Annotated in this window: 33 protein-coding genes (1 of these 33 only partly in view); 11 read left to right on the top strand and 22 right to left on the bottom strand. The window is 37.0% G+C overall.

What is annotated here, in order from left to right; genetic code table 11:
• From rpsC to rpsL, 11 genes are all read right to left on the bottom strand, one after another.
• Positions 1-585, bottom strand: a 585-nt coding sequence (gene rpsC / locus B3C16_RS09260) for a 30S ribosomal protein S3 (protein ID WP_291131099.1), incomplete at its 3' end; no start/stop codon positions are given.
• A gap of 5 nt (positions 586-590) precedes the next feature.
• On the bottom strand, positions 591-1,001 hold the full coding sequence (gene rplV / locus B3C16_RS09255; protein ID WP_121312854.1) for a 50S ribosomal protein L22: 411 nt from the start codon (positions 999-1,001) through the stop codon (positions 591-593).
• Positions 1,002-1,007: 6 nt separating this feature from the next.
• Complete coding sequence (rpsS, locus tag B3C16_RS09250; RefSeq protein WP_007136562.1) at positions 1,008-1,286, bottom strand: 30S ribosomal protein S19; 279 nt, start codon at positions 1,284-1,286, stop codon at positions 1,008-1,010.
• A 6-nt stretch (positions 1,287-1,292) separates the two neighbouring features.
• Complete coding sequence (rplB, locus tag B3C16_RS09245; protein ID WP_121312853.1) at positions 1,293-2,117, bottom strand: 50S ribosomal protein L2; 825 nt, start codon at positions 2,115-2,117, stop codon at positions 1,293-1,295.
• Between the two features lie 6 nt (positions 2,118-2,123).
• Entirely contained in the window at positions 2,124-2,414 is a 291-nt protein-coding gene (rplW, locus tag B3C16_RS09240) for a 50S ribosomal protein L23 (protein ID WP_121312852.1), read from the bottom strand.
• Between the two features lie 6 nt (positions 2,415-2,420).
• Positions 2,421-3,050, bottom strand: a complete 630-nt coding sequence (gene rplD, locus B3C16_RS09235) for a 50S ribosomal protein L4 (protein ID WP_121312851.1) — start codon at positions 3,048-3,050, stop codon at positions 2,421-2,423.
• The gene (rplC, locus tag B3C16_RS09230) at positions 3,050-3,667 is read right to left on the bottom strand and encodes a 50S ribosomal protein L3 (RefSeq protein ID WP_121312850.1); all 618 of its coding nucleotides are present in this window, start codon (positions 3,665-3,667) and stop codon (positions 3,050-3,052) included. Before rplC ends, rplD begins: the two co-directional genes overlap by 1 nt.
• A 113-nt stretch (positions 3,668-3,780) precedes the next feature.
• The gene (gene rpsJ, locus B3C16_RS09225; protein ID WP_026710316.1) at positions 3,781-4,086 is read right to left on the bottom strand and encodes a 30S ribosomal protein S10; all 306 of its coding nucleotides are present in this window, start codon (positions 4,084-4,086) and stop codon (positions 3,781-3,783) included.
• Between the two features lie 11 nt (positions 4,087-4,097).
• Complete coding sequence (fusA, locus tag B3C16_RS09220; protein ID WP_121312849.1) at positions 4,098-6,254, bottom strand: elongation factor G; 2,157 nt, start codon at positions 6,252-6,254, stop codon at positions 4,098-4,100.
• Positions 6,255-6,264: 10 nt separating this feature from the next.
• Positions 6,265-6,741: a 30S ribosomal protein S7 gene (gene rpsG / locus B3C16_RS09215; RefSeq protein ID WP_121312848.1), complete on the bottom strand. Its 477-nt coding sequence runs from the start codon at positions 6,739-6,741 to the stop codon at positions 6,265-6,267.
• A gap of 24 nt (positions 6,742-6,765) precedes the next feature.
• Complete coding sequence (gene rpsL / locus B3C16_RS09210) at positions 6,766-7,149, bottom strand: 30S ribosomal protein S12 (RefSeq protein WP_007136570.1); 384 nt, start codon at positions 7,147-7,149, stop codon at positions 6,766-6,768.
• A gap of 274 nt (positions 7,150-7,423) precedes the next feature.
• On the opposite strand from rpsL, the gene B3C16_RS09205 reads away from it, so the two are divergent.
• Positions 7,424-9,091: a hypothetical protein gene (locus tag B3C16_RS09205; RefSeq protein ID WP_291131091.1), complete on the top strand. Its 1,668-nt coding sequence runs from the start codon at positions 7,424-7,426 to the stop codon at positions 9,089-9,091.
• Positions 9,092-9,170: 79 nt separating this feature from the next.
• Positions 9,171-9,905: a 23S rRNA (guanosine(2251)-2'-O)-methyltransferase RlmB gene (gene rlmB / locus B3C16_RS09200; RefSeq protein WP_121312846.1), complete on the top strand. Its 735-nt coding sequence runs from the start codon at positions 9,171-9,173 to the stop codon at positions 9,903-9,905.
• Between the two features lie 114 nt (positions 9,906-10,019).
• Here the strand turns inward: rlmB and B3C16_RS09195 are convergent, their stop codons facing one another.
• Entirely contained in the window at positions 10,020-10,784 is a 765-nt protein-coding gene (locus tag B3C16_RS09195; RefSeq protein ID WP_291131088.1) for a rhomboid family intramembrane serine protease, read from the bottom strand.
• 334 nt (positions 10,785-11,118) lie between these two features.
• Between B3C16_RS09195 and B3C16_RS09190 the strand changes: the two genes are divergently transcribed.
• Positions 11,119-12,396, top strand: a complete 1,278-nt coding sequence (locus B3C16_RS09190; protein ID WP_121312843.1) for a replication-associated recombination protein A — start codon at positions 11,119-11,121, stop codon at positions 12,394-12,396.
• Positions 12,397-12,412: 16 nt separating this feature from the next.
• On the opposite strand, the gene B3C16_RS09185 is transcribed toward B3C16_RS09190, so the two are convergent.
• From B3C16_RS09185 to radC, 3 genes are read right to left on the bottom strand one after another with little or no spacing between them, the layout of a single operon-like run.
• Positions 12,413-13,180 (bottom strand): hypothetical protein, encoded by a 768-nt coding sequence (locus B3C16_RS09185; protein WP_291131086.1) that lies wholly within the window; start codon positions 13,178-13,180, stop codon positions 12,413-12,415.
• Position 13,181: 1 nt separating this feature from the next.
• Positions 13,182-13,865 carry a YjjG family noncanonical pyrimidine nucleotidase gene (locus B3C16_RS09180; protein WP_291131084.1) on the bottom strand — a complete coding sequence of 228 codons (684 nt, stop codon included), beginning with the start codon at positions 13,863-13,865 and terminating at the stop codon, positions 13,182-13,184.
• Between the two features lies 1 nt (position 13,866).
• Positions 13,867-14,556 carry a RadC family protein gene (radC, locus tag B3C16_RS09175; RefSeq protein ID WP_291131082.1) on the bottom strand — a complete coding sequence of 230 codons (690 nt, stop codon included), beginning with the start codon at positions 14,554-14,556 and terminating at the stop codon, positions 13,867-13,869.
• A gap of 51 nt (positions 14,557-14,607) precedes the next feature.
• Here radC and B3C16_RS09170 point away from each other — a divergent pair, with 51 nt between their 5' ends.
• Positions 14,608-15,222 (top strand): DUF1287 domain-containing protein, encoded by a 615-nt coding sequence (locus B3C16_RS09170; RefSeq protein ID WP_291131080.1) that lies wholly within the window; start codon positions 14,608-14,610, stop codon positions 15,220-15,222.
• 91 nt (positions 15,223-15,313) lie between these two features.
• Here the strand turns inward: B3C16_RS09170 and B3C16_RS09165 are convergent, their stop codons facing one another.
• Entirely contained in the window at positions 15,314-16,669 is a 1,356-nt protein-coding gene (locus B3C16_RS09165) for a UDP-N-acetylmuramate--L-alanine ligase (RefSeq protein ID WP_291131079.1), read from the bottom strand.
• Between the two features lie 2 nt (positions 16,670-16,671).
• Entirely contained in the window at positions 16,672-17,370 is a 699-nt protein-coding gene (locus tag B3C16_RS09160; RefSeq protein WP_121312837.1) for a tetratricopeptide repeat protein, read from the bottom strand.
• A 490-nt stretch (positions 17,371-17,860) separates the two neighbouring features.
• Here B3C16_RS09160 and B3C16_RS09155 point away from each other — a divergent pair, with 490 nt between their 5' ends.
• Positions 17,861-27,241 carry a PKD-like domain-containing protein gene (locus tag B3C16_RS09155; RefSeq protein WP_291131078.1) on the top strand — a complete coding sequence of 3,127 codons (9,381 nt, stop codon included), beginning with the start codon at positions 17,861-17,863 and terminating at the stop codon, positions 27,239-27,241.
• Positions 27,242-27,423: 182 nt separating this feature from the next.
• Positions 27,424-33,915, top strand: a complete 6,492-nt coding sequence (locus B3C16_RS09150; protein WP_291131076.1) for an MG2 domain-containing protein — start codon at positions 27,424-27,426, stop codon at positions 33,913-33,915.
• 52 nt (positions 33,916-33,967) lie between these two features.
• On the opposite strand, the gene B3C16_RS09145 is transcribed toward B3C16_RS09150, so the two are convergent.
• The gene (locus B3C16_RS09145) at positions 33,968-36,118 is read right to left on the bottom strand and encodes a S46 family peptidase (protein WP_291131074.1); all 2,151 of its coding nucleotides are present in this window, start codon (positions 36,116-36,118) and stop codon (positions 33,968-33,970) included.
• Between the two features lie 238 nt (positions 36,119-36,356).
• On the opposite strand from B3C16_RS09145, the gene B3C16_RS09140 reads away from it, so the two are divergent.
• Entirely contained in the window at positions 36,357-36,929 is a 573-nt protein-coding gene (locus tag B3C16_RS09140; protein WP_291131072.1) for an outer membrane protein, read from the top strand.
• Between the two features lie 52 nt (positions 36,930-36,981).
• Here the strand turns inward: B3C16_RS09140 and obgE are convergent, their stop codons facing one another.
• The 4 genes from obgE to hpt form a co-directional block, all read right to left on the bottom strand.
• Positions 36,982-38,016, bottom strand: a complete 1,035-nt coding sequence (gene obgE, locus B3C16_RS09135; protein ID WP_121312832.1) for a GTPase ObgE — start codon at positions 38,014-38,016, stop codon at positions 36,982-36,984.
• Between the two features lie 86 nt (positions 38,017-38,102).
• Positions 38,103-39,326, bottom strand: a complete 1,224-nt coding sequence (locus B3C16_RS09130) for a hemolysin family protein (protein ID WP_233549870.1) — start codon at positions 39,324-39,326, stop codon at positions 38,103-38,105.
• 110 nt (positions 39,327-39,436) lie between these two features.
• Entirely contained in the window at positions 39,437-40,009 is a 573-nt protein-coding gene (locus tag B3C16_RS09125) for an adenylate kinase (RefSeq protein ID WP_121312830.1), read from the bottom strand.
• 89 nt (positions 40,010-40,098) lie between these two features.
• The gene (gene hpt, locus B3C16_RS09120; RefSeq protein ID WP_121312829.1) at positions 40,099-40,629 is read right to left on the bottom strand and encodes a hypoxanthine phosphoribosyltransferase; all 531 of its coding nucleotides are present in this window, start codon (positions 40,627-40,629) and stop codon (positions 40,099-40,101) included.
• Between the two features lie 73 nt (positions 40,630-40,702).
• Here hpt and B3C16_RS09115 point away from each other — a divergent pair, with 73 nt between their 5' ends.
• The 4 genes from B3C16_RS09115 to B3C16_RS09100 all read left to right on the top strand — a co-directional run.
• Positions 40,703-41,260 (top strand): hypothetical protein, encoded by a 558-nt coding sequence (locus B3C16_RS09115; RefSeq protein ID WP_291131068.1) that lies wholly within the window; start codon positions 40,703-40,705, stop codon positions 41,258-41,260.
• 57 nt (positions 41,261-41,317) lie between these two features.
• Entirely contained in the window at positions 41,318-42,490 is a 1,173-nt protein-coding gene (locus B3C16_RS09110; RefSeq protein ID WP_291131066.1) for a 5-(carboxyamino)imidazole ribonucleotide synthase, read from the top strand.
• Between the two features lie 82 nt (positions 42,491-42,572).
• Positions 42,573-43,058 carry a 5-(carboxyamino)imidazole ribonucleotide mutase gene (gene purE, locus B3C16_RS09105; RefSeq protein WP_121312827.1) on the top strand — a complete coding sequence of 162 codons (486 nt, stop codon included), beginning with the start codon at positions 42,573-42,575 and terminating at the stop codon, positions 43,056-43,058.
• A 197-nt stretch (positions 43,059-43,255) separates the two neighbouring features.
• Positions 43,256-45,182, top strand: partial view of a M3 family metallopeptidase gene (locus B3C16_RS09100; protein WP_291131063.1) — the 5' portion only. 98 nt of this gene lie beyond the right edge of the window; 1,927 of the gene's 2,025 nt are visible here — the first part of the coding sequence; its start codon is at positions 43,256-43,258; its stop codon lies beyond the right edge, outside the window.

Raw genomic sequence — 45,182 nt, 5'->3', positions numbered from 1 at the left:
CATTCTACCATAAGTAGTATGTGCTTCAGCCAAAGCATAATCAATATCGGCTCTGAAAGTTGATAGAGGAATTCTACCTTCTTTGAATTGCTCAGAACGTGCCATTTCAGCACCGTTCAAACGACCAGAAATCAAAACTTTAATACCTTCTGCATTCATACGCATTGCTGCTGCGATAGCCATTTTAATAGCTCTTCTGTATGAAATACGGCTTTCGATTTGACGTGCAATACTAGTTCCAACTAAATACGCATCTAACTCAGGTCTTTTAATTTCAAAGATGTTGATTTGAACCTCTTTGTCAGTAACTTTCTTAAGTTCTTCTTTCAACTTGTCTACCTCTTGACCACCTTTTCCGATAATAATACCAGGTCTAGCAGTAGTGATAGTAACGGTTACAAGTTTCAAAGTTCTCTCGATGATTACTTTTGACACACTAGCTTTTGATAAACGAGCATGAATGTACTTTCTGATTTTATAATCTTCAGCGATTTTATCACCGTAATCATTTCCACCATACCAGTTTGAATCCCATCCTCTGATGATACCAAGTCTGTTTCCTATTGGATTTGTCTTTTGTCCCATCTTAATTAATTTGCTTGTGTGTTATCATTAGCTCCTAACACGATTGTCACGTGGTTTGAACGTTTTCTAATTCTGTGTGCTCTTCCTTGTGGGGCCGGACGAAGTCTTTTCAACATCATTCCACCGTCAACACGGATTTCTTTTATAAATAAGCCTGCTTCTGAAACGTTTCCGTCAGCATTTTTCTGCTCCCAATTGTTGATCGCTGATAATACTAATTTCTCCAATTTTCTTGAAGCTTCTTTTGAGCTAAATCTTAAAATGTTTAAAGCTCTTTCCACTTTCTGACCTCTTACCAAGTCTGCTACTAAGCGCATTTTTCTAGGTGAAGTAGGGCAGTTATTCAATTTCGCGAAAGCAATAGACTTATTAGCCTCTTTTCTCGCATCTGCTGTTTCTCTTTTACGAACTCCCATTGCTTCTTATTTTTTACCTTTATTTTTTGCTCCAGCGTGACCTCTAAAAGATCTTGTTGGTGAAAACTCTCCTAATTTGTGTCCTACCATGTTCTCAGTTACATAAACCGGAACGAATTGGCGACCATTGTGAACTGCGATAGTTTGCCCCACGAAATCCGGAGTAATCATAGATGCTCTAGACCAAGTCTTAACTACACCTTTATTTCCACCAGCAATATTTTCCTGAACTTTCTTATCTAATTTATAGTGTACAAAAGGTCCTTTTTTTAATGAACGTGCCATGTCTTATTATTTCTTTCTGCGTTCTACAATATACTTGTTACTCGGGTTAACTTTAGAACGAGTTCTATAACCTTTAGCAGGAAGACCTTTTCTAGAACGTGGGTGACCTCCAGAAGAACGTCCTTCACCACCACCCATTGGGTGATCGACAGGGTTCATAGCTACCGGTCTTGTTCTTGGTCTTCTACCTAACCATCTTGATCTACCTGCTTTACCAGATACGATTAATTGGTGGTCAGAATTAGATACTGCTCCAATGGTAGCTGAACAAGTCAACAAGATTAATCTTGTTTCTCCTGACGGCATTTTAATTGTTGCATATTTACCATCTCTTGCCATTAATTGAGCAAAAGTTCCTGCGCTTCTAGCAATAGTAGCTCCTTGACCCGGACGTAATTCAATACAAGAAATTACAGTTCCCAAAGGAATTTTGCTCAAAGGCAAAGTATTTCCGATTTCAGGAGCTGCACCTTCACCAGATACAACAGTTTGTCCTACTTGTAGACCATTTTGAGCAACGATATACGTTTTCTCTCCATCAACATACCACAATAATGCGATAAAAGCAGTTCTGTTTGGATCATACTCGATTGATTTCACTGTAGCAGGAATTCCCACTTTAGTTCTTTTGAAATCAATGATACGATACCTTTGTTTGTGACCACCGCCTGTATAACGCATGGTCATTTTTCCTTGACTATTTCTACCACCTGAGTTTTTTATCGGTGCGATCAATGAACGCTCCGGCTTATCAGTCGTGATGGCGTCAAAACCATTCACAACTCTAAAACGCTGACCAGGGGTAATAGGTTTTAATTTTCTAACTGACATTTTCTATTAGATATTATTATAAAAATCTATTGTTTCTCCTTCTTTTACTTGTACGACAGCTTTCTTGTAGCTGTTCGTTTTTCCGCTAATCAAACCACTTTTTGTATATTTAGTAGTTCTATCTGCTCTATAGTTCATCGTGTTAACAGAAACAACAGAAATTCCGTAAGCAGCTTCTACAGCTTTCTTAATTTGAACTTTGTTTGCTTTTTTATCAACAACAAAACCAAAACGGTTGAAAACCTCACCTTCTTTGGTGATTTTTTCAGTTATGATAGGTTTAATTATAATACTCATGGTCTATTATTTGCTTAAATTTTCTTCAATTCCTTCTAAAGATCCTTCTAAAAGAACTAAATTATTTGCATTTAAAATCTCGTAAGTACTTAATTCTGAGTTAGTTACTACGCTAGATGCCTTTAAATTGCGTGACGACAAATATACATTTTTATTTGAATCACCCAACACAAACAAAGATTTTTTGTTTTCTAACCCTAAAGCTTTCAAAACGTTGATGAAATTTTTAGTGTTTGGTGTTTCAAAATTAAAGTCTTCCACAACTAATAAATTTGATTCTTTAACTTTCAAAGAGAAGGCAGATTTTCTAGCCAATCTTTTTACAGTTTTGTTCAATTTGAAAGAGTAGCTTCTTGGTCTTGGACCGAATACTGTTCCTCCACCTTTGAACAATGGACTCTTTTTAGATCCTGCACGAGCAGTACCTGTTCCTTTTTGTTTTTTAATCTTACGAGTACTTCCCGCTACTTCAGCTCTTTCTTTTGCTTTGTGCGTACCTTGTCTTTGATTTGCTAAGTATTGCTTAACATCAAGATATACTGCGTGATTATTTGGCTCAATGCCGAATACTGAATCAGAAAGTTGAACTTTTCTTCCAGTATCTTTTCCGTTGATATCTATAACTTTTACTTCCATTACTTCTGAATGATTACGTAAGAGTTTTTGCATCCAGGAATAGCTCCTTTAACAACAAGCAGGTTCTTTTCAGCTACTACTTTTAAAACTCTAAGATTTTGTACTTTTACATTATCACCTCCCATTCTTCCCGCCATACGCATTCCTTTGAATACACGTGATGGATAAGAAGATGCTCCTACAGAACCTGGCGCTCTCAAACGGTTGTGTTGTCCGTGAGTAGCTTGTCCAACACCACCAAAACCGTGACGTTTTACAACCCCTTGGAAACCTTTTCCTTTTGATACACCTTGTACATCAACAAATTCTCCTTCGCTGAATACTTCCACGGTGATGTTATCACCTAATTTGTAATTTTCTTCAAACCCTTGGAATTCAACGACTTTTTTCTTAGCAGAAGTTCCCGCTTTTTTAAAGTGACCTAAGTCAGCTTTAGTAGCGTGTTTTTCTGTTTTGTCATCGAAACCAAGTTGAAGAGCTGTATACCCGTCAACCTCATTGGTTCTGACTTGGGTAACGACACAAGGTCCAGCCTCGATTACTGTACAAGGAATGTTTTTCCCGTTTTCATCGAAAATGCTAGTCATGCCGATTTTTCTTCCAATTAACCCAGACATAATAAACTAATTATTAATTAATAAAATTTTTGTTATTCATTCATAAAGAATTAAGTATTAGAATAATTTTCAAAATCCTAATACTTAAAACTTAAATTGGCAAAGAGTATTACTTATACTTTGATTTCCACTTCAACACCACTTGGCAACTCTAATTTCATTAGAGCATCAATCGTTTTTGAAGATGAAGAGTAAATATCTAATAATCTTTTATACGAACTTACTTCAAACTGCTCTCTCGCTTTTTTGTTAACGTGCGGAGAACGCAATACAGTAAATATCTTTTTGTGTGTAGGTAACGGAATAGGACCTGTTACGACAGCACCTGTGCTTTTCACAGTTTTTACGATTTTCTCAGCTGATTTATCAACCAACATATGATCGTAAGACTTTAATTTTATTCTAATTTTTTGACTCATCTTGATAAGAATTAAGCGTTACCTTTTGCTTTTTTGATTACTTCTTCAGAAATATTTGAAGGAGTTTGCTCGTAGTGAGAGAATTCCATTGTAGAAGTTGCTCTACCTGAAGACAATGTTCTTAAGGTTGTTACATAACCAAACATTTCAGATAAAGGCACGTTAGCTTTGATTGTTTTAGCGCCATTTCTGTCACCCATATCATTCACTTGACCTCTACGACGGTTGATATCACCTACGATATCTCCCATGTTTTCTTCCGGAGTAATAACTTCCATTTTCATGATTGGCTCAAGGATTACAGCTCCGGCAGCTTTCGCTACTTCTTTGTACCCCATTTTAGCAGCCAATTCGAAAGAAAGCGCATCAGAATCTACCGGGTGGAAAGATCCATCTAATAAAGTTACTTTCAAACTATCTACTTGGTATCCAGCTAATGGACCAGTTTTCATAGCCTCTCTGAAACCTTTCTCTACAGAAGGAATGTATTCTTTAGGAACGTTACCACCTTTTACAGCATTAACAAACTGCAATCCTACAGGAACTTTACCATCAACTTCATCTGCCGGCTCAAGTAAAAATACGATATCACCGAATTTACCACGACCACCTGATTGTTTTTTGTATGTTTCTCTGTGTTGTGCAGATTTTGTGAAAGCTTCTTTGTATTCAACTTGAGGTTCCCCTTGGTTCACTTCAACTTTGAATTCACGTTTCATACGATCTACAAGGATGTCTAAGTGTAACTCACCCATTCCCGAAATAATCGTTTGACCTGAAGCCTCATCAGTTCTTACTGTAAATGTTGGATCTTCTTCAGCCAATTTAGCCAAAGCCATACCCATTTTATCAACGTCTGCTTTCGTTTTTGGTTCGATAGCGATACCAATTACCGGCGCAGGGAATTTCATTGACTCAAGAATGATTGGGTGCTTTTCGTCACACATTGTATCTCCAGTCTTGATATCTTTAAATCCAACTGCTGCTCCAATATCACCCGCTTCGATATAATCGATTGGGTTTTGCTTGTTAGCGTGCATTTGGTAGATACGAGAAATTCTTTCTTTATTTCCTGAACGAGTGTTCAAGATGTAAGAACCAGCATCTAAACGACCTGAATAAGCACGGAAGAAAGCCAAACGACCAACATAAGGGTCAGTAGCAATTTTAAATGCCAAAGCTGCGAACGGCTCTTTTACATCAGGACGACGTAAGATTTTAGTTTGATCTTCTTCCAATAATTCAGCATCATCAGGATGAATTCCTTCAATACCTTCTTTATCTAAAGGAGATGGTAAATATTTACATACAGCATCCAACATGAATTGAACACCTTTGTTTTTGAATGATGATCCGGCAATCATAGGAATGATAGCCATATCGATAGTAGCCGCTCTTAAAGCGATGTTGATTTCGTCTTCAGTAATAGAATCCGGATCTTCCATGTATTTATCAAGCAAGTTCTCATCATAATCAGCCACTGCCTCGATAAGGATATCTCTGTATTCTTTAACTTCAGTAACCATATCAGCAGGAATATCAACAATATCAAAAGTTGCCCCTTGAGTTTCATCATGCCATACGATAGCTTGATTTTTTACTAAATCAACCACTCCTTTAAAGTCGTTTTCTTCACCGATTGGCAAAGTAATCGCAACTGCGTTAGATTTTAACATGTCTCTAACTTGTTGACAAACGCTCAAGAAGTTTGAACCTTGACGGTCCATTTTATTTACGAATCCCATACGTGGAACTCTATATTGATCGGCCAATCTCCAGTTAGTTTCTGATTGAGGCTCAACACCGTCAACAGCACTAAACAAGAAAACCAATCCATCCAATACACGCAATGAACGGTTTACCTCTACAGTAAAGTCAACGTGTCCTGGAGTATCAATAATGTTAAAGTGGTAATCTTGAGAAGTTGGTAATGGTTTACCTTGTTCTGTTGGAAAACTCCACTCACAAGTGGTAGCAGCAGAAGTAATGGTAATACCTCTTTCTTGCTCTTGTGCCATCCAGTCCATTGTTGCAGCACCATCGTGCACTTCACCAATTTTGTGTGATTTTCCGGTATAGAATAATATACGCTCTGTTGTTGTTGTTTTACCAGCATCAATGTGAGCAGCAATTCCGATGTTTCTTGTAAATTTTAAATCTCTAGCCATTTCTTAAATATTAAAATCTAAAGTGAGAGAATGCTTTATTTGCTTCTGCCATTTTGTGAGTATCCATTCTCTTCTTAACAGCAGCACCTTCTTCTTTAGCCGCAGCTAAGATTTCAGAAGCTAATTTACCAGCCATTGACTTTTCGTTTCTTCTTCTAGCATAAAGTATCATCCACTTCATAGCCATAGAGATTTTTCTGTCCGGTCTGATTTGCATTGGAATTTGGAATGTAGCTCCACCAACTCTACGACTACGTACTTCTACGTGAGGCATAACGTTTGTTAAAGCATCTTTCCAAACTTCTAATGATGCTTTCTCATCATTGTTCTTTTTTGCTTCTACGATATCCATTGCATCATAGAATACTTTGAAAGCTGTTGATTTCTTACCATCCCACATCAAGTTGTTCACGAAACGTGTAACTAACTGATCGTTAAATTTAGGATCCGGTAAAAGTGGTCTTTTCTTTGCCGCTCTTTTTCTCATGTCTTTACTTTAAAAGTTTTTAAATTACTTTTTTGCTTCTTTTGGGCGTTTAGCACCGTACTTAGATCTTCTTTGTGTTCTTCCTGCTACACCTGATGTATCAAGCGCACCACGCACAATGTGGTATCTAACTCCTGGTAAATCTTTTACCCTTCCGCCTCGCACTAATACTATCGAGTGCTCTTGTAGATTATGTCCTTCTCCCGGGATGTAAGCATTCACTTCATTTCCATTAGTCAAACGTACACGCGCTACTTTACGCATTGCTGAGTTTGGTTTTTTTGGAGTAGTAGTGTAAACACGCGTACAAACACCTCTTCTTTGAGGACAAGAATCTAAAGCAACCGATTTACTCTTCTTAGTGATTTGAGTTCTTCCTGTTCTTACTAATTGTTGAATTGTTGGCATAATTAAATACTAAAATTTCTTTATTTATTAAAATCCCGCTTTTTTAGGGGTTGCAAATGTAGTAATTATTTTCAATGAAACAAATCGTAATTAATTAATTTTTTCATCAATTAAATATTTGTCTTTTAATGAGATAAAGAATACCCATTATAAAGCAAGTGCTTTTAAAAACCCCAGCCTTGTGAATAGCTATTTCAAACAAATTGTTTTTAGATTGGATTATCAACAATAAAAACAAAAAATTTGCGTTATTTTTATTCAAACTTTATAGTCTTTGAAAAAGATTTTTCTCTTTTTTTTTCTAATCATCGTCAGCGGGAATATTTCGGCACAAAATTTCTATCTGAAAATTATCGGGCAAAACGATACCGAAAACAAAACAATTGACAGCATCGGCTACACCAAAAAACACGAAAACGTAAAATCGATTGTAACCGAAAACAATTCCTTCTACGAAAAACTGACTAAAAAAGGATATACCGAAAGCCAATTCTCAGAAACTATTAAACTAAACGACTCTACTTTTAGCTATAAGTATGACATTGGCAAAAAAATAAATTATGCACACCTTTATATAGGTGTAAATAATCAAGAAAATATTCCCGATTATTACAAACTAAAAAACGACACACTCACCATTCCATACGAGGAAACCGAAAGCTTTCTGAACAACACTTTAAAAAAATTAGAAAGCAATGGATTTTCAATGGCTAAAGTGCAACTCATAAATCTGCAAAACAAAGCCAACTTTATCACAGCCGAATTATCCGTCATCAAAGAAACCAAAAGACAACTCAACAGCATTGTTATTAACGGCTATGAAAAATTTCCGGAGAGCCACAAAAAAAACATCCTTAGACTTTATCGAAACAAAGTGTTTAATCAAAAGAACTTGGACAAACTTTACAACGACTTTGAAAAGTTCCGGTTTGTCAAACAAAGTAAGTATCCTGAAATTTTATTCACCAAAGATTCTACTAAAGTATATGTGTATTTGGAAAAAGCAAAACCCAACTCCTTTGACGGCTACATCGGCTTTACCAATGATGAAGAGAGCAAATTGATTTTGAGCGGTTATGTAGATTTAGTGTTGCAGAATATTTTAAACTCCGGTGAAAAATTTTCTCTGTATTGGAAAAGCGATGGCCAGGACCAAAAAACTTTCAATTTCGGCTTAGAATTGCCTTATATTTTCAAAAGTCCGATTGGCCTTAAAACCGAACTCAACATTTTCAAACAAGACAGTACTTTTCAAAATACCCGAACCAACATAGAGCTTGGTTATTTTTTTAATTACAACACCCGATTGTATTTGGGTTATCAATCTACCGAATCAAGCGATATTCAAAATGCCAACACCACCAATTTGAGTGATTTCGACAATTCTTATATCACCACCGCGCTAGAATTTGTTGATTTCAAAAATGACGATTTCCTATTTCCGGAAAAAACTAATTTTAACCTAAAGCTAGGCACAGGGAAAAGAAATTCAAAACTAATTTCAGACAACCAACTTTTCGGAAGCCTTAACCTCAAGCACAATCTGTACCTGAACCAAAAAAATATCATCAATATAAAATCCCAAAATTTTTACCTGCAAAGCAAAAATTACATTGTCAACGAACTGTCCCGTTTTGGCGGCATCAACTCCATTCGTGGTTTTAACGAAAACAGCCTGCAAGCCAATACTTTCAACTCTTTACTGACTGAATATCGCTATGTTCTTGCGCCAACTTTATACATTCATTCCATTATTGATTATGGTTATTTGCAAGACAACACCGCTGACAATAACGAAAATCTTCTCGGCCTTGGTTTTGGTTTTGGTCTTTTGTCAAAAAACGGATTATTCAACATCGTTTATGCCAATGGAAGCACTAATAACCAAACAATAAAACTGTCCAATTCAATCGTACACATTAGCTTTAAAGCTAGTTTTTAATAACATTGATATTGATTTAAAATATTATTTCCCATTTTTAAATTCATCCATTTAATCTATAATTGACTACATTTGCGCCATGGAAAAAGAAAACCAAATCTTCGGAATTAGAGCCATTATTGAAGCCATCAGCGCTGGAAAAGAAATTGACAAAGTTTTTATCCAAAGCGACGCCCAAAGCGAATTGATGCAGGAATTGATGAAAGCGATGAAAAAACACAGCATCAATTTCTCGTACGTTCCCGTTGAAAAACTAAACCGATTGACACCTAACAATCATCAAGGTGCTGTGGCAACCATTGCGCCAATCACCTTCGTCAAACTCGAAACTTTAGTAGATAGCGTAGTCGAAAGTGGCAAAACGCCTTTATTCCTAATCCTCGACCAACTAAGCGATGCCCGAAACTTCGGCGCCATCATCAGAACCGCAGAATGTACCGGCGTTGACGGAATCATTGTCCAAAAAACCGGTTCTGCTCCTGTCAATGGCGATACCGTAAAAACTTCTGCCGGAGCCGTTTTCAACGTGCCGATTTGCAAAGTTGATCACATTAAAGACGCTATATTTTACCTTCAAGGCAGCGGTATCAAAACTGTAGCCGCTACCGAAAAAACGGAAGACAACATTTACAACATCGACTTAAACCAACCCATAGCCATCATCATGGGAAGTGAAGACCGCGGCATCAATCCGTCTGTGTTGAAAATTGTAGATGAAAAAGCCAAGTTACCAATGTTCGGAACGATCGGCTCGTTAAATGTTTCTGTGGCTTGCGGTGCGTTTTTGTATGAAACTGTTCGTCAACGTCAATAAATAGTCAGGCAGAACTTGTTTAAATCAGGAGCGAAAGGCTTGGGATTTATCAGTAAGCCTTATTCCCGCTTTCCGTTCTACTTCGTGCCACTACAATCGGGGCTAGACAGTTAGTTATTCGCCTGACTTGTTATCGTCAGTCGCTGCTTTAAAGTGATAAACATAATTGACTTCGGTTGCCGGAATTTCTTCCGCTATTTCTTCAGGTTCCGGGGTATTGACAAAATTCCCGTTGTCATCAAAATGTTTCATAAACAAATCGTTTTCCGGATTGAATTCGGGTTTCTCCCATTCGTATTGAATGTCTTTTTTATAATCAGGTGTTTTAAATAAGACTGCGAAAGCAAAACCGACTACCAATCCGGCCAAGTGTCCTTCCCAAGAAATAGTCTTATCGACATCCGGAAAAATAAACCAAACCATTCCGCCATAAAACATTACTACCGTTAGCGACAAAGCCATCAATCTATAATATTGCGTCATCATGCCTTTGAAGAAAATAAAGGAAACCAACACATAAATCAAACCACTGGCGCCAATGTGAAAAGACGTTCTGCCAATAACCCAAGTAATGATTCCCGAAAGCAAAATACCATAACACAAAACCTTCAGTGAAACATCTCTGTAGAAATATATCAGTGCCGTGGTTAAAACAAACAACGGAATGGAATTATTGGCAATGTGATTCAAATCGCCATGCAAAAACGGACTAAACAAAACGCCTTGCAAACCCGAAAATGTTCGTGGTAAAATCCCGTGTGGAGTCAAGTCAATATTAAAACTGTGTTCAAAAAAGAAAACCGCCCAAATCAAAATCAGCAGAAAGCTTGGAATAATCCAAACCGATGGTGTAAACTTAAAGTGATGGTAATCGTTCATGGTTTTATTTTAAAACATAATTGTTGTCAAAAACACAGCCAAATTAAAAGTAATGCTAAATTGTCAGTTGAACATGATTTTAACCGCAAAGTTCGCCAAGAAGGCGCAAAGCACACAAAGCTTATAGTCTTGAAACTAGAAATTCTTAGCAAAACTTTTTCAACTGAGTTTAAAAGAAGCCAACAGTTTGCATTTAGCCCCGATGGAAGTGACATCCCGAAATTTCGGGATATAACGGACAGCGGGAAAATGATTTAAAAAATGCTCAAGCGATTGGCTCCAACATTTCGACAAGCTCAATGTGACAATCAAAAAAATAACATAAATTTACAACATGGAAGCACCACTTGCCGAACGCATCAGACCACAACGTTTAGAAGATTATATCAGCCAATTGCATTTGGTGGGTGATAACGGTTCGCTGACCCAACAAATTGCGCGTGGTGTGATTCCGTCGATGATTTTTTGGGGTTCGCCCGGAACCGGAAAAACGACTCTGGCCCAAATCATAGCCAAGCAAAGCAATCGTCCGTTTTATGAGTTGAGTGCGATTAACAGTGGCGTAAAAGATATACGCGACGTGATTGAAAAAGCCAAAACCAGCGGCGGTTTATTCACGGCTAAAAATCCGATTTTGTTTATTGATGAGATCCATCGTTTTAGTAAATCACAACAGGATTCTTTATTAGCAGCTGTCGAAAAAGGTTGGGTAACCTTAATCGGCGCCACGACTGAAAATCCGAGTTTTGAAGTCATTCCCGCTTTGTTGTCACGTTGTCAGGTGTATGTTTTGAATCCGTTTTCAAAAGAAGACTTGTTGGCTTTATTGCAACGCGCCATAAAAGAAGACAAAATCATTTCGACCAAAAAAATAAAACTAAAAGAAACTGAAGCGCTATTGCGACTTTCCGGTGGCGACGGGCGCAAACTGTTAAATATTTTCGAACTTGTTATAAACGCCAGCCCTGAAGGTCAAATTACGATAACGAATGATAAAGTATTGGAACTCGTTCAGCAAAACACGGTGCTTTATGACAAAACCGGCGAACAACATTATGATATTGTTTCGGCATTCATCAAATCCATTCGCGGAAGTGATCCAAACGGCGCGGTGTATTGGTTAGCCCGAATGATTGAAGGTGGCGAAGATGTAAAATTCATTGCCAGAAGAATGTTGATTTTATCAAGCGAAGATATTGGCAATGCGAATCCAACAGCTTTTATTATGGCCAATAATACTTTTCAGGCAGTTTCCACGATTGGCAATCCGGAGAGCAGAATTATTTTAAGTCAGTGTGCTATTTATTTGGCAACTTCACCTAAAAGCAATGCGAGTTATATGGCGATAGGCGAAGCCCAAGCTTTGGTCAAACAAACCGGAGATTTATCGGTACCGATTCATTTGCGCAATGCGCCGACAAAATTGATGAAAGAATTGGGTTATGGTGAGGAATACCAATATTCACATAACTACGCCAACAATTTTTCGGAACAAGAATACTTACCGGATGAAATCAGGAATACCGATTTGTACAAACCCGGCAACAATGCCCGCGAAAACGAAATGCGCACTTTTTTGAAAAATCGTTGGAAGGATAAATATGGGTATTAGTTTTCAGTTCTAACTTTTAAAACTTCACTTCTACTCTTTCTGAAAATAGTTTGTCATTTTGATAATATTCAAAAAACCAACCGTTGTCTTTGGCGAAGAAAACACCATTTACATCTCCTTTGGAAGCGATGAAATAATCTTTTACAGAAGTATTGTAAATTTTATACATCACTTTGGGTTCTGTATTGACCAATTGAAATCCGTTAGTAATAGGTTGTGCATACAACTGTCCTGATACCAAAACTTTGGTAGGTTCAGTTGCCGCAACAGCCCTTTCTGAAGCAAGTTTAATTTCTGTTGGAACCTTAACTTCTGCCGTTTCTCCAATTTTTCCTAAGCTTTTTTCTGTGGGTTGGCTTCCATTGTATTTATAATTCAGTTTGTCAAATGATTTGAATGCTTCTCTAAGCGCTTCATTGTAGGCCGGAAAATACTCTTTGGTGCGGCTTGTTCCAAATGCTGTCTCGAATACAACCCTATCATAACAATCTTTTAAGACCACTTTTACTTTGGTCACAAACATAGTATTGTCATTCACAAGAGAAGCATTTAGAAAAGAACACCTATTAGTCAAAACTTCATTTGGCAATTCTTCCGTAGCTAAATACGATTTAAAACCATATTTCTGCAGCAAGAATTTAGTGGTAGTATTCAATCGGTAACGATCATTTTCTTTTAAAAAGTCGAATTTTATAGGAACAATTACGTATTGAAAATCATTAATATTTTGCGAGTAAGACGCAAATGACAATAACAAAATTAGGGACAGCAATACTTTTTTCATTTTACAATATGTTTTTTAATTCGATTAAACGATTGATGGTTGGCACTTCGGGAATGTTGTGACTGTTTTTTTCATCAAACAAAATAGCCTTCATCCCAAAATCAATGGCACCTCGAACATCAGCATCAATACAATCGCCAATCATAATGGCATTTTCTTTATTGGTTTTAGCCAAAGATAAGGCAAATTCAAATATATTTCTATGCGGTTTTTTGACGCCAGCCATTTCCGAATTGGTCACCGTTTTGAAATAACTTCCCAAACCGGAATTGCTTATTTTTTTATACTGAACTTCCGCAAAACCATTCGTAATAATATGCAGATTGTACTTTGGCAACAAATAATCCAACACTTCAATGGCACCATCAAACAGTTGATTATTATCGGGCAAAAAAGCAATATAATCGTGTGCTATTTTATCGATAGCTTCACCTGAAATAGGATAATTCATCGCATCAAATGATTGCTTTAATCGTTGGTAACGCAATTCTTCATGGGTGATTTTATCAACTTGGTACAACTTCCAACACGCTTGATTTATGGGTGCATAAATTTCGATAAAAGCTTCTGTATTTATCGTTGGATGATGTACTTTAAAAATCTTGTCAAAAGCCAAAACAGAATTTCGGTCAAAATCCCAAAGCGTATGATCTAGGTCAAAAAAAATGTCGGTGATGTGTTTCATTTTAAAAAATGCCTTCGTCTTGAAAGCTCAAATATCCTTTTTCGGTGATGATAATATGATCGAGCACTTTGATGTCGAGTTGCTCTCCGGCAAATTTAAGTTTTTTTGTAATATCTCGGTCGGCATCACTGGCGAGTAATTTGCCCGAAGGATGATTATGGGATAAAATAATTGCGGTAGCATTGTGTTCCAATGCCATTTTGAAGATCAAACGAACATCGACTACGGTTCCGGTAATGCCCCCTTTTGACAATTGCGATTTGTAAATCACTTTGTTAGCATTGTTTAAATACAATACCCAAAATTCTTCATGTAACAATTCTCCGATTATGGGTTGCATCATATCAAAAACAGCTTTACTTGAAGTAATCTTGGTTAACTCGACCGTTTCTTCTACTCTTCGTCTTCTGCCTAATTCTAACGCAGCCGCAATGGAAACAGCTTTTGCCTCACCTATTCCTTTGAACTCCATTAATTGTTTCAGAGACAATTTTCCCAAAGCATTGAGATTGTTATTTACGCTCGACAAGATTCTTTTGCTCAATGATACCGCACTTTCATTCCGACTACCGGAACCAATTAAAATGGCTACCAATTCGGCATCGCTTAAAACTGTTTTGCCTTTCAGCATTAGTTTTTCACGCGGCTTATCGTCTTCAGCCCAATTCTTTATAGAGAAATTTTGTTCCAATGGAAATACTATAAATAAGATTTTTACGTTATAAAATCAAACACTAAAAGTATGAAATCTTTTTATTTTTCGCTAATTTTACTTACATTTTTGACTTGTGGACAAAAAAGCAATGATATCAATGACGGCGTTGTTGAAGCAAAGCCCAATTCATTTGAGGGAAAATTAGCAGTGGCTGCGATTTCAATTATTGACCCGAATATTATTTACACACCAACTTATGTTGCTATAAAATACCCGAATGGTGATGTTCCTGCCAAAACCGGAGTTTGCACCGATGTTGTGATTCGGGCTTACCGAAAATTGGGGATTGATTTACAAAAAGAAGTGCATGAAGACATGAAAGCCAACTTTTCAAAATACCCAACCAAATGGGGTTTAAAGAAAACCGACACCAATATTGACCACAGAAGAGTGCCGAATTTGGAAACTTTCTTTACTCGAAAAGGTAAAAAATTAGCCATTAGCCAAAATCCTGATGATTACAAAACCGGTGAAATGGTCACTTGGATGATTAATGGTAAACTACCACACATTGGTATTATTACAAATAAAAAATCACCGGACGGCAATCCGATGATAGTGCATAATGTTGGTGGCGGACAGGTTTTAGAAGACTGTTTGTTTAGCTATGAAATTGTTGGGCATTATAAGTATGAAAAGTAATAACTTTGTCATTTCGACGAAGGAGAAATCACATATTCAAAATCACTTAATGAGATTTCTCCCTTTGGTCGAAATGACAAAATTGAGAGAACTACTCTATCAACCCTTTTACCTCATCAAAATTCAATCCGCCATAATTTCCTGAACTCATCAAAAGCAAAGCGGAATTATTTAAATCATAAGAGAACAAAAAGTCTTTGAACTCCGCCGGATTGGTATAAATAATCAAATCATCTCTTTTGAAAGATTGCGCGATTTGGTCATAAGTTACTGCTGAAAGTTGTTTAATTTTAACGGCATCAGGTGAATAAAAAACCACCGCAACATCGGCTGCATCGAGTGCGCCTTCGTATTCTTTTAAGAATTCTGCGTTCAAACTACTGTATGTATGCAATTCTAGACACGCTACTAATTTTCTATCAGGATATTGAGCTTTAACCGCTTTTGTAGTTGCCGATACTTTACTTGGCGAATGCGCAAAATCTTTGTAAGCTACTTTGCCTTTGCCTTCGGCTATTTTTTCCAAACGTTTGCTGGCGCCTTTGAAACTCGCAATGGCTTCATAGAAATCAGCTTCGTCTACGCCCATATTTTGGCAAATCCATTTGGCTCCGGCCAAATTATTGAGATTGTGCGCCCCAAAAACTTCGATCGGCATTGGTCCTTCAGGCGTATCTAATAAAGTTGTTTCGTCTTTTACGGTATAACTTGGCGTTTGATAAGGTAATCTTCGGATGGTATTGGTACTTTCTTCGGCTACTTTTTTAACGGTTTCGTCTTCTTCGTTATAGACTAAAATACCGCCTTTGGTTATTTGGTTAACAAAAATTTCAAACTGCTCTACGTAGTTTTCAAACGTTGGAAACACATTGATATGATCCCAAGCAATGCCGGAAAGCAAAGCGATGTTCGGTTGGTACAAATGAAATTTTGGTCTTCTGTCGATGGGTGACGACAAATATTCATCGCCTTCTAAAACGATAAAATCGTTGTCATGCGTCAGATGAACCATCGTATCAAAACCTTCTAATTGGGCGCCAACCATATAATCAACTTCAATATTATGAAAATGCATCACGTGCAAAATCATGGAAGTAATAGTTGTTTTTCCGTGAGAACCACCAATGACTACGCGGGTTTTATTTTTAGATTGTTCGTATAAAAATTCGGGATAGGAATAAATTTTGAGTCCGAGTTCTTGAGCTTTCAGCAACTCCGGATTATCAGCTTTGGCATGCATTCCGAGAATTACGGCTTCGATGTCGGCGGTGATTTTTTCGGGAAACCAACCCATTTCTGTTGGCAATAATCCTTTCTTTTCTAATCTAGATTTGGAAGGTTCAAAAATAGCATCATCGCTTCCGGTAACTTGGTATCCTTTATTGTGTAAGGCCAAGGCTAAATTGTGCATGGCTGCACCGCCAATGGCAATAAAATGTGTTCGCATTATTATGATTTGTTTTTTTCTTGATAGGTTTCTAAAACTAATTTGGCTTTCTCGGGCTGGTTCATTTTGTTTTTGTACAAATTAGCCAACTTTTGGTAAGAGGTTTTGGAGCCGCCAATTTCAATGGCTTTTTTATAATTTTTCTCCGCTTCTTTATATCGATTAAAATATTCGGCTATACGACCTTTTGACAAATAGCCATCAACGGGTGAAATTTTGAATAACTCATCTGAATATTTATGTGCTTTTTTCTCACTTCCACCAACAATTCCAGGCAATTCCAGATACAATTCTATTAAAGCCCAGCGCGCTTCAATATGATTAGGATTAAGCAGAATGGCTTTTTCAAAAGAAGCTTTGATCTCATCAATCATCCCTAATGCTTTGAATTTATTAGATTCTTTGGCTTTCATCCCAAGGCAACCACCATATTTATAATGGTAATTGGCTTCATTAGGTTTGAGCTTTCTCAATTTATCATAATAAGACATGGCTTTAGTCCATGCTTTATTGGCACCTTCAATGTCACCTAAGTATTCTAATACTTTGATATTATTAGGACTTTCTTTTAAGACATTCTCAAAAATAGGTTTGGCCAAAGCTGGTTTTCCTTGTATGACCAACTTCTCCGCTTTTTCGAAATCCGTTTGCGAAAAAATGGTTAGCGGTAATAAAAGGATGATTTTAAAAATCAATTTCATCAAACTCATTTTGGTTTTTTTGAATAACAAATATAGGGATTTTATAATAGTGATTCGAAGGGACAATTATGCATTTTTAACACTGCGTTTTGTCTTCGTTCAAAATTATTTATTGGTGGATTTTAAAAGAGGAATTCAATAAGAAATAAATTTATTTTTTAACTAAAACCATTAGTAAAATCACAAAAAAAATGCTAAAAAAATAAATATTACTGATAGTTTAAACCAAAGAACTAAGAATGCAACCAATTGAATTTGCGAGAATTAAACACTTTCAAACAATCGTTGACTTACCTTTTTAATGGGATAAAAAAAACACCGCATGCATTTCAACGAGAATTATGGCTAAACAACCTAAATATGAAACTCCTTACAGGTTTATTCCTAATTTTGCTCCAACAACACGACACTTTTATGATGGGCATATAAAAATAGTACATTTTTACAAAGTGCCTTATAACAAAGTATAACCGAAACAAAAAGTTACGTTATGGAAAAAAAATACTCTCAAACCGAAAAATTACAATCCACTATTTTGAGCTTACTCAACTTGAGAATGTTGTTGGTGTTTTTTAGATTAACTACAAAATCATTTTCTCATACTTGGGCATTACCTTTGCTTTTTTTGTTTGTTTTTTTAGCACCATCTAATTCAATTGGACAATCCCAAACAAGATTTGCTGGAGCTGGAGCTAATTCTGGTGGAGCAGGCACTGGATGGACTAATCCGGGACGTATAGTTTCCGATAACAATTCTTCCGCTACGGTCAACGCTACTTCTGAACAATTGTTGAGTAGCAATCATGGCTTTACAATCCCTGCCGGATCAGTCATTAACGGTATAGAACTTCAAGTTGAACGTAATACAAGTAATACAAGCGGTGGAAGATTTGCAAATGACAATACTGTACGATTAATTAGAGGCGGAACTGTTCTAGGTGATAATAAAGCTGTTGCAACAAATTATGGAACTTCTTTTGCAGTCATTACATATGGTTCCCCAACTGATTTATGGGGAACAACTTGGACTGTAGCACAAATTAACGCAAATAACTTTGGCGCTGCTTTTTCGGTTAATATTGGTGGCGGAACACAGACTGTCGCTGTTGATTTCATGAGAATTATAGTGTACTATACACTTCCTCCAACAATAACCAATTTCACCCCAACATCAACTTGCGCCGGAGAAGAAGTAGTAATTACCGGAACCAATTTTACAGGAGCTACTGAGGTTAATTTTAACGGGGTTGCAGCAACCTCATTCACAGTTGATAGTGCCACTCAAATTACAGCCATTGTCCCGTCCGGAATTACAACCGGAAAAATTACGGTTACGACACCCGGAGGAACAGCCACAAGTGCTGGTGACTTTACACCTGTCGCATTAAATACTGCAGGCACAGCATCTTCAACACCAACTTTATGCATCAATACCGCATTAGTGGCTATTACTCATACCACTACAGGCACAACAGGCATACAAGATAATGGAGTATCGGGAGCAAGCGGTTTGCCGGCAGGAGTTTCGGCCTCTTGGACCTCAAATACCATTACCATTAGCGGAACACCTACTGAATCAGGAACTTTTAACTACACTATTCCATTAACCGGTGGTTGCGGAACCGAAAATGCTACCGGAACCATTACGGTAAATGCTAACGTGGTATCACCAACTGCCATAACTATTTCAGCGGGAACAGAACCTACTTGTCAGTTAACCAATGGGACAACGACTACAACTTACGCAACAACTGCCACAAACAATACCGGTTTTAATTGGAGTTTAAGTAATGGTGCCGCAGGAACCATTAGTGCTACTACTGGTGTAATGACTTGGGCAAATGGTTTTTCGGGAACCGTAGATATCCAAGTAACCGCGAATGGCTGTAACGGCCCAACATCACAGGTTATCCGAACTGTAACAATAACACCAACAGTTGGAACTCCTACTGCAATAACCGTTTCAGCAGGAACTGAGCCTACATGTCAGCTAACCGATGGAACAACGACCACAACTTACACTACTACAGCTACAAACAATACCGGTTTTAACTGGAGTTTGAGTAATGGTGCTGCAGGAAGTATTAATGCTACGACAGGTGTGATGACATGGGCAAATGGTTTTTCGGGTACGGTAGATATTCGTGTAACCGCCAATGGGTGTAACGGTCCATCGGTACAAGTAGCTCGTACTGTAAGTGTAACTTCCAATAATACTGTGGGAGTAGCTTCTTCAACACCAACCTTGTGTATCAATACGACTTTAATTGATATAACACATACTACAACTTACACAACCGGAATTGAGACACCAACAAATTTACCGGCAGGTCTAACAGCATCTTGGGCATCAAATACTATTACCATTAGTGGAATTCCAACTGTCTCAGGAACTTTTAATTATGACATTCCTTTAGTTGATGGCTGCGGCAGTGCATCAGCTACCGGAACAATTGTAGTTGAAAATCCAGTAGATTCTGCGGGAACAATATCCGGCACAGCTACTGTTTGTCAAGGGCAAAATGGCGTGGCGTATTCTGTACCGGTTATTGCCAATGCAACTGGTTACACTTGGACATTACCCTCCGGAGCTACAATCGCAACAGGAGCGAATACAAATTCGATTACTGTTAACTACGGTGCTGCTGCTATTTCAGGAGACATTACAGTTTATGGCACCAACAGTTGTGGTAATGGAATCGTTTCAACTTATCCTATTACTGTTGATGCATTACCGGTAACCGCAGGAACAATTATCGGAACAGCAGCCGTTTGTCAAGGACAAACTGGTGTAGCTTTTTCTGTTCCTGTTATAGCCAATGCCACAGATTACGTTTGGACTTTACCCGCCGGAGCAACTCTAGCAACCGGAGCAAATACAGAATCAATTACTGTTGATTTTTCAGCCTCAGCTGTCTCAGGTAATATCACCGTATACGGAACAAATGCCTGTGGAAATGGGATTATTTCTGCAAACTATGCCGTAACAGTTAACACATTATCTATTGCGCCTATTAGTATCAGCGCAACAACTACAATTTGTGAAGGAAATTCAACTACACTTACTGTCAACGGAGGAACTGTTGGCACTGGAGGAATCATTGAATGGTTTACAGATTCTTGTGGTGGTACTTCTGCCGGAATAGGAAATAGCATAACTGTATCTCCTATTTTATCCACTACTTATTATGTAAGATATAATAGCACTTGCAACACAACGCTTTGTACTTCTGAAACTATTACAGTAAATCCATTACCTGTAGCTGCCGGAACAATTACCGGAACAGCCTCTGTTTGTCAAGGACAAAATGGTGTAACTTATTCGGTACCCGCTATTGCTAATGCTACAGATTATATTTGGTCATTACCTTCCGGAGCTACAATAGCAACTGGTGCAAATACAAATTCGATTGCAGTAGATTTTTCAGCGACAGCGATTTCTGGAAATATTACTGTGTTGGGCAGAAATGCCTGCGGAGACGGAATCGTATCCATTCTTACCATTACCGTAAATCCATTACCGGTGACTGCGGGAACTATTACCGGAACTGCAATCGTTTGTCAAGGGCAAAACGGTGTATCCTATTCAGTACCAGCTATTATTAATGCTACCAATTATATCTGGACCTTACCTTCCGGTGCTACTATAGCAACCGGTGCTAATACAAACGCAATTACCGTTGATTTCTCTGTTTCAGCGACCTCAGGCAATATTACTGTTCAGGGTACAAATGCATGTGGAAACGGAATCGTTTCTGCAAATTATCCTGTAACTGTTAACACATTGTCCATTGCGCCAACAAGCATCAGTGGAACAACAACCATTTGTGAAGGAGCCTCTACCACACTTACCTTAGTTGGAGGAACATCAGGAACCGGAGCCACAGCAGAATGGTTTACTGCTTCTTGTGGTGGAACCTCAGCAGGAACTGGCAATAGTATTACGGTATCTCCTATTACAACAACTTCTTATTATGTGAGATATAATGGCACTTGTAATACATCGGCTTGTTCTGCTACAACGGTAACCGTTAATCCATTACCTCTTGCTGCGGGAGTAATTACAGGTTCAGCTACGGTTTGTCAAGGACAAAATAGCGTTGTTTATTCAGTCCCAATTATAGCAAATGCAACCAATTATATATGGACTTTACCATTTGGCGCTTCTATAACCGCAGGAACAGGCACTAACGTAATAACTGTTAGTTTTAGTATGGCAGCAAACTCAGGAAACATAACCGTTCAAGGCACTAATGCGTGTGGAACCGGAGCTGTTTCTGCAAACTACGGTATTACCGTAAACATCACACCTTCAATTACAATCAATTACTCCACTACAATTTGTAGCGCTGGAACAGCGACAATTTTACCAACAAATGGTGGAGGAAACATAGTGCCACCAAGTACAACCTATTCATGGGGATTACCAACAGTCACAGGTGGAATTACAGGTGCAACTGCTTTAAGTGGTCAAACTTCTTTTGTTCAAACATTAACAAACCCAACCAACATACAACAAACGGCTTCCTACAATGTAACCGCTTCGACTAATGGCTGTAGTGCCAGTACTTTTTCGGTAGTTGTTTATGTAGATCCTAAACCTACAGTAGGTATATTGACAGGTCTTTCGTCACAGTCTATTTGTTCAGGCGCCAATATTGACCCAATAACATTCAACAATCCAAATACAATTTCGGGAACTATAGACTACAATTGGACCAGAAATACTATAGTCGGTGTTACCGGAATGGCAACTAGCGGAAATGGCGCAACAATTTCCGGAAACTTATCTAATAGTACCAACGCACCACAAACTATTGTGTTCAGTGTTACAGCGACTACGGAAGACAATTGTACTTCCGATCCGTTTACTGTGAGTGTAATAGTAAATCCGGTACCTACTGTAACGATTACTAATGCCACACAAAATATTTGTTCTGAAGGAAGCATTACTACTATTGGTATAAATCCTTTAAATGGTGTTGTCGGCACGACATATAGTTGGACAAGCAACAACCCAAATATAACCGGAATTCCTAATGGAAGCGGATTTTCAATTTCGGGAAGTTTAACCAATTCAACCAATACTGTACAAACTACAACTTTTACTATCAGCGCTACCGCAAATGGTTGCACTATTAACTCATTGGGAACAGCTACAATCACTGTAAAACCAAAACCAATCATAACAGTCGTAAATCCTGCTACTCAAACTTTGTGCGGAGGTGTTGCTATAAATCCAATTACTTATTCTTCAAACGTTGCAGGCACCATTTTTGGTTGGTCAAGAATCTCGTCATTAATTGGTATGCCAACTAGCGGTTCAGGGACTAGTATCAGCGGTACTTTAGAGAACTTTACTAGTAGTGATGTGACTGAAACTTTTACAATTACTGCAACAGTTGATGGATGTAGTTCTAGCACAACTGTACAAGTAATTGTTAAACCTAAACCGCAATTAACGATAACAAATAACCAACAGAGCATTTGTAATAATACAGCAATTAGTAGTATCACTATGAGCAGCTCGAATAGTTTAGCAGGAACGTCCTTTTCTTGGACTAGAAATAATGCTAATATCACGGGAATTGGAACAGTAGGTGGCCCACCTGTTTCTACTAATCCTATTACAGGAACTTTACAGCATTCACAATCTACAACACAAACAACGATATTTAGTATTTCAGTAACTGCAAGTAATGGATGTTCCAACTCGGGTATTGCTACAGTAAATGTTTATGCTCCATTAGTAGCACCGGTTATTGGCACAAATCAAACAGCCTGTCTTGTATCTACTCCAAATGCATTGACTATTACTACGCCTCCATCGGGCGGATCAGGGGTTTATACCTATCAATGGCAAAGTAGCCCTAATAATGTAACCTACACTAACATTGCAGGGCAAACCAACAATTCCTATCAACCGGCCCCCATCCCTTTATTTGGAGCAAATAATACATACTACAGGCTTATAGTAAGCAATCTATGTGGTAGTGTAACTAGTAATTTCGTTGTAATTCAACCGGCAGATAACGGTAGTATTACAACAAATTATAACAATCTACCCGGTATCTTATGTCCTGGCAGCTCTTTTACACCAACGGTCCTTTCTTCTCATTTTTCATTTTCTGCTGTTCGTTATGGATGGACAGCAAATGCTGCTAACATAACTCCGGCCACTGGTGGACCTGTTGGGTCAACAGGAGGATCGTATTTCTTTGGAATCTTTAGAGACTCATCAGCCAGTATTGGTCCATTAACAGCGCAAAACACCAGTGATGTAACGGTAATAAGTCCTGTTGTAATAACACCTTATGTATATGACTATAATGCTACAGGAGCAGTTATATGTACTTTACAATCCTATACTATTAACGTAACTATTCGCCCAACCCCGAGAGCAACTGCAACTGTTCCAAGCTCGACAATTTGCAGCAACAGCAGTGCAGGTATAGAAGTTAGAGGAAATATTCAAGATTCAGGTAATACTACAACTTTTAACTGGACTGTTAATAACAATCCTAATATTACAGGAGATAACACTTCCGGTTCCGGATCAATAGGTGTGGGCGGAAACTATATCATCAATAACACTTTAGTTAATAACTCGGCAACAACTCAAAATGTAATATACACCATTACTCCGGTTTCTAATGGTTGTACAGGAACACCTATATCTGTAACTATTAGCGTAGCACCAGCAGTCACTGCTGGAACTATTGCAGCTAATCAAACTATTTGTAGTGGTTCAAATCCTATAGCTTTTACACAAACAGCACCTACAGGATCAGGAACGTTAACATACGAATGGCAAAGTAGTACAACAGGTTTGGCAGGTTCATATTCGCCAATCCCTTCATCTAATATCGCAATATATGCTCCATCTGGATTAACAACTACAACTTGGTTTATAAGAACGGCGACTTATGTAACCACTGGACCAACACCTCCAGTTACTACAGGAGTTACTTACAACACTAATGGTGCTACTTGTTCACAAAGCACCACACCAATAATTATAACTGTAAACAATATTAATCCAGGTAGCATAGCCGGGAATCAAACTATTTGTTCTGGTGGAATACCAGTCGCCTTTACTAGTGTGGATGCAACAGGCGGTGGCGTAAGAACTTACCAATGGGAAATTAGTACTACCGATTGCAACTCTGATTTTAATAACATCACTATTAATGGAAATAATGCAACTTACACCGTTCCTACCGGATTGACAGTAACAACTTATTACAGAAGAAAAGTTACTTATTTATTGAATGGAGTTAATTGTTCTGCTTACAGCAACTGTATTACTATAACCATCAACAACGTGACTGGCGGGACAATTGGTTCAGACCAAACCCTCTGTGGAAATAACCCAGCAGCATTTACCGTGATTACACCTTCAACAGGGTCAGGAACACTTCGTTATGAATGGCAATCTAGTACAGAAGGATGCTCAAGTGGATGGAATACAATTGGTGGTGCAACAGGTACGACTTATGATGCTCCTGCCGGTTTATTAGTAACCACTTATTATCGAAGAATTACCTATTCATTGTTGAATCTTGTAGAATGTTCTGCAAGCAGTAACTGTATTACTGTAACGATTAATTCTGTTACTCCCGGAACCATTAGCGGGAACAGAACCGTTTGTTATGGTGGAAATCCAACAGCATTTACCGAAACTCCGGGTACAGGAACAGGGCTTCAGTATCAATGGCAAATAAGTACTTCGGGAGGTGCTGGACCTTGGACTAATATTATTGGAGCCACTAATCCAGATTATGATGAACCAGGGCCAATATATCAAAACACCTTTTTCAGAAGAGTCGCTACTGCCACATTAAATGGAAATAATTGTTCTGCAAACTCAAATTTCGTCACCGTTTTTGTTAACGAGGTAACGCCTACTGTAATTGCCGGAAATCAAAATGTTTGTAATACTATTGATAATCCAAGTGCTTTTACTATAGTAACACCGGCAACTGGCACAAGTACATTGACCTATCAATGGCAAAGTAGTACGACCGGTTGTTCTGGTCCATGGAATGATATTTCGGGTGCAGTAACTCAAGCATATGACTCACCACCAGTAACACAAACTACTTACTTTCAAGTAAGAGTAACTTCAACACTCAATGGCGTAAGCTGTACTGCTTTTAGTAATTGTATTGAGGTCACTTCATTTGGAAAATTATGGAATGGTTCTGCGAGTACTGCATGGGAAAATGATTTGAACTGGACACCAAATGGCGTTCCTGACAACACTAATTGTGTCATCATACCAAACGTTACCAATAAACCTGTTATTTCAGGAACTAATTATGAAGCTTTTGCCCACAGTCTTAGCATTTTAGCTAATTCAAGTCTACTCATTAATTCCTCAAACAACATCACAGTTACCGATTTTGTCAATGTAAATCCTACGGCAAACTTTACAATTCAAAACAATGCCAGTTTAGTACAGCATAATGACAGTGCGGTAAATACAGGACACATTACCTATACCCGCACAACCAGACCAGTGACACGTTGGGCTTATGTATATTGGGGTTCACCGGTAGTTGAAAATGTTTTTAGCCAAATACCAAATCAATTTGATTTAAGATACAGATGGCAGTCTGGTACTTTAGATGGTGCTTGGATGGCTTTATCAAGTGTTTCTCCCGGTCAAGGTTTCATTGCAAGAGTTCGTAACATAGCTCCTTTCAGCACCGGAACCGGAACTATAGATTTTGTATATCAAGGTACTCCAGGAAATGGTGTAGTAACCGTTCCTGTTGATAGTTTTGACTCAAGTTCGACAGGACCTGGCAACACTGTTTTACTCGCAAATCCTTATCCAAGTGCGATTGATGCAGAAAAGTTTTTAACGTATGGTGTATTGCCTACAAACCTTCCTGAAAACAATTCAGAATTGGGCGGAACAATATTCTTTTGGACCTCAGTTACATTATACAGCGGAACCGGTCCCTACAATGTTTTAGATTATGGAAGTTGGAATCTCTCCGGTGGCGTTGGAACAGCTCCCTCAACAGACCCTTCTAATATGAGTCTAAGACCAAACGGAAAAATTGCTGCAGGTCAAGGTTTCTTTGCACAGGCTTATGCTGATGGAAACATTACATTCAACAACAGCATGCGCGTAACGAATGATAACCATCAATTTTTCAGATCATCAAACGCCACAACTTCCTCTGAAAATAGCTCTGAAAACAATAGAATTTGGCTAAACATCTACAGCAATACTACATTCCGTCAAATGATGGTCAATTACAAAGCCGAAGCAACAAATGGTCTTGACACTTATTACGACGGGGTTAGCTTTACAAACAATGAAGTAAATCTGTATTCAATCTTAGGAGATAAAAGTTTAGCGATTCAAGGTAGAGGATTACCATTTGATCAAAATGACGTAGTGCCTTTAGGCTATAAAATTACTAATCCAGGGATGTATTCTATAGCAGTTGATGAATTAGACGGATTGTTTTTAGGTGACCAAACCATTTACTTAAGAGATAATTTATTGGGCATTGACCACAATATCAAACAAAGTCCTTATACCTTTAATGCTGTTGCCGGTACTTTTGAAAATCGATTTGAAATTGTATATGTTACGAATACTCTTGGGGTAAACAATCCGGACAACAGTAACACTCAAGCTTCAATTATCAATAATGTAATCAGAGTCGAGTCAAGCGAATTTATCAAATCTGTAAAAATCTATGATATTTCCGGCAAACTGATTAATCGCTACAAATTAGCGAATGTCACCAGACAATTTTCAGATAGTTTTAATTATCCAAATGGTATTTATATCGCCGAAATTACACTCGAAAATGATATGGTAGTTAAAAAGAAATTGATTCATTAGAAAACAAGAAATTGTAATAATAAAAAAACGCTTCAAATAATTGAAGCGTTTTTTTTATGGATAATCAAGATAAAATCTAATTAAAATCTTTCAAAAAAAACTACTTTAGAGAATCTTTAAAAGCTTTCCAACCTTTTTTAAATTTTCACACTCTATACAATAGAGAAAAAATACTTTTATTTATGAAGCATATATACACCATCTTTTTATTCTTTATCTATTCATCTGGTTTTGCACAAGATTTTGAGAAAAATTGGGACAAGGTAATTCAACTTGAGAATGAAGGAAAAATAAAATCTGCCAATGCAATAGTAACAAAAATTCAATCTAAAGCTACTAGCACCAAAAATGAAGTACAACTAATAAAAACATTTTTTTATACTTCAAAATACATGTTGACTTTGGAAGAAGATGCACAAAGAAAAGTAATCACCAATCTTCAAAAAAGAATCTCTAAAGCACCTATCGCAACAAAAGCAATACTTAATTTGATTTATGCACGATGCTTAAAATCATACCTAGATGAAAATCAAAATAAAGTCTACAGTCGTACTAAACGAGACACAATTGAAATCAAAGATTTTATCACTTGGAGTTTGAATGATTTTGAAAGTCAAATAGACAGCGCCTACAAGAATACTTTAAAAAAAGTTGAAGTATTAAAAAAAACACCCTTAAATCAATATGAACCCATTTTTGATTACTTCCTAATAGAAAAATTCAACAACGCTACATTATACGATTATTTAATTCAGGCGAATATTGATCATTATATTCAAAAAGCCAACCAATGGGAAATGCCAAATTTCCAACTTTCAAAATACAATATGAATTTATTAGGGACGAATGAAGAATTTAATTCGTTGAAACTGGATAGTATAAAAAGTAGATCTGTCTCAAAAGTTCTCCTCTTATTCCAAAAAGCCCATCTGAAAAACACTCCTTCCGAACTCGAATTAGATCGTCTCTTGTTCTGCAACAAGTATATAATCAGAAAAGACTATGCCCTTTTAAAAAGACTTGACAATTTACAAAAACAATCAAAAGACACCTATTTAACTCAAAAAATCCAACTTGAGAAAGCTATACTATATAAAAATTTAGCCTCAAAAAAAGATTCTAAAAATTATAACGCTAAAGCCATTACTATTCTAGACAGTATTATAGCAATTCAAAACAAATCAAACGCTGTAAAAAATGCAATACATCAAAAAAATTGGATAATCTCGAAAGAACTTGATCTAAACATGCTCCAATATACTTATGAAAAAGAAAAGACCAGAGCTCTAATTCGCTTCAAAAATGTAGATTCAATTCAGATTTCATTTTACAAAGTAAACAGTAAAATTTTCCATATCGATTTTACCAATGATAGTATCGCAGCAAGTTACAAATCAAAGAACAAAAAATATATCGCTCAGAAATACTATTTGCCAAACCAAAAAGATTATTTCAACTACAGCACAGAGGTTCTTCTTCCCGAACTAGAATTGGGCAATTATATTGTTTTAATTGAAGACTTGGGCGAAACGAAATCGAAATTAACTTACAGAAAAATCACAGTAACAAATACAACGTTGTTAAACTACCAAAACGACAATAAATTATATTTCCAAACTATTCATAGAAAAACAGGACATCCAATTGCCAATTGTCAGATAAAAAGCGATGATTTCAATTTAAAAACAAACGATAAGGGAATAGCCTTTTTTCAACTTGACCTTCAAAAGAAAGACTATAAGTTTCAAGATAAAAAAATAGTAGTAATCCATCAAAATGACACTATTCAAGTACTCGGCAACTATATCAGAAACTATTATACAGATTACGAATCTGAAATTGAAGCTAAAGTAAATTTCTATATCGACAGAGCGATTTATCGTCCAGGGCAAACTGTGTATTTCAAAGGCATTGCGACGCAAATGTTGTATAATGAACAAAGAATATTGCCTAACTTTTTAGTAAAAGTTATTGTAGAAGATGCCAATGGAGACGAATTCAAATCATTTGAACTAACCACTAATGAATTTGGATCTTTTGTTGGCGAATTTGTACTGCCAAAAAATGGCTTAACCGGACAATACAGCCTAAGTATTGAAGAACCTGATGATTACGAAAAAGATGCACTTTACAATTCGTTATTGGAAGAGCATCCTATTTGGGACAATGGAGAAATGAATGACTCTTACAACTATTTTAGTGTAGAAGAATACAAACGCCCTAAGTTTGAAACCAAATTTGAACCCGTTACAGAAACCTATACCGTAAAACAAAAAATAAAAGTTGTCGGAATAGCAAAAGCCTTTGCGGGAAGTAAAATATCCGATGCTAAAGTAACTTATACTGTTGAAAGAAAATCGTTCAACAATTGGAAAGATGATTGGTCAAATGATGAAGAAACCCTAGTTTCATCAGAAACAAAAACCGATGCTGATGGTAAATTTAATATTGAATTCGAAGCCATTCCGGCTAAAGATTATACCAAAGAAAACCTGCCTATTTTCAGCTATGTAATCACAGCCGATGTAACTGATAATAACGGAGAAACTCACTCGGCAAATACAATTGTTAAAGTAGGTTATCACACTTTAAATTTAGACGCAATCCTTCCTTACTTTGTGAATTCGAACGAGAAAGAAAGCATCGTAATCAATAGTACTAACCTCAATAATCAATTCGTTCCCGTAGAAGGAGAAATAAAAATATATTATCAGAAAGCATTTCATAATAAATTCAAAAAAAGAGTTTTCAGTCAACCGGAAATAAAATCTATTTCTGATTCAGATTTTGAAAAACTATTTCCTTATGAAAACAACGAGGAAGCAACTGAGAAAAACACCAATGGAATTTTGGTCTACACAAAAAAAACCAACACTGCAAAGGAAAAATCGGTGCCATTAAATTTTATTTCTAATTATAAATCAGGGCATTACAAAGTAGTTTTTTCATCCAATGATAAATTCAATAATCCGATTGAAACCTCAACTGATTTTCTACTCTTCCAAAAAAAAGCTAATAATTTTCCTGAAAACAGTTTGGTAACAATCGAACAACTCAACGAAAATACGATAAAAGATGGCTTTGCCAAGATATTGATTAAAACTGCTTTACCTGAACTAAATCTTTCGGTTAGTGCTCATTTTAAAGACAGTCTCATTTACGAAAATAATATTACGGTGAAAAACCACCAACAAGAAATTAGAATACCGATTGCAAGTTATGTGCGCAAAGGATTTAAATTAACCCTAGAAAACATTTTTGAAAATCAATATTTTAAAACAGATAAAATAATTGTACTTAAAGAAGATGTTCCAAAAATTAGTTTCGAAATCGAAAGCTTCAGAAGTAAATTAGAACCAGGAAAAGAAGAAAATTGGTCTTTCAAGATCAAAGAAAACAATGCTAAAATTGAAGCCGAAGTCTTAGCTTCTATGTATGACGCTTCATTAGATCAATTTAAAACTACTCAATGGAGTAACTTGAAAAATAACGAAAGAATATACCATAATTACTATGGCAAAACGGAACTCAGCAGCGGAATGGAATATTTTCGCTTAAATTATTCAAATCAAAACAATAAAAGATTTGAATACCAAAATGAACGTACACAACTAATGTGGTTCGGTTTTGACATTAACAATACCAATAGTCCAAGTGTTCTTAAGGAATACCAAAAACAAATTACCAAAAAAGCAAAAAAACCAGCCAACTCCAAACTAATAACAGGTATTGTTTCGGATAGAATCGGACCTTTACCGGGAGCGAGCATAGTAGTAAAGGGAACTAACAGAAGTACACAAGCAGACTTCGATGGCTATTACGAAATTGAAGCTGCCTTTGGAGAAGTATTAACTGTTTCTTTTACAGGTTATAATAATAGAATTGTAACCGTAAATACAAACGAAATAAATGTCAAATTGATAGATGGCATGACATTAGATGAAGTTGTAGTAGAGGGATATTTTTCAACCAAAAAAGCACATACTACGGTTGCTCAAACTACTATTAATTCTGAAATTATTGAAAACTATCCAAATACATCATTTATTCAAACATTACAAGGTCAAATAGCCGGTTTAAACATAACTAGCGGGTCAGGTTCGCCGGGAAGCGGAAGTAGTATTGTAATCAGAGGCATTGGTTCCATTACTGCCAATTCAGAACCATTGTATGTAGTGGATGGCGTTCCAATAACAAGAGAAGAATTTTTAAAATTAAATCCGAACGACATTGCAGAGGCTAAAGTATTAAAAGATGCAGCGGCTACAGCTATTTTCGGAAACAGAGGAAGCAATGGTGTAATTATCATCAGTACCAAAAAAACCATAGAAGATTTAACCAAAATAAAAACACGAACCAACAGAAACGAAACCGCTTTCTTCTTTCCACAAATTCGCACCGATAAAGAAGGAAAAATAAGTTTCAAATTCAATGCACCCGAAGAACTGACCGAATGGAAATTTCGCTTATTGGCTCACAATAAAAAAGCACTTTCAGGCTATTTAGAAAAAAGTGTGGTAACCCAAAAAGAATTAATGGTTTTCCCTAATATGCCGCGCTTTTTTAGAGAAAATGACACTATCGTTATTTCGGCAAAAGTGGCTAATTTAACTTCTGAACTCAAAACCGGAATGGCCATCTTGCAACTCTTTGACGCAACAACTATGGAAAACATCGACGCTAAAACGATGAATAGTAATGCCTTTCGCAACTTTACCATTACGCCTTCGGGCAATAGTGTTGTGAGTTGGAAAATAACCATTCCGCAAGGTTTACAAGGATTGCAATACAAAGTAATTGCCAAAGCAGGAAATTATTCCGACGGAGAAGAAAGTGCTTTACCAGTGCTTACCAATAACATTTTGGTGACCGAAACCATTCCGGTTTGGATGAGAGAACACAGCAAAAAAGAATATGTGCTGACCAATTTAAAAAACAACACTTCCACTACACTTCGTCATCATTTGTTTACTTTGGAATACACCAGTAATCCAACTTGGATTGCTATTCAATCCTTACCGTATTTGATGGAATATGAGCATGATTGTGCCGAGCAATTGTTTTCCAAATACTATGCTAATGTATTGGCTTCAGAGATTATCAATAGTAATCCAAAAATTGCCAGCGTTTTTGAACAATGGAAAAAATCAGGGAAACCAATTTCCAAATTGGAACAAAACGAAGAACTCAAATCGTTGCTTTTAGCCGAAACACCTTGGATAAATGATGCGCAAAGCGAAGAAGAAAAGAAAAAGAATATGGCAACGCTATTCGATTTAGAAAAAACAAAATCTAATGAAGAAGCCATTCTCAAAAAATTAAAAGAAAAACAAAAACCTTCCGGCGGCTTTGCTTGGTTTGAAGATGGAAATGAAAACGAATACATTACCAGACATATCGTTAGCGGATTAGGACATCTTCAAAAATTAAAGATTAAAAAAGAAACTATCGATAGTTTCACTGAGATTACAAAAAAGGCCATTGATTATTTAGATAGTAAATACTTGGATAATAATAGTATCTCTAAAGATTATAAAATCTGGAATACGCAATACGCCGATTTGCACTATTTGTACATGAGAACTTTTTATTTGGAAAGTAATCCGATGAATGAAAAAGCAAAAGCCATTGCTACTAAACAATTGGAAGTGGTAAAAACAGATTGGCTGACTTATTCAATTTACAACAAAGGATTGGCTGCAATGATTTTGAATCGATTCGGAGATAAAAATACTGCCAAAAAAATCATCGAAAGCCTCAAAGAAACTTCAGCCACAAATGAAGATTCAGGCATGTATTGGATTGAAAATAAAGCCGGTTGGTATTGGTATCAATCACCAATAGAAACCCAAACACTATTAATAGAAGCATTCACTGAAATAACCGATGACAACAAATCTATCGACGCGATGAAAGTTTGGCTTTTGAAAAACAAACAAACCAAAAGTTGGAATACCACCAAAGCCACAACTGAAGCGATTTATGCCTTGTTATACCAGGGAAGCGATTGGTTATCGGTAAAAGACAATACTAAAATAAAAATTGGCAACAACAAAATCCTAACCTCAAAACTGGCAGAAAACGAAAAAGAAGCCGAAACCGGTTATGTAAAAATGAATTGGAAAGCCGATGAAATCAGTAATGATATGGCAAATATTTCTTTTGAGAATAATTCGAAAGTACCTAATTATGGCGGCATTTATTGGCAATACTTTGAAGATTTAGACCAAATAAAATCGAGTGACAAAGCGGCCATGACAGTAGCAAAAGAACTGTACCTGAAGAAAAATACGAATAACGGTCAACAATTGGAAAAAATCACATCCAAAAACCCTCTGAAAATTGGCGATTTAATAACCGTACGATTGGTAATTGAAACCAAAGAAGACATGGAATTTATTCATTTAAAAGACATGAGAGCTTCTTGCTTTGAACCGGTTGACGTACTTTCGAAATACGAATGGAAAGAAAGAACCAGCTACTATAAAAGCACAAAAGACGCTGCAACACATTTCTTTTTTGATAATCTAAACAAAGGAACTTATGTGATTGAATATGACATTAGAGTAAACAACAAAGGCGATTTTTCTAACGGAATTACATCCATAGAAAGTATGTATGCGCCCGAATTCACTAGTCATACCAAAGGCATCAGAATCAATGTTAGCGAATAAAAAAAACGTCCCAATTACTCGGGACGTTTTTTAATATATAAACTAAATGAAATTATTTCACTAAAGTCATCTCGTCAACGATGTGCTTAGCTCCAGAGAAATTCTCAATTACCCATAATACATAACGGATATCAACGTTGATGGTTCTTTGTAATTTACTGTCAAAGATAACGTCTCCGGCCATCGCTTCGATATTTCCGTCGAAAGCCAAACCAATCAATTCTCCTTTACCGTTCAATACCGGTGAACCTGAATTTCCTCCTGTAATGTCATTATCCGTTAAGAAATTCACGTGTAGACTTCCGTCTTTATCAGCAAATCTACCGTAATTTTTAGCTTTGTTCATTTCCAAAACTTTTACCGGCAAATCAAATTCTTGATCTCCTTTTTTGTATTTCTTTACTTGACCGTCAAGCGTAGTGTAGTTGTTGATTTTAGCATCATTGCGTTTGTCAGCCGGTAACGAACGAACTTTTCCGTAAGTCAAACGCATGGTTGAGTTAGCATCAGGATATTTGATTGAACCAATTTTTGATTCTCTCAAACCTTCTACCAATAAACGGAAAGAAGCACTATAATCATTTTGAGCTTTAGTAATTTCCTCTGATTTAGTATTGAAATGAGCTACCATATCATTTGAAAGTCCATACAATGGATCGTTTTCCAAAGCACCTTGACTTGGAATTACCAAGAAAGCTTTAATTCTGTCCAAAGAAGTAAAAATACTCATGTCGAAAGCCGCGTTTACATATTTAGTAAAGTCGTTGTTGTTTTCATCAGCAATCTTTTTTACAGACGGTGCAATAGCATAACCGGTTGATTTAGTAGCATACACTTTCAATTGGGCGGCCAATAAATCTCTTTCAGCCGGAATGTGTAATTCTTTGTACATTTCTGTTGCCATTTCCTCAATAGCCGGAGCCATTTGAGCACGTTTAGCAGCATCAGCTTTAACATAATTCTCTAATTGTCTTCCCAAAGTTCTTCCGATAGTTCCAAAAGAAGTCGTTCTGAACAATTGCGTTAAATAGCTATCATGTCTCGACTTCTCATTAGTTAACGCATAATACTTATTGATATTGGAAACTACGTTACCGTATTTAGCTTTGTTAGCCGGTTTATTAGCCCAAGTATTGAATTTAGTTTCTTGTGCGGCTTTAGTTTTGGCTGTACCAAATTTGGTCAAAGCATCAATCATACCTTGACGGTTTTTCCAGTAGTTAGCCGTTGAAGCATATTTTGAAGCATAAACCAAGTTCAAAGCATCACTTTGGTCCATGTATTTTTTCATATTGTCCATTCCGGTTTTGGCACCTTCAACCCAAGCAGGATAAGCAAATTTTACGTTTTGCTCAATTCCGCCAGCTGGCATCCAACGGTTAGTTCTACCCGGATAACCTAAAATCATAGCAAAGTCATTCTCTTTTACACCATTAATGTTAACCGGTAAATAGTGTTTTGGTTGTAATGGAACGTTACTTTCTGAATAATCTGCAGGATTACCATCTTTGTCTGCATATACTCTAAACATAGAGAAATCGGCAGTGTGACGTGGCCATTCCCAGTTGTCAGTATCTCCACCAAATTTCCCTAAACTTTCCGGTGGTGTTCCTACCAAACGAACGTCTTTGTAATCTTGGTAAACAAAATAGTAATATTCATTGCCTTGGAAAAAAGGACGAACAGAAACGGTGTATTTGCCACCGGCATTGTTTTCTTTTTCAATTTTAGCGATTTCAGCATTGATAGCTTTTTCTCTGTCAGCTTCGCTCATTCCGGGAGTAACAACTGCCAAAATACGTTTGGTACAGTCATCCATTCTTACGAAGAAACGAACAAATAAACTGGCCGGTTTGATTTCAGCTTTTCTACTTTCTGCCCAAAAACCGTCTTTTAACAAGTTTTTCTCAGCAGTTGATAATTCTGCAATCGCATCATAACCACAGTGGTGATTGGTTAAAACCAAACCGTCTTTAGAAATAATTTCCGCAGTACAACCTCCGTTGAATTGCACGATTGCATCTTTCAAACTGTGATTATTGATACTGTAAATTTCTTCGGCTGTCAATTGCAAGCCCATTTTTTGCATGTCTCTTTGATTTAATCTTTCGATAAACATCAAAAACCACATTCCTTCGTCAGCTTTAACACTCGATGGAACAAGCATAATGGCTGCAATCAAGGATAAAATAATTTTCTTCATTGTAATGTTATAAAGTTAATAGTTTGAATGTTAATAGTCTATCTGACAAAATACTTGTTATATCAAATATTCTAAAAACGACTGCGAAGATACTTTTTTTTGAGCAAATGATTTTAAAATTTTGTTAAAAAACTACAACGATATAGTGATTGCAAATAGTATTTAATTATTCAACACGAATAGCATAAGGTTTCTCTTTAAAAATTATTTTTTTACTTTAGCCCAATAAACCTTACATATGAAAAAAATTATCTCTTCATTACTTTTGTTTTCTGCTTTGCAAGCCTTCTCACAAGAAAAAACTTCTATTGAACTGAATTACCCAATTCCATCCGGCGACAACTTTATAAGCAATTATGATGGTTTAGTTGATGTTGGAATTAAATATAGATTTTCAGACAAGGAAAATTTTGCCTTTGGGGTTTCCTTAAACGCGAATTATTTGACTTATGACGAACCAGATATTGGTTTTAAAACCAAAAATTATAATTTTCAACCTCGAATATTTGGTGAACTCAAATTAAAAGGCATTCCAAGATTACATCCTGCACTTGGTTTAGGCTATACTTTTATGCAATTCAGCACGACTGGAAATGGTAATACAGGTGAAGAAATAATCAGTTTCAATGAATCAGAGAGTTTAAGCGGGTTCAATTTCAACGTTTCTTTTTCCTTTGATTTCACCAAAAAAATGTTTGCCCAAGTTCAATATGATGCAATAAAAGTGAGCGATACTCCGGAAGGTGTTCCGGATACAAAATACAATACTACTGCAAATTTCATAAAACTGGGAGTTGGTTACAGATTCTAATGACATAATCCAATAAGAATAAAAAACCCGCCTAAAAAGCGGGATTTTCTATTTATATACCATGACTATTCTCGGGTTCATCAGCATCAACATTCAACATTTCCCAAAGTTTATCTTTCAACTCTGTCAACCCTTGATTGGCAACTGAAGAAATAAACATATAAGGGATTCCTTTGAAGTCTTTGTCTAATTGTTTGCGCATTTCCGCTTTCAATTCGTCGTCTAACATATCGCTTTTGGAAACAACAATCAAACGATCTTTATCTAACATTTCCGGATTGTAACGACGCAACTCATCCAATAGAATCTCGTACTCTTTTTTGATGTCATCCGCATCGGCAGGAACCAAAAACAACAGTGTTGAGTTACGCTCAATATGTCTCAAAAAGTAATGCCCTAAACCTTTTCCTTCGGCTGCACCTTCTATAATTCCCGGAATATCCGCCATCACAAAGGATTTGAATTCTCTGTAAGCAACGATTCCTAAATTCGGTTTCAACGTAGTAAACGGATAATCAGCAATCTTCGGTTTGGCAGAAGTCAGCACCGATAATAAAGTCGATTTTCCGGCATTAGGAAAACCTACTAAACCAACATCGGCTAAGACTTTTAATTCCAAAATTACATCCAATTCTTCCGCCGGCATTCCCGGTTGGGCATATCTTGGCGTTTGATTCGTCGAACTTCTAAAATGCCAGTTACCCAAACCGCCTTTTCCGCCTTTAATCAAAATTCTTTCTTCGCCGTTTTCTGTGATTTCGAATAAAATTTCATCGGTTTCCTTATCGCGAACAACAGTTCCCAATGGCACTTCGATTATTTTATCTTCACCATCATGACCCGTACTCCTGGAACTTCCGCCATCTCCACCATGACCGGCTTTGACGTGACGCGCAAATTTTAAGTGAAATAACGTCCAAAGGCTTTTATTTCCTTTTAATATAATATGGCCGCCGCGACCTCCATCACCTCCATCGGGTCCGCCTTTTTCAATAAATTTTTCTCGGTGTAGATGCGAAGAACCTTTTCCTCCTTTTCCGGAAGAAACATATATTTTTACGTAGTCTACAAAGTTACCTTCTGTCATTTTTCTTTTCTTTTATTATCCCGATTAAGATTAATGGCTATAAAACCGAATGTCCACCGAACATTCTCCTCTTAATATCAAATCAACTATTCCTTAATTGCTTTCACAAGCACTTTATCAATCTTCACGCCATCCATATCGATGACTTCTATTTCAAATTTGTTCCAGATGAGTTTTTCACCTGTCTTTGGTATATTGCCTAATTCGGTCATGATCAAACCGCTCAATGTCGTTACATCATAATCGCTGATTAAATCATCCATATCGAAATAGGTCAAGAAATCGTGTAACGAATAATGTCCGTCAACCAACCATGTTCCGTCTTCACGGGCGATTAATTTGAATTCATCTTCATAAAAATCAGCCGCATCACCAACCAAAGCTTCTAAAATGTCATTCAACGTAATGATGCCTTGAAAAACTCCATATTCATCGGTTACCAGAGCGTAATGCACTTTAGATTTTTTGAAATTCTCCAATGCTTTATAAGCAGAAGTATGTTCTATTAAATAGACCGGATCTTTGGTAATCGATTTTAAATCAAATGGTCCTTTTTCAAAACCGGCGAACAAATCTTTGAGCAAAACTATGCCAACTACATCATCTAAATTCTCGTGACATACGGGATAAACCGAGTGCAATTCGTTTAGAACTTTAGCCTTTAATTCTTCAATGGTATCGTCATAAGAAAGATATACTATTGACTTTCTATGTGTCATCAAAGAGTTTACTTTTCGGTCACCAATGTGGAAAACACGCTCCACGATATCTTGTTCAATCTCTTGTACTTCTCCGCCTTCAGTACCTTCTTTGATGATGGCTTTGATTTCTTCCTCGGTTACTTTTCCATCAGCAGTTGGTCTGATTTTAAGAATTTTCAATATTCCTTCAGTCGAAATGGTAAGCAACCAAATAAAAGGTGCCGTGACAATTGAAACCATTTTCATCGGAACCGCTACTCCTTTAGCAATCGCTTCAGGGTAATTCAACCCGATTCGTTTGGGTAACAATTCCCCTAAAACCAGAGAGAAAAACGTCAAAACAACCACAACTATTCCAACCGCTATACTGTGACCATAAGGTCTTAATGCTTCAAAACTTTCTACAAATAGTTGAACATCTGCTGTGATTTTGTCTCCTGAATATATACCGGTCAAAATTCCGATTAAGGTAATTCCGATTTGTACTGTGGATAAAAATTTATTGGGTGAATTCGCTAAGTCTAAAGCGACTTTAGCATTAGTATTTCCTTTTTTTGCTGCGGTTTCCAAACGATTTTTACGCGCAGAAATCAAAGCGATTTCCGACATCGAAAAAACACCATTTAACAGTATTAAAAAAAGAATGATGAGTATCTCCATTTTGAGTTATGCGTTATAAGTTATGCGTTATGAATATAACAGCTAACCAAAAATTTCAATTATAAATTGTCTATTACTTTACTTAAACGCTGTGTTACTTCTTCGATTGAACCAATACCATTCACGGCATGAAATTTACCTTGAGCGTCGTAATAATGCATCAAAGGTGCGGTTTTTTCATTGTATTCCTGATATCTGTTGCGGATTTTTTCCTCATCTTGATCATCAGGTCTACCCGAAGTTTTACCTCTTTCCAGCAAACGAGCCACTAAAATATTGTCATCGGCTTCTAAAGCTACCGTAGCGGTGATGTTTTGGCCTTTTGATTCTAAAAATTTGTCTAAAGCTTCCGCTTGTGCAATCGTTCTGGGGAAACCGTCAAATAAAAATCCGGCGCATGTTGGGTTTTTATCTACTTCACTTTGCAACATTTGTATCGTCACTTCATCGGGAACCAAATCACCTTTGTCCATAAAGGTTTTGGCTAATTGGCCTAATTCGGTATCATTTTTAATATTGTATCTAAAAATATCTCCGGTTGAAAGATGGGTTAAATTGTATTTTCCTTTTAAAAATTCAGCTTGTGTGCCTTTTCCTGCACCTGGTTTTCCGAAAAGAACGATGTTGATCATTTTAGTAGTTATGAATTATAAATTATGAGTTAAATATTCTGTTTGTTACGATCGTTATTTTAACCAATAACAGACAACCGACAACTTTTTTATTGTGCCAATTGGTAAACGTCCGGTAAATTTCTTCCTAAACCATCGTAGTCTAAACCATAACCTACAATGAATTTATTTGGAATTCTAATCCCAACGTAATCAATTTTGATGTCTTTTTTATAAGCTTCGGGTTTGAAAAATAAAGTCGCAATTTTCAAGTGCTTTACTTTTTTTTCTTTAAAAATCGCTTTCAGTTCTTCAACCGTATTTCCGGTATCGACGATATCTTCTACAATCACAACCGTTCTGCCTTCTAAATCTTGGTTCAAACCGATCAATTGTTTCACTTCATTTGTGGTTTCTGTTCCTTCATAGGAAGCCATTTTCACAAAACTCACTTCGCACATACCGCGGTATTTCTTCATCAAGTCGCTCAAAACCATAAACGAGCCATTCAAAACACCCACAAAAACCGGAACATCATCAAAAAAATCATCGTCCATTTGTTTGGCCATATTTGCAATAGCAAAATCAATTTCGTCTGAAGAGATAAACGGCTCGAAGGTTTTATCGTGTAAGTGTATCATTTTGGTTTGATTTTTAAATAAGGTGCAAATTTACGCAAGTATTAAGTATCAAGTAGCAAGTATTTTAACTTTTTTGCAAAATTGGTATATTTACGAAATGAATCCGGAATACTATAAAACCATCGCCAACAGTACAGCGCATCGAAAAAGCAGAGATGACAACAAGAACTTTGTCTTTCAAAACCCTGAATTTTTAAAAGATTTGTTCGAAATCAGTTTCAACACTAAGGATAAAAACCACCATAAAGCGTGTTGGATTTTAGAATTGATTCTGGAAGAACGTTTGGAACTTCTCATTCCGTTTCAAGAGGAATTCTGTGCTGCTTTAACCCATTATACTTCGCCTTCTGCGATTCGCTCTTTGTCCAAAATTTGTTTATTTCTTTCCAAAAGCAAAAAAATCACCTTAACCAAAACCCAAGAAGAAAAAATCACAGAAGCTTGTTTGGATTGGCTCATTCAAACCGACAAAGCTGCCAATGCCGCTTACTCGATGAGGGCTTTATATAATTTAGGCAAAAAATATTCTTGGATAAATGAAGAACTGAAACTTATACTTTCCAGAGAATTCGAAAACCAAACGCCCGGTTATCGTTTTGCTGTTAAAGACCTATTAAAACGATTGCGATAATTTTTAAATGTTACTTATCTTTGCGCAAACAACTACAACACACAACAACTACAACGAATGAACTATTTCTCTTCCGATTTTAAACTCGGCATACTCGGCGGCGGACAATTAGGCAAAATGATTTTGGCCGAAAGCCGTAAATTTGACATCCAAACTTATGTCCTTGACCCAAGCGCAGCAGCACCATCACAATTTGGTGCCACACAATTTTTCACAGGAAATTTGATGGATTTTGACACGGTGTACCAATTTGGTAAAATGCTCAATCTGTTGACGATTGAAATCGAGAACGTAAATTTAGAAGCATTGGACAAATTAGAAGCCGAAGGTTTACCTGTTTTTCCATCGCCAAAAACCTTGCGAATGATTCAAAACAAAGGAAAGCAGAAAGATTTCTATGTTGAAAACAACATCCCAACTTCACCACACCAACGTTATGTTGACCTAAATGCTCTTAGAGATGCTGTCACATCGAGCGATACCGAAACTTCGGTAGAGATGCCGTTTGTGTGGAAATGTGCCCAATTCGGTTACGATGGAAACGGTGTAAAAATTGTGCGTTCAGCCATTGATTTAATCAACTTACCCGATGTAGAATGTATCGCGGAGCAAATGGTTCCTTTTAAAAATGAATTGGCAGTTATTGTCGCTCGTTCAGTTTCAGGTGAAGTAAAAACGTATCCGGTTGTTGAAATGGAATTCCATCCCGAAGCCAACCAAGTGGAATATGTAATCTGTCCGGCGCGAATTGATGATAAAGTAGCAAAAAAAGCAACCGAAATAGCCTTACAAGTTTCTAAAGCTTTCAACCACGTTGGATTACTTGCCGTAGAAATGTTCCAAACGGCAGACGATGAAATTCTGGTGAATGAAGTCGCGCCTCGTCCGCACAATTCAGGACATTATAGTATTGAAGCGAGTTACACATCACAATTTGAAAATCATTTGCGCGCCATATTGAATTTGCCTTTGGGAAACACCGCTAGCAAAGTGGCCGGAATTATGGTAAATTTAGTTGGCGAAGAAGGTTTTTCTGGACAAGTCGTTTACGAAAATATCGAAAAAATCATGGCGATTGATGGTGTAACACCACACATTTACGGCAAACGCGAAACACGTCCGTTTAGAAAAATGGGACACGTAACAATCGTTAATGAAAATATGATTGAAGCGAGAAAAATTGCAGAAGAAGTAAAGAATAGCATTAGAGTGATCAGTGAAAATAAATAACCACAAATTTCACAAATTAGCACAAATTAAATCTGCGAAAATCTGTGCTAATTTGTGCAATCTGTGTTAAAAAAATAAAAACATGAGCAAAGTAGCCATAATCATGGGATCTAAATCAGATTTACCCGTAATGCAAGAAGCCATCGACATCCTTCAAGGTTTTGACATACAAACTGAAGTCGATATCGTTTCAGCACACAGAACACCCGAGAAATTATTCGAATTCAGTAAAAACGCCCATCATCGCGGAATTTCCGTGATTATTGCCGGCGCCGGCGGTGCTGCACATTTGCCGGGAATGGTTGCTTCTATGTCTCCATTGCCCGTGATTGGCGTTCCGGTAAAATCCAGCAATTCTATCGATGGATGGGATTCTATCCTTTCTATTTTACAAATGCCCGGTGGTGTTCCTGTAGCTACTGTAGCTCTAAATGGTGCCAAAAATGCCGGAATTTTAGCCGCACAAATCATCGGAAGTCATAACAAAATCGTACTCGACAAAATCATTTTATACAAAGAAAGCCTAAAAGAATCGGTGAACAAATCATCGGATGAACTGAAAAAATAGAAGCTTTTTTAGGAGCTTTTTCCCGCTATACGTTCCAATCTTTTTATCGCTTTTGTCACCCTGAGCGTCCCGAAATTTCGGGAAAGGGATTTTTCTAAAAGCAATAAAAAGGATTTCCACTGCTATCGGGGCTAAAAAAAACAGTTGTTTAAATTGAACACTAACTTAAAATTTGCGCCTTTGCGCCTTTGCGAGCAATGAAAATACTTACTCAAAATTTCAATACCAAACACAATACCGCACCGTTTTCACAAATCAAAATCGAAGATTACCAACCGGCTTTTGAAGAAAACATCGCCAAAGCCAGAGCCGAAATTGATGCGATAACGAACAATCCGGAAGCACCAACTTTTGAAAACACCATTGAAGCCTTGGATTTCTCTGGTCAGGAATTGGATAGATTGTCTTCTATTTTCTTCAACTTAAATTCAGCGGAAACTTATGACGAAATGCAAAAAATAGCGCAGGATGTGTCGCCTTTATTGACTGCGTTTGGAAACGATATTGCGCTGAACGAGGATTTATTCAAAAGAGTCAAAGCCGTTCACGACCAAAAAGACAGCCTGACTTTAACCCCTGAACAAGCAACTTTATTAGACAAAAAATACAAAAGTTTTGCCCGAAACGGCGCCTTACTTTCCGAAGAAAAAAAAGAACTTTTACGCGAAATAGACAAGGTTTTGGCCAAACTCAAACTGACTTTCGGCGAAAATGTTTTGGCTGAAACCAACAGCTATAAGTTACACATCAGCCATGAAGCCGATTTAAAAGGTTTGCCTGATGGTGCGAAAGAAACGGCGCGTTCCCTAGCCAAAGCTGATGACATGGAAGGTTGGCTGTTTACTTTAGATTTTCCAAGCTATTTGCCTTTTGTAACGTATATCGATAACCGAGAACTACGCAAAGAAATGGCTATCGCCGCCGGAAAAAAAGCCTTTCAGGAAAACGATTACGACAATCAGGAAAATGTAATAAACATTGTGAAATTACGCCATGAAAGAGCGCAACTCTTAGGCTACAACTCACATTCGCATTTTGTTTTAGAAGAACGTATGGCGCAAAATCCCAAAAAAGTGCAATCGTTTTTGAATGATTTATTGGATAAAGCAAAACCGGCAGCCCAAAAAGAATTCGCTGAACTAGCGGCTTTCGCTAAAGAATTAGACGGACTGGAAAGTTTGGAGAAATGGGATGGTGCTTACTATTCAGAAAAATTAAAGCAAAAACTATTCAGTTTGGATGATGAGATTTTAAAACCTTATTTCCAATTAGAAAACGTATTAAATGGAGCATTTACAGTAGCTGAAAAACTATTCGGCATTACTTTTAAAGAAGTGTTCGACATAGATAAATACCACAAAGATGTACAAACTTTTGAGGTGTTAGATTTTGAAGGTAAATTAGTGGCTGTTTTCTACTCCGACTTTTTCCCAAGAAAAGGCAAACGCAACGGTGCTTGGATGACTTCTTTCAAACCACAGTATATAAAGGATGGAATCAACGAAAGACCACATGTTTCTATCGTTTGCAATTTTACACCACCAACAGAAACGAAGCCTTCACTCCTAACCTTTAACGAAGTGACCACTTTGTTCCATGAATTTGGACACGCGTTACACGGCATGTTAGCCAATACGACTTATCCGAGTTTGTCGGGAACTTCTGTATACTGGGATTTTGTAGAATTGCCGAGCCAAGTGATGGAAAACTGGTGTTACGAACCGGAAGCCTTAGCTTTGTTTGCCAAACATTATGAAACGGGCGAAATTATTCCGCAACAATATGTTGATAAAATCAAAGAAAGTGCGAGTTTCTTAGAAGGCATGGCCACTTTACGTCAATTGAGTTTTGGGCTTTTAGACATGGCTTATCATGCGAAACCACAAACGATAGAGAATGTAAAAGCCTTTGAAAAAGCAGCCATGGACAACACAACTTTGTATCCTGATGTAGCCGAAAATTGTATGAGCGTTTCGTTTTCACATATTTTTCAAGGTGGTTATTCTTCGGGGTATTACAGTTATAAATGGGCTGAAGTTTTGGACGCCGATGCTTTTGCGTATTTTCAAGAAAAAGGCATTTTCAATACTGAAGTCGCTACCAAATTCAAAGACAACGTACTTT

The organism is Flavobacterium sp. UBA7682, from assembly GCF_002482945.1.
GTDB lineage: Bacteria > Bacteroidota > Bacteroidia > Flavobacteriales > Flavobacteriaceae > Flavobacterium.
Note: the sequence above shows the minus strand (reverse complement) of the source record. Positions and strands in the feature narration are given on the sequence as shown.

Bases quoted from the DNA above. Each gene is read 5' to 3' on its own strand.
- B3C16_RS09165 (WP_291131079.1), bottom strand. From the start codon at position 16,669: ATGCGAACACATTTTATTGCCATTGGCGGTGCAGCCATGCACAATTTA.
- purE (WP_121312827.1), top strand. From the start codon at position 42,573: ATGAGCAAAGTAGCCATAATCATGGGATCTAAATCAGATTTACCCGTA.
- B3C16_RS09195 (WP_291131088.1), bottom strand. From the start codon at position 10,784: ATGAACGATTACCATCACTTTAAGTTTACACCATCGGTTTGGATTATT.
- fusA (WP_121312849.1), bottom strand. From the start codon at position 6,254: ATGGCTAGAGATTTAAAATTTACAAGAAACATCGGAATTGCTGCTCAC.
- B3C16_RS09160 (WP_121312837.1), bottom strand. From the start codon at position 17,370: ATGAAATTGATTTTTAAAATCATCCTTTTATTACCGCTAACCATTTTT.
- rplW (WP_121312852.1), bottom strand. From the start codon at position 2,414: ATGAGTATTATAATTAAACCTATCATAACTGAAAAAATCACCAAAGAA.
- rplC (WP_121312850.1), bottom strand. From the start codon at position 3,667: ATGTCTGGGTTAATTGGAAGAAAAATCGGCATGACTAGCATTTTCGAT.
- B3C16_RS09150 (WP_291131076.1), top strand. From the start codon at position 27,424: ATGAAGCATATATACACCATCTTTTTATTCTTTATCTATTCATCTGGT.
- rpsG (WP_121312848.1), bottom strand. From the start codon at position 6,741: ATGAGAAAAAGAGCGGCAAAGAAAAGACCACTTTTACCGGATCCTAAA.
- rpsJ (WP_026710316.1), bottom strand. From the start codon at position 4,086: ATGAGTCAAAAAATTAGAATAAAATTAAAGTCTTACGATCATATGTTG.
- hpt (WP_121312829.1), bottom strand. From the start codon at position 40,629: ATGATACACTTACACGATAAAACCTTCGAGCCGTTTATCTCTTCAGAC.
- B3C16_RS09190 (WP_121312843.1), top strand. From the start codon at position 11,119: ATGGAAGCACCACTTGCCGAACGCATCAGACCACAACGTTTAGAAGAT.
- obgE (WP_121312832.1), bottom strand. From the start codon at position 38,016: ATGACAGAAGGTAACTTTGTAGACTACGTAAAAATATATGTTTCTTCC.
- B3C16_RS09145 (WP_291131074.1), bottom strand. From the start codon at position 36,118: ATGAAGAAAATTATTTTATCCTTGATTGCAGCCATTATGCTTGTTCCA.
- rpsL (WP_007136570.1), bottom strand. From the start codon at position 7,149: ATGCCAACAATTCAACAATTAGTAAGAACAGGAAGAACTCAAATCACT.
- rlmB (WP_121312846.1), top strand. From the start codon at position 9,171: ATGGAAAAAGAAAACCAAATCTTCGGAATTAGAGCCATTATTGAAGCC.
- B3C16_RS09130 (WP_233549870.1), bottom strand. From the start codon at position 39,326: ATGTCGGAAATCGCTTTGATTTCTGCGCGTAAAAATCGTTTGGAAACC.
- rplB (WP_121312853.1), bottom strand. From the start codon at position 2,117: ATGTCAGTTAGAAAATTAAAACCTATTACCCCTGGTCAGCGTTTTAGA.
- B3C16_RS09125 (WP_121312830.1), bottom strand. From the start codon at position 40,009: ATGATCAACATCGTTCTTTTCGGAAAACCAGGTGCAGGAAAAGGCACA.
- B3C16_RS09155 (WP_291131078.1), top strand. From the start codon at position 17,861: ATGGAAAAAAAATACTCTCAAACCGAAAAATTACAATCCACTATTTTG.
- B3C16_RS09140 (WP_291131072.1), top strand. From the start codon at position 36,357: ATGAAAAAAATTATCTCTTCATTACTTTTGTTTTCTGCTTTGCAAGCC.
- rplV (WP_121312854.1), bottom strand. From the start codon at position 1,001: ATGGGAGTTCGTAAAAGAGAAACAGCAGATGCGAGAAAAGAGGCTAAT.
- B3C16_RS09110 (WP_291131066.1), top strand. From the start codon at position 41,318: ATGAACTATTTCTCTTCCGATTTTAAACTCGGCATACTCGGCGGCGGA.
- B3C16_RS09180 (WP_291131084.1), bottom strand. From the start codon at position 13,865: ATGAAACACATCACCGACATTTTTTTTGACCTAGATCATACGCTTTGG.
- rpsS (WP_007136562.1), bottom strand. From the start codon at position 1,286: ATGGCACGTTCATTAAAAAAAGGACCTTTTGTACACTATAAATTAGAT.
- B3C16_RS09185 (WP_291131086.1), bottom strand. From the start codon at position 13,180: ATGAAAAAAGTATTGCTGTCCCTAATTTTGTTATTGTCATTTGCGTCT.
- B3C16_RS09170 (WP_291131080.1), top strand. From the start codon at position 14,608: ATGAAATCTTTTTATTTTTCGCTAATTTTACTTACATTTTTGACTTGT.
- rplD (WP_121312851.1), bottom strand. From the start codon at position 3,050: ATGGAAGTAAAAGTTATAGATATCAACGGAAAAGATACTGGAAGAAAA.